The sequence below is a fragment of the Paenibacillus popilliae ATCC 14706 genome (genome assembly GCF_000315235.1).
Classification (GTDB): domain Bacteria; phylum Bacillota; class Bacilli; order Paenibacillales; family Paenibacillaceae; genus Paenibacillus_B; species Paenibacillus_B popilliae.
Window position 1 is genome coordinate 1 of sequence record NZ_BALG01000185.1, and the last position, 57,671, is coordinate 57,671.

At 53.2% G+C, this 57,671-nt stretch carries 59 protein-coding genes and 3 pseudogenes (1 of these 62 running past the window's edge); 59 read left to right on the forward strand and 3 right to left on the reverse strand.

Going from position 1 to position 57,671, the window contains the following annotated elements; genetic code table 11:
• Window positions 1–280: 280 nt before the first annotated feature.
• A complete protein-coding gene (locus PPOP_RS11940) occupies window positions 281–562 on the reverse strand; it encodes a hypothetical protein (protein ID WP_006286659.1) in 282 nt (93 codons plus the stop codon).
• Window positions 563–688: 126 nt separating this feature from the next.
• Between PPOP_RS11940 and PPOP_RS11945 the strand changes: the two genes are divergently transcribed.
• The 8 genes and pseudogenes from PPOP_RS11945 to PPOP_RS24300 form a co-directional block, all read left to right on the forward strand.
• Window positions 689–1,048: a putative DNA-binding protein gene (locus PPOP_RS11945; RefSeq protein WP_006286660.1), complete on the forward strand. Its 360-nt coding sequence runs from the start codon at window positions 689–691 to the stop codon at window positions 1,046–1,048.
• Between the two features lie 18 nt (window positions 1,049–1,066).
• Window positions 1,067–2,440 carry a signal recognition particle protein gene (gene ffh / locus PPOP_RS11950; RefSeq protein WP_006286661.1) on the forward strand — a complete coding sequence of 458 codons (1,374 nt, stop codon included), beginning with the start codon at window positions 1,067–1,069 and terminating at the stop codon, window positions 2,438–2,440.
• 54 nt (window positions 2,441–2,494) lie between these two features.
• Window positions 2,495–2,767 carry a 30S ribosomal protein S16 gene (rpsP, locus tag PPOP_RS11955; protein WP_006286662.1) on the forward strand — a complete coding sequence of 91 codons (273 nt, stop codon included), beginning with the start codon at window positions 2,495–2,497 and terminating at the stop codon, window positions 2,765–2,767.
• Window positions 2,768–2,790: 23 nt separating this feature from the next.
• Window positions 2,791–3,021, forward strand: a complete 231-nt coding sequence (locus PPOP_RS11960; RefSeq protein ID WP_006286663.1) for a KH domain-containing protein — start codon at window positions 2,791–2,793, stop codon at window positions 3,019–3,021.
• Window positions 3,022–3,135: 114 nt separating this feature from the next.
• Window positions 3,136–3,654 carry a ribosome maturation factor RimM gene (rimM, locus tag PPOP_RS11965; RefSeq protein ID WP_006286664.1) on the forward strand — a complete coding sequence of 173 codons (519 nt, stop codon included), beginning with the start codon at window positions 3,136–3,138 and terminating at the stop codon, window positions 3,652–3,654.
• Window positions 3,654–4,526 carry a tRNA (guanosine(37)-N1)-methyltransferase TrmD gene (gene trmD, locus PPOP_RS11970; RefSeq protein ID WP_006286665.1) on the forward strand — a complete coding sequence of 291 codons (873 nt, stop codon included), beginning with the start codon at window positions 3,654–3,656 and terminating at the stop codon, window positions 4,524–4,526. Before rimM ends, trmD begins: the two co-directional genes overlap by 1 nt.
• Before the next feature lie 1,997 nt (window positions 4,527–6,523).
• A pseudogene (locus PPOP_RS20625) lies at window positions 6,524–6,657 on the forward strand (IS5/IS1182 family transposase); the annotation flags it as partial.
• A gap of 372 nt (window positions 6,658–7,029) precedes the next feature.
• Window positions 7,030–7,229: pseudogene (locus tag PPOP_RS24300) on the forward strand (transposase); the annotation flags it as partial.
• A gap of 50 nt (window positions 7,230–7,279) precedes the next feature.
• Here the strand turns inward: PPOP_RS24300 and PPOP_RS24305 are convergent.
• The gene (locus tag PPOP_RS24305; RefSeq protein ID WP_234399809.1) at window positions 7,280–7,441 is read right to left on the reverse strand and encodes a hypothetical protein; all 162 of its coding nucleotides are present in this window, start codon (window positions 7,439–7,441) and stop codon (window positions 7,280–7,282) included.
• Window positions 7,442–7,848: 407 nt separating this feature from the next.
• Between PPOP_RS24305 and thpR the strand changes: the two genes are divergently transcribed.
• From thpR to PPOP_RS12020, 9 genes are all read left to right on the forward strand, one after another.
• Complete coding sequence (thpR, locus tag PPOP_RS11980) at window positions 7,849–8,439, forward strand: RNA 2',3'-cyclic phosphodiesterase (protein WP_006286668.1); 591 nt, start codon at window positions 7,849–7,851, stop codon at window positions 8,437–8,439.
• A gap of 244 nt (window positions 8,440–8,683) precedes the next feature.
• Window positions 8,684–9,025: a 50S ribosomal protein L19 gene (gene rplS / locus PPOP_RS11985; RefSeq protein WP_006286669.1), complete on the forward strand. Its 342-nt coding sequence runs from the start codon at window positions 8,684–8,686 to the stop codon at window positions 9,023–9,025.
• Between the two features lie 137 nt (window positions 9,026–9,162).
• Entirely contained in the window at window positions 9,163–9,786 is a 624-nt protein-coding gene (gene lepB / locus PPOP_RS11990; RefSeq protein WP_006286671.1) for a signal peptidase I, read from the forward strand.
• 32 nt (window positions 9,787–9,818) lie between these two features.
• A complete protein-coding gene (ylqF, locus tag PPOP_RS11995; protein ID WP_006286672.1) occupies window positions 9,819–10,709 on the forward strand; it encodes a ribosome biogenesis GTPase YlqF in 891 nt (296 codons plus the stop codon).
• Window positions 10,710–11,150: 441 nt separating this feature from the next.
• On the forward strand, window positions 11,151–11,813 hold the full coding sequence (locus PPOP_RS12000; protein WP_006286673.1) for a ribonuclease HII: 663 nt from the start codon (window positions 11,151–11,153) through the stop codon (window positions 11,811–11,813).
• Between the two features lie 97 nt (window positions 11,814–11,910).
• Entirely contained in the window at window positions 11,911–13,680 is a 1,770-nt protein-coding gene (locus tag PPOP_RS12005; RefSeq protein WP_006286675.1) for a hypothetical protein, read from the forward strand.
• Complete coding sequence (locus PPOP_RS12010; protein WP_006286676.1) at window positions 13,677–13,997, forward strand: EscU/YscU/HrcU family type III secretion system export apparatus switch protein; 321 nt, start codon at window positions 13,677–13,679, stop codon at window positions 13,995–13,997. The genes PPOP_RS12005 and PPOP_RS12010 overlap by 4 nt, the downstream gene beginning before the upstream one ends.
• Window positions 13,990–14,409 carry a YraN family protein gene (locus PPOP_RS12015; RefSeq protein ID WP_006286677.1) on the forward strand — a complete coding sequence of 140 codons (420 nt, stop codon included), beginning with the start codon at window positions 13,990–13,992 and terminating at the stop codon, window positions 14,407–14,409. Before PPOP_RS12010 ends, PPOP_RS12015 begins: the two co-directional genes overlap by 8 nt.
• A 1,260-nt stretch (window positions 14,410–15,669) precedes the next feature.
• Entirely contained in the window at window positions 15,670–16,482 is an 813-nt protein-coding gene (locus PPOP_RS12020) for a hypothetical protein (protein WP_006286682.1), read from the forward strand.
• Between the two features lie 235 nt (window positions 16,483–16,717).
• On the opposite strand, the gene PPOP_RS12025 is transcribed toward PPOP_RS12020, so the two are convergent.
• Complete coding sequence (locus tag PPOP_RS12025) at window positions 16,718–18,262, reverse strand: YifB family Mg chelatase-like AAA ATPase (RefSeq protein ID WP_006286683.1); 1,545 nt, start codon at window positions 18,260–18,262, stop codon at window positions 16,718–16,720.
• Window positions 18,263–18,677: 415 nt separating this feature from the next.
• Here PPOP_RS12025 and sucC point away from each other — a divergent pair, with 415 nt between their 5' ends.
• From sucC to PPOP_RS12230, 42 genes and pseudogenes are all read left to right on the forward strand, one after another.
• On the forward strand, window positions 18,678–19,838 hold the full coding sequence (gene sucC / locus PPOP_RS12030; RefSeq protein WP_006286684.1) for an ADP-forming succinate--CoA ligase subunit beta: 1,161 nt from the start codon (window positions 18,678–18,680) through the stop codon (window positions 19,836–19,838).
• Window positions 19,839–19,866: 28 nt separating this feature from the next.
• Window positions 19,867–20,811: a succinate--CoA ligase subunit alpha gene (gene sucD, locus PPOP_RS12035; RefSeq protein ID WP_006286685.1), complete on the forward strand. Its 945-nt coding sequence runs from the start codon at window positions 19,867–19,869 to the stop codon at window positions 20,809–20,811.
• A 387-nt stretch (window positions 20,812–21,198) separates the two neighbouring features.
• Window positions 21,199–22,317 (forward strand): DNA-processing protein DprA, encoded by a 1,119-nt coding sequence (dprA, locus tag PPOP_RS12040; RefSeq protein ID WP_006286686.1) that lies wholly within the window; start codon window positions 21,199–21,201, stop codon window positions 22,315–22,317.
• A gap of 30 nt (window positions 22,318–22,347) precedes the next feature.
• Window positions 22,348–24,438, forward strand: coding sequence for a type I DNA topoisomerase (topA, locus tag PPOP_RS12045; RefSeq protein ID WP_006286687.1), 2,091 nt, complete (start codon window positions 22,348–22,350; stop codon window positions 24,436–24,438).
• Window positions 24,439–24,509: 71 nt separating this feature from the next.
• Window positions 24,510–25,835 carry an FADH(2)-oxidizing methylenetetrahydrofolate--tRNA-(uracil(54)-C(5))-methyltransferase TrmFO gene (gene trmFO, locus PPOP_RS12050; RefSeq protein WP_006286688.1) on the forward strand — a complete coding sequence of 442 codons (1,326 nt, stop codon included), beginning with the start codon at window positions 24,510–24,512 and terminating at the stop codon, window positions 25,833–25,835.
• Between the two features lie 110 nt (window positions 25,836–25,945).
• Window positions 25,946–26,488, forward strand: a complete 543-nt coding sequence (gene hslV / locus PPOP_RS12055; RefSeq protein ID WP_006286690.1) for an ATP-dependent protease subunit HslV — start codon at window positions 25,946–25,948, stop codon at window positions 26,486–26,488.
• A 41-nt stretch (window positions 26,489–26,529) separates the two neighbouring features.
• Window positions 26,530–27,927 (forward strand): ATP-dependent protease ATPase subunit HslU, encoded by a 1,398-nt coding sequence (gene hslU / locus PPOP_RS12060; RefSeq protein ID WP_006286692.1) that lies wholly within the window; start codon window positions 26,530–26,532, stop codon window positions 27,925–27,927.
• 390 nt (window positions 27,928–28,317) lie between these two features.
• Window positions 28,318–28,722: a flagellar basal body rod protein FlgB gene (gene flgB / locus PPOP_RS12065; RefSeq protein ID WP_006286694.1), complete on the forward strand. Its 405-nt coding sequence runs from the start codon at window positions 28,318–28,320 to the stop codon at window positions 28,720–28,722.
• 3 nt (window positions 28,723–28,725) lie between these two features.
• Entirely contained in the window at window positions 28,726–29,181 is a 456-nt protein-coding gene (gene flgC, locus PPOP_RS12070) for a flagellar basal body rod protein FlgC (protein WP_006286695.1), read from the forward strand.
• A gap of 51 nt (window positions 29,182–29,232) precedes the next feature.
• Window positions 29,233–29,550 (forward strand): flagellar hook-basal body complex protein FliE, encoded by a 318-nt coding sequence (gene fliE / locus PPOP_RS12075; protein WP_006286696.1) that lies wholly within the window; start codon window positions 29,233–29,235, stop codon window positions 29,548–29,550.
• Between the two features lie 40 nt (window positions 29,551–29,590).
• A pseudogene (fliF, locus tag PPOP_RS12080) lies at window positions 29,591–31,174 on the forward strand (flagellar basal-body MS-ring/collar protein FliF).
• Between the two features lie 5 nt (window positions 31,175–31,179).
• On the forward strand, window positions 31,180–32,193 hold the full coding sequence (gene fliG, locus PPOP_RS12085; protein ID WP_093471049.1) for a flagellar motor switch protein FliG: 1,014 nt from the start codon (window positions 31,180–31,182) through the stop codon (window positions 32,191–32,193).
• Window positions 32,186–33,034, forward strand: coding sequence for a FliH/SctL family protein (locus PPOP_RS12090; RefSeq protein WP_006286703.1), 849 nt, complete (start codon window positions 32,186–32,188; stop codon window positions 33,032–33,034). The genes fliG and PPOP_RS12090 overlap by 8 nt, the downstream gene beginning before the upstream one ends.
• Complete coding sequence (gene fliI / locus PPOP_RS12095; protein WP_006286704.1) at window positions 33,024–34,352, forward strand: flagellar protein export ATPase FliI; 1,329 nt, start codon at window positions 33,024–33,026, stop codon at window positions 34,350–34,352. The genes PPOP_RS12090 and fliI overlap by 11 nt, the downstream gene beginning before the upstream one ends.
• A gap of 7 nt (window positions 34,353–34,359) precedes the next feature.
• Window positions 34,360–34,806 carry a flagellar export protein FliJ gene (gene fliJ, locus PPOP_RS12100; RefSeq protein ID WP_006286705.1) on the forward strand — a complete coding sequence of 149 codons (447 nt, stop codon included), beginning with the start codon at window positions 34,360–34,362 and terminating at the stop codon, window positions 34,804–34,806.
• Window positions 34,807–34,854: 48 nt separating this feature from the next.
• Window positions 34,855–35,790, forward strand: a complete 936-nt coding sequence (locus PPOP_RS12105) for a MotE family protein (protein WP_042228702.1) — start codon at window positions 34,855–34,857, stop codon at window positions 35,788–35,790.
• Between the two features lie 42 nt (window positions 35,791–35,832).
• The gene (locus PPOP_RS12110; protein WP_006286707.1) at window positions 35,833–37,185 is read left to right on the forward strand and encodes a flagellar hook-length control protein FliK; all 1,353 of its coding nucleotides are present in this window, start codon (window positions 35,833–35,835) and stop codon (window positions 37,183–37,185) included.
• Between the two features lie 33 nt (window positions 37,186–37,218).
• On the forward strand, window positions 37,219–37,767 hold the full coding sequence (locus PPOP_RS12115; protein WP_006286708.1) for a flagellar hook capping FlgD N-terminal domain-containing protein: 549 nt from the start codon (window positions 37,219–37,221) through the stop codon (window positions 37,765–37,767).
• Between the two features lie 2 nt (window positions 37,768–37,769).
• On the forward strand, window positions 37,770–38,174 hold the full coding sequence (locus PPOP_RS12120) for a TIGR02530 family flagellar biosynthesis protein (protein WP_006286709.1): 405 nt from the start codon (window positions 37,770–37,772) through the stop codon (window positions 38,172–38,174).
• A gap of 133 nt (window positions 38,175–38,307) precedes the next feature.
• Complete coding sequence (gene flgG / locus PPOP_RS12125; RefSeq protein ID WP_006286711.1) at window positions 38,308–39,126, forward strand: flagellar basal body rod protein FlgG; 819 nt, start codon at window positions 38,308–38,310, stop codon at window positions 39,124–39,126.
• Window positions 39,127–39,212: 86 nt separating this feature from the next.
• Window positions 39,213–39,431, forward strand: a complete 219-nt coding sequence (locus PPOP_RS12130) for a flagellar FlbD family protein (RefSeq protein WP_006286713.1) — start codon at window positions 39,213–39,215, stop codon at window positions 39,429–39,431.
• A gap of 2 nt (window positions 39,432–39,433) precedes the next feature.
• The gene (locus tag PPOP_RS12135) at window positions 39,434–39,889 is read left to right on the forward strand and encodes a flagellar basal body-associated FliL family protein (RefSeq protein WP_006286715.1); all 456 of its coding nucleotides are present in this window, start codon (window positions 39,434–39,436) and stop codon (window positions 39,887–39,889) included.
• 50 nt (window positions 39,890–39,939) lie between these two features.
• Entirely contained in the window at window positions 39,940–40,938 is a 999-nt protein-coding gene (gene fliM, locus PPOP_RS12140) for a flagellar motor switch protein FliM (RefSeq protein WP_006286720.1), read from the forward strand.
• The gene (gene fliY, locus PPOP_RS12145; protein ID WP_006286722.1) at window positions 40,928–42,169 is read left to right on the forward strand and encodes a flagellar motor switch phosphatase FliY; all 1,242 of its coding nucleotides are present in this window, start codon (window positions 40,928–40,930) and stop codon (window positions 42,167–42,169) included. The genes fliM and fliY overlap by 11 nt, the downstream gene beginning before the upstream one ends.
• Before the next feature lie 22 nt (window positions 42,170–42,191).
• Window positions 42,192–42,554: a response regulator gene (locus PPOP_RS12150; protein WP_006286723.1), complete on the forward strand. Its 363-nt coding sequence runs from the start codon at window positions 42,192–42,194 to the stop codon at window positions 42,552–42,554.
• Window positions 42,555–42,557: 3 nt separating this feature from the next.
• Window positions 42,558–43,097 (forward strand): flagellar biosynthetic protein FliO, encoded by a 540-nt coding sequence (locus PPOP_RS12155; RefSeq protein ID WP_006286724.1) that lies wholly within the window; start codon window positions 42,558–42,560, stop codon window positions 43,095–43,097.
• Between the two features lie 8 nt (window positions 43,098–43,105).
• Window positions 43,106–43,861, forward strand: a complete 756-nt coding sequence (fliP, locus tag PPOP_RS12160) for a flagellar type III secretion system pore protein FliP (RefSeq protein WP_006286725.1) — start codon at window positions 43,106–43,108, stop codon at window positions 43,859–43,861.
• 37 nt (window positions 43,862–43,898) lie between these two features.
• Window positions 43,899–44,168 (forward strand): flagellar biosynthesis protein FliQ, encoded by a 270-nt coding sequence (gene fliQ, locus PPOP_RS12165; RefSeq protein WP_006286726.1) that lies wholly within the window; start codon window positions 43,899–43,901, stop codon window positions 44,166–44,168.
• Window positions 44,169–44,179: 11 nt separating this feature from the next.
• Complete coding sequence (gene fliR, locus PPOP_RS12170) at window positions 44,180–44,968, forward strand: flagellar biosynthetic protein FliR (RefSeq protein ID WP_006286728.1); 789 nt, start codon at window positions 44,180–44,182, stop codon at window positions 44,966–44,968.
• Between the two features lie 2 nt (window positions 44,969–44,970).
• Window positions 44,971–46,107 (forward strand): flagellar biosynthesis protein FlhB, encoded by a 1,137-nt coding sequence (gene flhB, locus PPOP_RS12175; RefSeq protein ID WP_006286729.1) that lies wholly within the window; start codon window positions 44,971–44,973, stop codon window positions 46,105–46,107.
• A 26-nt stretch (window positions 46,108–46,133) separates the two neighbouring features.
• The gene (gene flhA / locus PPOP_RS12180) at window positions 46,134–48,167 is read left to right on the forward strand and encodes a flagellar biosynthesis protein FlhA (RefSeq protein ID WP_006286730.1); all 2,034 of its coding nucleotides are present in this window, start codon (window positions 46,134–46,136) and stop codon (window positions 48,165–48,167) included.
• Entirely contained in the window at window positions 48,164–49,528 is a 1,365-nt protein-coding gene (gene flhF, locus PPOP_RS12185) for a flagellar biosynthesis GTPase FlhF (protein WP_006286731.1), read from the forward strand. Before flhA ends, flhF begins: the two co-directional genes overlap by 4 nt.
• Before the next feature lie 4 nt (window positions 49,529–49,532).
• Window positions 49,533–50,441 carry a MinD/ParA family protein gene (locus PPOP_RS12190; RefSeq protein ID WP_006286733.1) on the forward strand — a complete coding sequence of 303 codons (909 nt, stop codon included), beginning with the start codon at window positions 49,533–49,535 and terminating at the stop codon, window positions 50,439–50,441.
• The gene (locus PPOP_RS22785) at window positions 50,417–50,572 is read left to right on the forward strand and encodes a hypothetical protein (protein ID WP_159101841.1); all 156 of its coding nucleotides are present in this window, start codon (window positions 50,417–50,419) and stop codon (window positions 50,570–50,572) included. Before PPOP_RS12190 ends, PPOP_RS22785 begins: the two co-directional genes overlap by 25 nt.
• The gene (locus PPOP_RS12195) at window positions 50,569–51,894 is read left to right on the forward strand and encodes a protein-glutamate methylesterase/protein-glutamine glutaminase (protein ID WP_006286734.1); all 1,326 of its coding nucleotides are present in this window, start codon (window positions 50,569–50,571) and stop codon (window positions 51,892–51,894) included. The genes PPOP_RS22785 and PPOP_RS12195 overlap by 4 nt, the downstream gene beginning before the upstream one ends.
• A 268-nt stretch (window positions 51,895–52,162) precedes the next feature.
• Window positions 52,163–54,253: a chemotaxis protein CheA gene (locus tag PPOP_RS12200; RefSeq protein WP_006286736.1), complete on the forward strand. Its 2,091-nt coding sequence runs from the start codon at window positions 52,163–52,165 to the stop codon at window positions 54,251–54,253.
• A gap of 34 nt (window positions 54,254–54,287) precedes the next feature.
• Window positions 54,288–54,749, forward strand: a complete 462-nt coding sequence (locus tag PPOP_RS12205) for a chemotaxis protein CheW (protein WP_006286737.1) — start codon at window positions 54,288–54,290, stop codon at window positions 54,747–54,749.
• A gap of 37 nt (window positions 54,750–54,786) precedes the next feature.
• Window positions 54,787–55,377, forward strand: coding sequence for a chemotaxis protein CheC (locus tag PPOP_RS12210; RefSeq protein WP_042228711.1), 591 nt, complete (start codon window positions 54,787–54,789; stop codon window positions 55,375–55,377).
• A complete protein-coding gene (locus PPOP_RS12215; RefSeq protein WP_006286739.1) occupies window positions 55,370–55,864 on the forward strand; it encodes a chemotaxis protein CheD in 495 nt (164 codons plus the stop codon). The genes PPOP_RS12210 and PPOP_RS12215 overlap by 8 nt, the downstream gene beginning before the upstream one ends.
• Entirely contained in the window at window positions 55,861–56,298 is a 438-nt protein-coding gene (locus tag PPOP_RS12220) for a hypothetical protein (RefSeq protein ID WP_006286741.1), read from the forward strand. Before PPOP_RS12215 ends, PPOP_RS12220 begins: the two co-directional genes overlap by 4 nt.
• A gap of 15 nt (window positions 56,299–56,313) precedes the next feature.
• Window positions 56,314–57,099 (forward strand): FliA/WhiG family RNA polymerase sigma factor, encoded by a 786-nt coding sequence (locus PPOP_RS12225; RefSeq protein WP_006286742.1) that lies wholly within the window; start codon window positions 56,314–56,316, stop codon window positions 57,097–57,099.
• Window positions 57,100–57,154: 55 nt separating this feature from the next.
• A protein-coding gene (locus PPOP_RS12230; RefSeq protein WP_006286743.1) for a DUF342 domain-containing protein crosses the window boundary here: on the forward strand, window positions 57,155–57,671 show its 5' portion. Its footprint extends 890 nt past the window's final position; only the first 517 of its 1,407 coding nucleotides appear in the window; its start codon is at window positions 57,155–57,157; its stop codon lies off the right edge, out of view.

Genomic DNA, 57,671 nt, shown 5'->3' on the forward strand with positions numbered 1-57,671 from the left:
GATGCATTAATTATAAACGAAAAAAGGTACGGCTCCTCAATTTTCTTGAGGAGCCGTACCTTTTTTCATGAGAAGGACTTTTTCAGTGGCCTCAACCAATATAGGAGTCATCTTCTGACAGCGTAGTGTTTTTTTATACTGTCCACGATCAGGGTCATAGTTCACTTCCTCAGGAACATCTTTTTTTTAAAACGGATAAATTAACATCAAATACCTTACACAAATCTTTTACTTCCTCACAATGCAATACTTTATTTTCCAACGATTTTCCCCTCCGCAGTTAGTGAGGCAATACGCCGTGCTTTTCAAATACGGTTTCCCCTGTATGCTTGTCTACGACCCGAATATCGAGCGTTCGCGGAATTTCATGGTAGGTTACGTAGGTCGTGTAGTCCTGTTTGTAGGCAATAAAACGTTTCTCCTCATCAACGGAATCGGATGGCTGAACACTAACTTGCCCCGGTGAGCATAAGAAACACCCGCCAACGATACAACCAATGAACATACGACCATAACCGACAACATCTTTTTCAGCATCTTCTTCAATTTTAATCCCACCCAAATATGGTTATCATGGAAGAACAACAAATGTTAAGGTTGATCCCTTGACATGGCCGCCGGATTCGGATATGATTAGGAACATTGATGGGCTGTAAAGGTTTTTTCCTTGACGAAAGGAGTGGCCCGGATGAACGAGGAACATGTTCTGGAGAAGACGAACCGTGTCAACATGCTGTTCGATTTCTATGAACCTCTCTTGACGGAGAAGCAGCAGACGTTCCTGAAATGTTATTTTCAAGACGATTTTTCATTAGGCGAGATCGCCGCTGAATTTGGCATTAGCCGTCAGGCGGTGTATGAACATATTAAGCGGGCGGAGCAGACGCTCGGCTCTTATGAGAGCAAGCTTGGATTGGTAGCGAGGTACGAACGCCGGAAGCAGCTGCTGGATGCGCTGCGCGACGAATTGAATGATATAATGGATATGCCCGACCCGCAGCGTGCGGAACTGCAGAAGATGATCCGTGAACTGCAGGCGTTGGATTAAGGGAAGGGGGGAATAGGAATGGCATTTGAAGGACTAACGGGCCGGCTGCAGAATGTGTTCGGCAAGCTGCGCGGCAAAGGAAAAGTAACCGAAGACGACGTCAACGAAGCGATGCGCGAGGTGCGCCTCGCACTGCTGGAGGCCGATGTCAACTTCAAGGTCGTCAAGGAATTCATCAATAAGGTGAAGGAGAAGGCGGTCGGCCAGGAGGTGATGAAGAGCTTCACGCCGGGCATGGTCATCGTTGACATCGTCAATAAGGAACTGACCGAGCTAATGGGCGGAACGGCCGCTAAGCTGGCCAAGGCGAACAAGCCGCCGACGGTCATCATGATGGCCGGCTTGCAAGGCGCTGGGAAGACGACGACGTCCGGGAAGCTGGCGAAGCTGCTGCAGAAGCAGAACCATAAGCCGCTGCTGGTCGCGGCCGACATTTATCGGCCAGCCGCCATCAAGCAGCTGGAGGTGCTGGGCGCGCAGATCAATGTGCCTGTCTTCTCCCTTGGCGATCAGGTCAGTCCGGTAGAGATTGCGCGCCAGGCGATGGAGCATGCACGCGTCAATCATCTCGACTATGTCATCGTCGATACGGCGGGCCGCTTGCATATTGATGAAGCGCTGATGGAGGAGCTGAAGCAGATTCACGAGACGGTGAATCCGGACGAAGTTCTGCTCGTCGTCGATGCGATGACCGGTCAGGATGCAGTCAATGTCGCGGAGAGCTTCAACCAGCAGCTGGCGCTTACCGGTGTCGTGCTGACGAAGCTGGATGGCGATACGCGCGGCGGCGCGGCGTTGTCGGTCAAGGCCGTGACAGGCTGCCCGATCAAGTTCGCGGCTCTCGGCGAGAAGATCGATGCGCTTGAGCCGTTCCACCCGGAGCGGATGGCGTCCCGGATTCTCGGTATGGGGGACATGCTGTCGCTCATTGAGAAGGCGCAGGCCAACATCGATGCGGACAAGGCGAAGGAAATGGAGATGAAAATGCGCAACGCCGCATTTACATTCGACGATTTCCTGGAGCAGATGCAGCAAGTGAAGCAGCTCGGGCCCATCGATCAGATTCTGGACATGATTCCGGGTATGAACAAAATGAAGCAGACGGCCAATCTGAAGGTAGATGAGCGCCAGATGGGCCGGATCGAGGCGATTGTACGCTCGATGACGAATAAGGAGCGGCAAGATCCCGATATGATCAATCACAGTCGCCGCAAGCGGATCGCCGCCGGCAGCGGAACATCGCTGGCCGACGTCAATCGGCTGATCAAGCAGTTCGATGAGATGCGCCGGATGATGAAGCAATTCACCGAGATGATGGGGCCGAAAGGCCCGAAAATGATGAAGAATTTGAAGAGCAAGGCCGGCAAAGGAATGAGATTTCCTTTCCGCTGATGCATAGGGCCGGTTCCCCATAACGAACCGAATTCCGTTAAGGAGGTGAAAGTCGTGGCAGTACGTATCCGTCTGAAACGTATCGGTGCTCATAAAGCTCCGTTCTATCGTGTCGTTGTATCTGATTCCCGCTCTCCGCGTGATGGTCGATTCATCGAGGAAATCGGTTACTACAATCCGGTAGCTCAACCGGCAGTCGTGAACATCAACGAAGAAAAAGCGTTGAAATGGCTGCAAACAGGGGCACAAGCTTCTGACACCGTTCGCAACTTGCTTAGCCAAGCTGGCGTCATGAAGAAGTTCCATGAGCAAAAATACCAGAAGTAATCTAACCGTTCGGAGGGTCGCGAATGGAAGAGTTAGTGTATGTTATCGCACGCGCTTTGGTCGATCATCCGGAGGAGGTCTGTGTGAAGGCCGTGGAGAAAGACCATATCATCGTGTATGAGCTTCACGTCCATCCTGACGATGTCGGGAAGGTTATCGGGAAGCAAGGTCGCATTGCCAAGGCACTTCGCACGGTCGTCACATCGGCAGCCGTTACGATTCCAAAACGGGTTGCCGTAGACATTATTTCTTAATCATGACGAAACGGGTTAGGATAAGATCCTAGCCCTTTTTCGTATAGAGGAAGCCATTGTGATACACTAATCATGCTTGTTCATAACTCGTAGAAGCAGGAGGATCGAGACGAGATGTCTGAACGATTGTATTCTGTCGGCAAGCTGGTCAATACCCACGGCATTCGCGGCGATGCCAAAATATTGACGAGCACCGACTTCCCGGAAGAGCGCTTCGCTTCGGGCACCGAGCTGATTCTACAGCACCCGGAGACGAAGGAGTCGCTCACGGTCACCGTGGAGCGCGCACGGCCGCAGAAAAATGTCTACATTATAAAATTCAAAAATTTCGACAACATCAATGATGTGGAACGGTATAAGGGCTGGATTCTCTATGTCACCGCCGCGCAGCAGAAGGAGCTGGCGGAGAACGAATACTACTATCATGAGATTATCGGTTGCCGCGTCGTAACCGATGAAGAGAAAGAGCTGGGCGTGATTAGCGAAATTCTGGCGCCGGGCGCGAATGATGTCTGGGTCGTCCAGCCCGCGAAGGGCAAGCCGATTCTTCTTCCCGCCATTCCGGATGTCATCCTCGACGTCGATATTGTCGGCAAGCTGGTGAAGGTTCATCTGATGGAGGGGCTTCTGTAATGCGCATTGATGTATTAACGATCTTCCCGGAGATGTGTGAGGGCGTATTCCGCTCCAGCATATTGGGGAAGGCACAGGACAAAGGGCTCGTCACCCTCAATGCGGTCAATTTCCGGGACTATTCCGGGAACAAGCATCTGACTGTGGACGATTATCCGTATGGCGGGGGCGGGGGCATGGTGCTGAAGCCGGAGCCGATCTTCGCGGCCGTTGAAGCCGTGATCGTGCAAGCGGAGGCAGAGCGGACGCCGCTTCCGCAAGAAGGGCAAGCCCCGGCGGCGGACGATCCGGATGTCCTGAAGGTTCCCCATGGTTCGGACGGGCTGAATGGCCAGAACCGTCTGGGACGGAAGAGGCCGCGGGTCATCTTGATGTGTCCGCAGGGCGAGCCGTTTACCCAGGCGAAGGCGGAGGAACTGGCGCAGGAATCGCATCTCATCTTGGTCTGCGGCCATTATGAAGGCTATGATGAGCGAATCCGCGAGCATCTTGTCACCGACGAGCTGTCGATGGGCGATTATGTGCTGACCGGCGGCGAGCTGCCGGCGATGGTCGTCACCGACTCGGTCGTGCGGCTGCTCCCGGGCGTGCTGGGCAATGAGTCATCGGCGGTGACAGATTCGTTCAGCACCGGCCTGCTTGAGTACCCGCATTATACGCGGCCGGCCGATTTCCGCGGCTGGACGGTGCCAGATGTGCTATTGAGCGGCCACCATGCGAAGGTGGAGCAGTGGCGCAAAGAACAGTCCCTGCGGCGCACCGTGGAACGGCGGCCGGATCTGCTGGAGGCTATCGAGCTCGACGAGGCGGATCGTAAGCTGCTGGAGCGCATTCTTGCCGAGCACCAAGCGGATAAAGCGAATAGCGAATAACGCAGAAGAGCACTTCCTGAGGATGTGCTCTTTTTTCGTGAACCACCAAAGGCGGTTCTGAAGGGTTCAAGTCCGGGAACGGTGAAGGCAAGTAATAGCCGTAGCTTAAGTTAAGGGTGTTGATGATGAGGTCGAATCAGAAGGAAGTCGGCGGCAAATCTCCGTGTCTGAGGAACACGAACTTTAATAAGGCTGCCCATTTGGATGAAATTGCTAAACAAGCCAAAGTCCGTATTGCCGAAGGAATGCCCCTACTCGATTCGGAGGTCCGCGGGAATGTTAGAGTTAGAGCACCAAGAAAGCCCATGAACTAGGCAAAATGCCAAGATTCACGGGCTTAACTGGGAGGTTAGTGCGTTTATACGTACTAACCCACGAAGTGTTTCAGCAGATCAATGAACGGAGGAATAATCGTTTTAACGAATTCTAATACCGCTATGAATGCTGCCATGTCGAACACTCCCTAATAGGATATTCAAGAAACATAATGTTCCTTGTACTATCTATATCGGCAAACTTTATTTCTTTTTGAATAAATCTTATGAAAAAATAAAAAAATTTACGTGACGGAACCATCCGGTTGGAGAATACCAGAGGGATATTAATGAAATGTAATTCATTGGGTTTGTTTCCATCCAAGTGATACTTGACAAGATGTTCCGTTAAAGATGAGGGGTAGCTTTTCATGGAGCGGATTCGCAAGTAGAGTACAAAGAAAGCCCATAAACCAGGCAAAATGCCAAGATTCATGGGCTTCTGGGAGGTTAGTGCGTTTATACGAAATGCTTCAGCAGATCAACCAACGGAGGAATAACCGCGCTTAGGAATCCTAATACCGCTATGAATGCTGCCATTTCAAACACTCCCTAATAAGATATTCAAGAAACGGTAATGTTCCTTGTACAATCTATATCGGCAAACTTTCTTTCTTTTTGAACATTTGTTACAAAAAAATAAAAAAAATTTACGTGACGGGCTGATAGCTGAGAAGTTGGGATGAGACCGCAAGATGGTAAGAAAGTGGCTGCAGGCAGGTGAGCCCGGCGTCTATTCGAAGTGCAAGCCACGCGCCTTGCGCATGTGCCGTTTTGCAAGACGCTGAATTCGTTCAAGCCGGACCTGCTCATTATCGACGAAATCGGGTATCGAATGATGCAGCTAAAAATGATGGAGTACCAGCGATCATTGACAAGCTGTTCCCTGAAATGAGGTGTGGCAGGTTGTTCAGGGGGCGGATTCATAGAAATGGTAGAAGCACGAGGAAAGCCCATGAACCAGGCACAGATGCCAAGATTCATGGGCTTCGGTGGAGGTTAGTGCGTTTAGCCGTACTAACTTAGTCCTCTAATTGTTTAATACCCCAAGGAATAATCGTTCCGTTCAAAAATTCGAGTGCCATTTTCAACAAGTGTTTCCAGTTCATTTTAATTCCCTCCCGGACAAGATATTCAAGAAACGGTAATGTTCCTTGTACTATTTATATCGGCAAGCTTACTCTCTTATTGAACAATTGTTACGAAAAAAATGAAAAAAATTTCGTGGTGGAGCCATACGATGGGAGAATATCAGAAAGATGGGGCGGATTCAGAGGAATGGTAAGGCACGAGGAAAGCCCATGAACCAGGCACAGATGCCAAGATTCATGGGCTTCGGTGTAGAGGTTAGTGCGTTTAGAACGTACTAACTCAGTCCTCCAATTGTTTAATGCCCCAAGGAATAATCGTTCCGTTCAAAAATTCGAGTGCCATTTTCAACAAGTGTTTCCAGTTCATTTTAATTCCCTCCCGGACAAGATATTCAAGAAACGGTAATGTTCCTTGTACTATCTATATCGGCAGGCTTACTCTATTTTTGAACAATTGTAACGAAAAAAATGAAAAAAAGTGCATAAAGGACTAGAGTGTGTCTTCAAACTATAAACTTACCTAAAAACATGGTAAACTTATCCTATGAAAGTACGATACGAAATACGCGATGATCAATGGGACCAAAATATCATGATCGATGCGACCATCGTCCGCGTCCACCAACATGGAGCGGGCGCAAAAGGGGGCAGCAATTCCAGGCCACCGGGCGCTCCAGAGGCGGAATAACGACCAAAATTCATGCCATTCTAGATGCGCTTGGAAATCCGTTATGCTTTGAGTTGACCGCAGTCGCGAAGCCGAATGACAAAGGATGGCCCGTCTGCTTTATAATGATCCAGCCGTTCCAACTTTTCGTAAGCTCGATCCATCACCATAATCAAGTCGCTGTGGCTTAACGGCACAGATGATAAACCGTTACCTTTCGGTTGGCTTGTAGGGGTTCCAACATTTTATTACCCAGTTGAGAACACTCGTGACTTCAGTCGTGAGATGAATTGGCCTCGGACAAGGCGCGTCTTTTGACACGTCAATGGTCCAACGTATGTTAACTTACCTATTAATAAAAACACTGATATTTAGCGGATATAACTTGAAAAACAATTGACATATGTTGTCCTATAATTGAGGTGGATAGCATGGCAGAAGTCAGACATGGTAGAGGATATGTGTACTCTATCCAATACCATAATGTATGGTGCATGAAATATCGCCACAAAGTGTTGCTTGGCGATATAGATATCTAAAGGAAATACTCAATCAAATTGCTACAAACAAATTGCTACAAAATAATGGTTTCACGATTTCAGAAATTGAAAGTGATTGTGACCATGTTCATCAGAAAGTGAGGTGAAAAGCAATGTTAGTAAACAAAGCATTTAAGTCTCGCTAAAACGATTGGTTGCAGTCGATTTGTGTTTGACCACTTCGGCAGCAACTGCTCCGGCGAAGCGAAGTCGTTCGCATTGATTTCCGGCTCGCGGTCTTGATGTTGCCACCCAACCGGTAATCGATCAACACAATCGGCTGCAACTTACGAATCATCTTCACCAGCTCGGTCTCCTTCTATTTTCCCCGGTCATATGTTCGTCAAAGAATAGAACCAGAGTACATCGATCCTCCCGTAGTTGGTCAGCAGATCCTTCACCTGGCCGTGCATATTGTATCGGTTGAAGTTCTGCGGTCGATCCTTGAACTCTACGTTATCCCGCGCGATTGCCGTAGGCCGGATAGTCCGGGTGATGCCAGTCAATAATGGAGCGGTTATTAATAAAGATAGAGAAAATTCATTCGTCTTTGGAGAAAATCAAGATTTTGGCATGGAGCATGTGAGTTGGGGAAGTCGGGCTGCTGCAGCGATATTGGATGTATATTATTACTCCCGCTTGTTCAACAATAGTACCGGATTCAATCTTACGTCGTTCATAACGGCGCATTAGACGGAGGCGCAGGGAAAGATGATGGCGGATACAGAGAACAAGATGCGGCTGTTTATCGGTGTGCCGCTGGGCGAGTCTGTCAGCGTCGCCCTCGATAACTGGGCGAAGCAAGCGCGGCGCCAGTGGACATTTTCCCGCTGGGTTCATCCGGCGGACTACCATATCACGTTGCAATTTCTCGGCGACACTCCGGAGTCGAAGCTGGCGCCGCTGCTAGATGGGCTGAACCGGACGGCGGCCCGCAGCGATCCGTTCCGGCTGACCTTGGGCGGATGGGGCACCTTCGGACTCCCTGCCTCGCCGCGGGTACTGTGGGCTGCCGTCGCCGGAGATATCAATAGGCTTCATGAACTGTATCATCAGGTTATGGAGTCTACCGCTTCGCTCGGCTTCGTGCCGGAAGCGAGGCCGTACCGGCCCCATATTACATTGGCGCGCAAGTATAAGGGAACGACGCCATGGGACCGGGGCATGCCGGAGGCGGATACGAGCGGCGCGGCAGCGGAATGGATGGCGGATCGGTTCTGTCTGTTCCGGACACATATGCAGGCGACGCCGATGTATGAGCGGATGGGGGAGTTCCGGTTATCCGGTACTTCCGATTCATAGGGTTTGCAGGAAGTCGGTTGCAGCAACGGGGCTGATTTTCATTTTTACGGAGGCCTGGTTGGAGTGGCTGAGATTTATACGTTTTGTATGATAGGAACATAAATTATTTTCTTGTAATCGGTTGGGTGGTATGCTAAAATTATTTTTGTTGTTTGGAATAAGGTGGTCCTCTATATTCGATGAGGTCGAGCGCATGAGCGCTCCCGAGATGTATGAACACCTGTGTGGAAGGAGGAAGTCCAAGATGAATATCGTTCAAGTAATTACGCAAGACCAGCTTCGCAAGGATATTCCTAGCTTTCGTCCCGGCGATACTTTGAAAGTATATGTAAAAGTTATCGAGGGATCCCGCGAGCGTATCCAGTTGTTCGAAGGTGTGGTCATTAAGCGTCGTGGCGGCGGAATCAGCGAGACATTCACTGTTCGTAAGATTTCTTACGGCGTAGGTGTTGAGCGTACATTCCCGCTTCATACACCTAAAATTGATAAAATCGAAGTGGCTCGCCGTGGTAAAGTGCGTCGTGCGAAGCTTTATTATCTTCGCAATCTTCGCGGTAAAGCAGCGAGAATCAAAGAAATCCGTTAAGGAACCGGGGGCTTGCTTAGCTGCAAGCCCCTTTTACTATTTTATTCCACATCAGAGAATGAAGCTTGCATGTTCGTCTACCGATAGCGTATGATATGACTGCATAGCAGCAATTCAAGGAAAGCGGGGCACTGCCGATGGATCAACACGACCAAATAATGCAACCGAATGCGGCGGAAGAGCCGCCAACCAAAAAGCCACAAGCGAAAAACGAGCTTCTGGAGTGGGTGAAAGCGATTGCGATCGCCGTTGTGCTCGTCGTCATCGTGCGATGGCTGTTATTTGCTCCGTTTATCGTAGACGGCCCTTCCATGGAACCGAATTTTTGGACGGGCGAGCGACTTATTGTGAATAAAGTCTTGTATGATTTTCGCGAACCAAAGCGCGGGGAAGTGGTCGTCTTCCACGTACCGGAGGAGAATCGCGATTTGATTAAGCGGGTTATCGGAGTGGCCGGGGATACGATAGAATACCGTGGCGACGATCTGTACGTCAATGGCAATAAGGTTGAAGAACCATACATACAAGAAGTGCTGGACGAAGCCCATAAAACGGGAGAGCTGTACAATGACCGTGATTTTCCGAATGATCTGATTCAACAGAACACGGTGCCGGAAGGGCATATTTTCGTTATGGGAGATCACCGGAACAACAGCACGGACAGTCGCATGCTTGGATTTATTTCGTTGAAGGACGTCATCGGCAGAGCGGATGTTATTTTCTGGCCGCTGCCGCATGCGAAGCTTGTACGACACCACTAGGCAGAGAATGAATCATCAGGAGGTGGATGCCGATGACAATCCAATGGTTCCCTGGGCATATGACGCGCGCCCGGCGGCAGATCCAGGAGAAGCTCAAGCTTATTGATGTCGCCATCGAGCTATTGGATGCGCGGCTACCCATGTCCAGCCGCAATCCGATGATTGGCGACATTTTGCAGAATAAGCCGCGGCTCATTTTATTGAACAAGGCGGATCTGGCCGATCCGGATATGAATGCGCAATGGCTGCAGGCGTTTCGCGGCGAGGGTCATGCCGCACTCGCGATCGACGCCTCGACAGGCACGAACGTCGCACAGATCCCCGGCGAAGCCCGGAAGCTGCTGGAAGAGAAGATTCAGCGCCAGCTCGCCAAAGGGATGAAGCCGCGCCCCGTGCGCGCCCTCATCGTTGGCATACCGAATGTCGGCAAATCGACGCTTATCAACAAGCTGGCTGGCCGAAGCGTGGCCGCGACCGGCGATCGGCCGGGGATTACCAAGGGACAGCAGTGGATCAAAGTCGGCTTCGAGATGGAGCTGCTCGATACACCGGGCATTTTGTGGCCCAAGTTCGAGGATCAGGAAGTCGGTTACCGGCTGGCGGCGACCGGAGCGATCAAGGATGAAATATTGAATGTGGAAGAAATCGCGTTCTATGTGATCAAGCAACTGGCTGACCCGTACCGGGATCGCCTTAATGAACGCTACGGTCTGGAGATTCCACCGCAAAGCAGCTTAGGGCAGGATGACATTGTCGAGATAATGGAAGCGATCGGACGCAAGCGCGGATGTCTGATGGCCGGCGGGTGCGTTAATCTGGAGAAAGCCTCGAGCCTCATCCTGCGTGATTTGCGCGGAGGCAAGCTGGGACGGATATCGCTGGAGGAGCCGTATTCCTTCCTCGTCAATGAGAACGGGAATTGAACAGGAAAGCGCCGTATGCGCCGATTCATCGGACGCGCGGCGTTTTTTTTGATCCGTGACACGATGTCGTCGCTCGTTGTCTTCCCCCTTGCAACCAACAGTGGAGAAGATGCAGTGTGACGTAGGTCGTCATTCTCGTATCGGTACTGGGGGGGATTTTATGAACAATCTCCCTTCGGGCCGTGGAACGGTATAGTGTGGGTTTCTCGTGTTTTATGAATTAGGAAAGAAGCGGCACTTTAGAACAAATGGATAAAAAGGGAGACGATCGAGATCGAATTCAGGAATCGTTGATATATGATCCCATTGGCGGAACATATGTTGTTCTCTGGCGTATAGATAGATGTCACATGCAAATCGTAACGGGCTAGTCTGCCAACGGGGGATGATGGACAAGTTGAGAAGAAGCAAGGCGACTGAAATGCGGGGGAGAGGAAGATAATGGGTCAGCGCAAGACAGTGGAAGCAGAAGCCGCAGCGATCGATCTGACCGCATGGGAGAAACGGTTATGGGATGAGGGGCTTCAGTATGTGGCCGGCATTGACGAGGTCGGGCGCGGCTGCTTGTTCGGCGATGTGGTCGCTGCGGCCGTCATATTGCCTGCGGGCGTCGTGATTGAAGGGATAAATGATTCGAAGAAGCTATCGGCAAAAAAACGGGAGGCGCTCTACAAAGAGATAACGGAACGCGCGATCGCTTGGTCTGTTGCGCAGGTCGACGTGTCGACCATTGAGCGCATCAATATTAAGCAGGCTTCGCGCCTGGCCATGAAGCAGGCCGTCGAGGGGCTCGGCATTCGTCCCGACATGCTGCTGATCGACGCGGAGCGCATCGATTGCCCGCTGCCGCAGGAAGCGATTGTGAAGGGAGACGCGAACAGTCAATCTATCGCGGCCGCCTCAATTATCGCCAAGGTAACGCGTGATCAGTTGTGTGCGGGTTTGTGGAATGAGCTCTACCCCGAGTACGGCATTGCCGTACATAAAGGATATGCAACGAAGCTGCATCGCCAGCAGTTGGAACGGCTCGGTCCGACGCCGATGCATCGCAAGTCGTTCCTGAAATCGCTCTTCCCGGAGGAGGAGCAGTTGAGTCTGTTCTAGGCATGTATGGGCCCAGGGGCTCTGGCCCGGCTCATATTCCGGCCTCCGTCTGCCGATATAAGAAGTGTATTGTCCTTGAGGAACGGGGGATTGTCCTGTGAATATTTCGCAGATGGTGCGCGGCTTGGTTGGGGAGGCGAGACCCGGCGAGCAGCGGACATTGGAATTGAAAAGCGGCCAGGTGGTGCGCGGCACTATCGCCAGCGTGGCCGAGAACGGACGGGAGGCCGTCATTCAGATTAATGGAGTGCCTGTGCGTGCTGTACTGGATACGCCGATGCGCCCGGGGCAGACGGCTTGGCTTCAGGTGCAGGGCCAGCAGGCGGACGGCATGATTATGCTGAAGGCGGCTGACGGTCCGGCATTTGCTCAGCTGCCTTCGATAGAGGAAGCGTTGAAGCAGTCCAACCTTCCAGACGAGGGTTGGGCGCGAAGACTGCTGCACGAGCTGCAGAAAGGCGGACTGCCGTTGACGAAGGAGCTTGCCTCACGGCTAGCTCAGGCACTGGAAGTCAAGCCGCAGGGCGTTCAAGCTGAGCAGTGGATGCAGGCGGCCGGTCTGGCATTGCGCCGCCAGCTGCCGCTTAGCGGCGAGACGCTGCGCGGCCTGCAGCAGGCTATGTTCGGCAAGCCGCTCAATGATCTGCTTGCCGGCTTTGAGCGCGCAGGGGAGGCTGCGCTTGCTCGCAGCCCAGGAGAACCGGCCGCCGGGGCGGCTCCTTGGGCTGCACCGCTCCGGGAAGCGCAGGCGTTGGTGCGCGACATTATGGCGTCGCTGCCGCGCATGGATGCCACTTCCAGCGGCGGGCCAAGCAATCAGGCGCCAGCTCCAGCAGCCGCAGGAGGGAACCCGGCGGCGCCGACCGCTGCTTCGGCTGCGGGGCAATCCGCCACAGGCGGCTCGCCAGCAGGGAATGCCTCCGCGAATGCTGGTAGCGGCTCCGCTCCAGGGCCGGCTGCCACAGGCGCTCCACCAGCGGCGTCCGCAGCGGAGGGGCCTACGGCCTCAACGGCCGCTTCAGCGAGCGAAGGCGCTCCCGGCGGAGGCGCCTGGATTGGGCGCCTGCTGCAGCGGCTTGGCGTGCCGCATGAGCAGCAGGTGCACCGTGCGGCCGTTCTTGAGATGACGGCTGCAGGCAGCGGAACGTCGCAAGGCGACGGCGCCCTGGGACGCGACGCGGCGGTGGAGAGCACGGCCGCCCGGTCGCAGCCCGGCACAGCCGCGCCGTCAGCGGCTGGCGCGCCTTCAAGTGCTGCATCTCCAGCACCGGCGATGCCAAAGACGCCTGCACCGCCGGTGGCGCCGACGACCGCCGCGCCGGCGGAGTCGCTGAAGAGCACGCTGCTTCAGCTCCTCCAGAATGATACGCTGCCACCGGCAGTCCGCGACGCGGCGCAGCAGCTGGTCCATCAGATTACGGGCCAGCAGTTGCTGCTGACAAGCGATCGGCAAGCGCCGTTCACGCATGTCACCCTATTTGTGCCGCTAGTGACGCCGGACGGCCAGCAGACGGCCACCGTCCACGTCCAATCGCGGCAGAGCCGCCGGGGCGAGCTGGAGTCGGACAACTGTCGCCTCTGGTTCGATCTGGACATGAAGGTGCTGGGCCGGACGCTCGTCGACGTTCAGGCTGTGGAGCGGGCCGTGGCCCTTCATATCCATCAGGCGGACGAGGGCATCGGCGAATGGCTGAGCGGGTTTCGCGGCGAGGTGGAGGAAGCGATGAATCGGATCGGCTATCAGCTGTCGGCGTTCCGCATTTTGCCGATGCCAGAGACGAAGGTGGACGAGCCAAAGAACTGGCCCGAGATTGATATGAACGATTATACGCTTCAGCCATACAAAGGGGTAGATGTCAGAATATGAAGGACACGGAAGCAGCATCCCGGACCACCGGGCGTTATGAACGGAAGACGGCGGTCGCGCTGTCCTACAAGCCGGAGCAAGATGAAGCGCCGGTTGTTGTCGCCAAAGGGCAGGGACAACTGGCCGAACAGATATTGGAGAAGGCGAAGGAGAGCGGCGTGCCGATTCAGGAGGACCCCTCCTTGGTGGAGGTGCTCTCCAAGCTGGACATTAACCAGCAGATTCCGGGCGAGCTGTATCATCTGGTCGCGGAAGTGCTGACCTTCATCTACAAGACCGATCAGCGGGCCGAGAAAGGGTGGAATCGTTATGAATGAGTCCCGTCGCGGTGCGGATAAACGGACGGTGAATAACCGGAGCGGCGGCCTCAACCGGAAGGAGAAGGGGGCTGCTGCGGAAAGGATGGCAGCCGAGCGGCTTCAAGCGCTCGGCTATCGCATTATTCACAAAAATTGGCGCTGCCGATCGGGCGAGATTGACATCATTGCGCGGGACGGCAACTGCTGGGTCTTTATTGAGGTGCGCAGCCGGTACGGCGCTGCCGGAGCGGTGGAGGCGGCTGAAGCGATCGACTGGCGGAAGCAGCACAAGGTAAGAGCCGTGGCCGAAGTGTACGTGAACCGATACCGGCTTCATGAAGCCGAGCTCCGGTTCGACGCCGTCGCGGTTGCTCTGGGCGCTGATCCTTCTCGTCCCCCGGACATTACGGTGTTCCGCAATGCATTTTGAGGCGGTTAGCTGAGCAATTCACGGCGATGTATCATCCGCGCTAGGCATCGAACGATTCGACACGGTGTTAGCCGAAATTTGCTGCGGCTTCATTAAGAATTAGCCAAGTACTGATTGCGGTTAATGCTTCAAAATAGGGTTTACTTTTAAGGAAATAGTATTTATAATCTTTTACAAGGATAATAATGGAGTTTGTTTAAAGGACATCTAATTTCTAAAAGATATTCGGTAAAATACAGATGTGACAATCCATCCGACCCAAATGACACCAGCTTATTGCTTATTTCCTCAATATAAGCTTTTTTACTTCGGCGTTAATCTCCTGTTAGTATTTCACCATACTTACGTTGCGAACTAACGGATTATACTGTGTTGCTGGCTACCTGCTCATGCATATCTACAATAAGCTCCATATTAGATTGCGGGAATGATCCAAAACATTTCGTTGTTTGAAGAAAAATAAGAATACGATATTCGCGTTCATATTGAATCTTCCATATTCTCAGCGGTTGCTTTCGAGAGCTGCCGTAACTCTGGAAAAAGAAGTTGAATGATCGTGGAACACCTGATTTTTGCCTAGATGTGAGTTTCCTAGATAGGTTTCAGAAAGTCGGCATTCTCAAAAATTGTTGTTTTTCCAATCCATTTTTTTGATGATGTTCTCTTTTTTTTTTGATTTCATGATAAATGATGAGAAAAGCAGTGTCATGTGTTCCCTTGTCTCAGTTTAAAAATGGAGGTAACCGGAATTGAAAAAACACATATTGGTTAGAGCACTGTTATTCGGTATATTTGCATTCACATTGAGGTTTTTATTTGACGGTGTTTTCGATATAAAGGATATTATCGCCCCTATCATTTTTATTCTTCTCTGTATAAATGAGTATTATTACAAAAAAAAGAAAACGGAAAGAAAGTAAAGTGACATATCATGTTGTTTTTTGCAAGTGAAAAATGCTCAATTTTGCAGCCAAAAGTACCGAGGCACCTGCCAACCCTCCAAAGCTTAAATAGGAAGGGTGGTAATGCCTATATTCAGATGATTAGCAAGATGCAATCGAACTAAATTATAGTTTTCGTTGACCAAATAGGGATACAAATGTATGAATCTAATCCGCATCTAGATACGCCTCCGGTTCCAATATTTCACAAGTAAAAAATATTGTCAAAAAATCGTCTTCTTAATAATGCTAACACTGATTTTTTGATATCAAGTAGAGAAAATGACCAGATTTAAAATAAGAAAATAGAGGTGTCTATATGTGGATTTCAAAATTAAAATCTAAGGTAATGATTTCTGTCGTATGCATTTTTTCGATGATGTTTTCAACGACATTTATTTACGCAGATAGTCAGCTTGTTTTGCCTAATAAGCCTCCTAAGGCACCTAGTGCGAGAGTAAGCTTTGATGATATTGATACATTAAATAAAAATATTGGATTAAATAAAAATCAGGTTCGCAAAATTAGAGATGTGCAGGTTATTGAAAATATAGGGAAGCGAATTTCTAACAATGCTGAGCTTCAAGCTTTTACTGGTTTCAGTAAAGATGAGTTGACAAAATCTTTATACCAAGCCATTTACCTTGGTCAATCACAAGAACGATATTCGACTTACTTCATAACATTTGAATCCTTCAATGACTCGTGGACAGTTTTATCAGTATATGATGCTGATAGAGATATACTAATTGATTGTTTGAATTTTAAACATGCTGCAAACGATTTCTGGAGAATAGACAGCAGAAATGTTGGAAATCTACTTAAAGGAATAAAAGCAGATGTCGAAATACTCAAAAATGGAAACCAACAAGATAAAGAGAGACGTAAACAGGATTTTCAAAAAAAATATAACGGTGATGCTCAGGTTAAATCAGAAAAAAACATAATAAGTGACGTATTTTCGTTGTTAGCCACACCTACAGCATCTGCATCTGGGCTGGATTGTAAGGCGAGTAGTGAAACATGTTCATGGGTGTCAATACCATACTGTGCAGCCGCTGGTCTTGCAGGTTTTTGGCCTGGTCTAGCGTGCAGTGTAGTTATGCAATATGTATGCAGTAAATGTGACTAAGTCATGGAGGTTCATGCGGATCGCCGCTCTTTCCCGCTGGGGGGACGAGCGGCGATTTCTCATTTACCGTGAAGGCATATAGTTCCTGGCTAAATAAGCCATATAGAGCGGATAGACCCTGCCAGTCTACTCTATTGATTTCTCTGGCTAATGTGTTGAAAGGCAGTTGAAAGGCAGTTGAAAGGCAGTATCCCCTCGCAGAGTGTAGAGGAGCAGGGGGAAGTTGCGCCAGCAGTCACGCCTCTTTGCGCCGATCGAGCGTGCGGTATTGAATCGCTTCCGCGACATGGGCGGCATCGATCGAAACCTGTTCCTCCAGATCGGCAATCGTCCGCGCAAGCTTCAAGAGCCGATCATGCGCCCGCAGACTTAGACCCAACTGAGCATACGCCTGCTGCAGCAGATGCTCCGCCTCCGGCGATATCACGCAGTGCCGGCGCAGCAGCGAGCCGGAGAGCTCGCTGTTGAAGCGCAGCTTCAAGCCTGTGTAGCGCAGGGCTTGACGCCGGTGGGCCTGAAGCACCAAAGACTGCATCTCCGTTGAAGACAGAGACGGCCCTTTCCATTCCGTAACCGGGGAGCGGGGCACCTCGACCTGCATATCGATGCGGTCGAGCAGCGGCCCGGACAATTTGCCGCGATATTGCGCTAGCCGGGCCGGAGTGCAGCGGCAGTCTCCCCCAGAGTACGAGCTGTACCCACAAGGACACGGGTTCATGGAGGCGGCCAGCATGAAATGGGCAGGGAAGCGGTACACCGCCCGCGCCCGTCCGATCGTCACCTGCCGCTCCTCCAACGGCTGTCGCAACACCTCCAAGGCCTGACGGGAGAATTCAGGGAGCTCGTCAAGGAAGAGCACGCCGTGATGAGCCAGACTGACTTCTCCTGGCTTCGGAATCGAGCCGCCGCCGATCAGGCCGGGGGAGGAGATGGTGTGATGTGGCGCCCGGAAGGGGCGATCCCGCATCAGCCCGCCACCCGTCCGGTCCCATTTGCCGGATACGCTGTACAGCTTCGATACCTCCAATGCCTCGTCGTCGCTAAGCGGCGGCAGGATTGTCGGAAGGCGGCGGATGAGCATTGTCTTCCCGGTACCCGGCGGCCCCGTCAGCAAAATATTGTGCATGCCGGCCGCAGCCACGACAAGGGCGCGTTTCACATGGAGTTGTCCATACACATCGGCATAATCCTCCGCCTGATTCGATAGTACGCCCTCTCCCTCTCCCTGGCCCTGGCGCGGCGGCCCCGAATCAGCGCCGCCAGACCAAGGGGCGATGTCCTCCAGCCGAAGCAACTCATGCAGATGGCGCAGCGGATAAATGTCCAGCCCCTCTACGAGAGCGGCTTCCTCCGCATTGTCGGAGGGGACGAGCAGCCGCTTGAATCCTTGCTTGCGCGCTTCATCGGCCAGAGGCAATATGCCGGGAACCGGCCGGGTCGAACCGTCCAGCGCAAGCTCTCCGACCAGCAGCATGTCGCACAGCGGTTCAGCGGGCAATTGCCCGCTTGTGCACAGCAGCCCCGCCGCGATCGCCATATCGAAGGATGTTCCTTCCTTGCGCACGTCGGCCGGCGCGAGATTGACCGTGATTCGCGCAAGCGGGAACTTCCAGCCGCTGTTGCGGACGGCCGCTCGCACCCGCTCGACCGATTCGCGCACTGCCGCATCGGGCAGACCGACGAGATATACGTTCGGCAAGCCTGGCGAGATATCGATTTCGACCTGGATAAGCCGGCCGTCGACGCCGCATATCGATGCGCCCCACATTTTTCCATACATAAAAAAACCTCTCCTTCCTTCATCGTGGCCGCGTAGGCCGGATGCAGGGGAAAGGTTCTTCCTTATCATCCCTAAATATATCAATATTATAGGAGTATGGCAGCTCCTCCGTCAATGGATAAGAGATTCATCTCATGAATAGATGATAATGATATCAAAAAAATGCACGTTCAGATCGAATAAGAGAGGAAAGCGTTTGAAAAACATGCTACAATACTTGGAGGATTGTATATATTTTCCGCGGAAGAACGTGTTTTCGAAGTGGTGGAAGCGGTTCCGCATTCACGGCCGCGCCAGGAGACGGATCAAGTCAGATTCTGTCTGCAAGCTGATACGTTCTATCATGCTGCCGGCTCCAATGGCTACGGGTCGCTATACGGCCTCAGAGGCTAACGATAGGGTAGGGGGATGCACAATGAATATTCATGAGTACCAAGGCAAGGAAGTAATGAAGCAATACGGCGCTGCGGTCCCGAACGGCAAGGTTGCCTTTACGGTTGATGAAGCCGTTGAAGCGGCGAAGGAGCTCGGAACGTCCGTTGTCGTGGTGAAAGCTCAGATTCATGCAGGCGGGCGAGGCAAGGCGGGCGGCGTCAAGATTGCGAAAAATCTGGACGAGGTGCGCGCATATGCGTCGGAACTGCTCGGCAGTGTGTTGGTAACGCCTCAGACAGGCCCGGAAGGTAAGGAAATCAAGCGCTTGCTCATCGAGCAAGGCTGTAGCATCAAGAAAGAATATTATGTCGGCGTCGTTGTAGATCGCGCAACCGGCCGCGTTGTGATGATGGCTTCGGAGGAAGGCGGTACCGAGATTGAGGAAGTGGCAGTGAAGACTCCGGAGAAAATTTTCAAGGAAGTCATCGACCCTGCTGTCGGACTGCAAGTGTTCCAGGCGCGCCGCCTCGCTTATGCGATCAACATCCCGGCAGAACTGGTTAACAAAGCGGTCAAATTTATACTCGCTCTCTATCGTGCGTTCGTTGACAAGGATTGCTCCATCGCGGAGATCAATCCGCTGGTCGTGACCGGCGACGGTCAAGTGATGGCGCTTGACGCGAAGCTGAACTTCGACTCCAACGCGCTGTTCCGCCACAAGGACATTCAAGAGCTGCGCGATCTCGACGAAGAGGACGAGAAGGAAATTCAAGCGTCCAAGTTCGACTTGAGCTACATCGCGCTGGACGGCAATATCGGCTGCATGGTGAACGGCGCTGGACTTGCGATGGCAACGATGGATATTATCAAATATTACGGGGGCGAACCGGCCAATTTTCTTGATGTGGGCGGCGGAGCCACGACAGAGAAGGTAGCGGAAGCATTCAAGATCATCTTATCGGATGATCAGGTAAAAGGAATCTTCGTCAACATCTTCGGCGGCATTATGCGCTGCGACGTCATTGCGAACGGTGTCGTGGAAGCTGTGAAGCAAACTGAACTGGATCGTCCGCTTGTCGTCCGTCTGGAAGGAACGAACGTCGAACTCGGCAAGCGAATCCTGAACGAGTCGGGATTGAACATTGTCGCGGCGGATTCGATGGCGGATGGGGCGCAGAAAATTGTCGCTTTGGTTCAATAATTTTGGTCGACGAGGAGATGAATAAGCGATGAGCATCTTAATTCATAAAGCCACGAAGGTGATTACGCAAGGGATTACGGGCTCGACCGGAATGTTCCATACGAAGGGAGCCTTGGAATATGGCACGAATATGGTGGGTGGCGTAACGCCAGGCAAGGGTGGAACGAAGATCGACATCGAGCTTGACAACGGGCAAACGGTCTCTCTTCCGATCTTCAATTCGGTCATCGAAGCGAAGCGCGAGACCGGCGCCACGGTCAGCGTCATTTACGTGCCGCCGGCGTACGCGGCTGATTCCATTATGGAAGCGGTCGATGCGGATCTTGATCTGGTTATCTGTATCACGGAAGGTATTCCGGTACTCGATATGGTAAAGGTGAAACGCTATATGGAGGGCAAGCGCACCCACCTCGTCGGTCCGAACTGTCCGGGCGTCATTACGCCGGGCGAATGCAAGATCGGCATCATGCCGGGATATATCCACACACCAGGGCATGTCGGGGTCGTCTCCCGGAGCGGAACATTGACGTACGAAGCCGTTCATCAATTGACGACACGCGGTATCGGCCAGTCGACAGCCGTCGGCATCGGCGGAGACCCGGTCAAAGGCTCGGAATTTATCGAAGTGCTTCAAATGTTCAATGAAGACCCAGATACGTATGCCGTGATCATGATTGGCGAGATCGGCGGTACGGCGGAGGAAGAAGCCGCCGCATGGATCCAGGCCAATATGAAGAAGCCGGTCGTCGGCTTCATCGGAGGAGCTACTGCGCCTCCGGGCAAGCGGATGGGGCACGCCGGTGCGATTATTTCCGGAGGTAAGGGCACGGCTACCGAGAAGACAGCCAAGCTGGAAGCCTGCGGCATCAAGGTAGCGCCGACGCCGGCGGAAATGGGCAGCACGCTCGTATCCGTGCTGGAAGAACGCGGCCTGCTTGAGCAATGCACGACACAACCGCAGACACAAGCTTAATCACAGTTACATTTATCAATATATAATGAAGCGATAGGTAAGCAACCTTTCTGCCAGCTCGAATGATTTCGAGCGCAGGAAGGTTGCTTTTTTATATCCACGGAGGACTTCTCCCGGCTTGATGGGTCCGGAGATGATCCGACGCATCCAATCATCCTGTAAGTCTGAAGTTGTTTCTACACGAACACACGAACCGTGCGACTGAACAAACCGCTAATGCTAGACACACGAGTCGCGGCCCGATTTGGTTACGAGTGAATGACTTCATCCTTTCTTTCCACCCGGTTATTGTAAAGAGAGCGTAGTTCATGCTTGCATTCTGATCTTATCTCAAGCAAAATAAGGGAAGTAGATACGCTTCCCGTAAAGTGAAGGAGAATTGCTGAAATGGGAAATTGGACGGAACGGGAGCTCGTGTTTGCGTTAAATGAAATCATCGGCATCGGCTGGCATACGATTCGCACATTAGGGGAGCGGGTCGGGTTCGGTGGACTAGCAGATTGGCTGAACCGTCCGGCATCGGATTGGGCACAATTGGGAATGAAGCCCTCGATGGCGAGGAAGCTTGCGGCAGGCTTTCGGGCAGACAGGCTGGAAGAGAGGCTGGAACTGACTTTGAAGACCGGAATTGAATGGATTACCCGCTGGGATGAAGGCTATGCTCCGCTGCTGCAAGAGATTCCGCAGCCGCCTTGGATATTGTACGGGAAGGGGGATTGGACCGCTCTGTCCTCTGATGCGATCGCCATTGTAGGAACGCGTAATCCTACCATCTATGGCAAGAAGGTCGCCCTTCAATTGGCTGAGCAGTTGGGGTGCGCCGGGTTCCTTGTCGTCAGCGGACTGGCCAGAGGCATTGATGCTTGCAGTCATGAAGGCGCTCTCATCCAGGGGCGGACCGCCGCGGTGATGGGCACGGCCTTCGATCGGATTTATCCGCATGAGAACGCCAATCTGGCGAGACGGATCGCCGCTTCCGGTATCGTCATCACCGAATATCCGCTTGGCACCCCGTCACATCCCGGCTTATTCCCCCGGCGCAACCGCATTATTGCCGGTCTGACGCTCGGCACAGTCGTCGTGGAGGCCGCCATGGGCAGCGGCGCGCTAATCACTGCGGATTTTGCGACGGAAACGTTCAGAGAGGTTTTTGTTGTGCCGGGACCCGTTACGTCGCCCAAATCGGCGGGCCCGCTATTTCTCATGAGGAATGGGGCCAGACCGATTGCGCATGCCGAAGATATAATGGAAGAATTGAAGGCGCGGTTGACAACAGTCCGTTTGCCGTACAATAATGGAACGGTCGGCCTCGCTGAGAGCGAACCGCTCACCGAAGAAGAGCGCCGGATATGCGAACTGATTCGCTTGGAAGGCAGTTCATTTGAGGAACTGCTCCTTGCGAGCGGCCTCCCATTTGCGGAACTGCATCGAATTTTGTTATCCTTACAGTTAAAACAGAGAGTTCGGGAGGCCCAGGGGGCCGTATACCATTCGATATGGATATAAAGAGGAGTTTGGAGAGGAGAGTGTGCGCCCATGGCGGATTCATTAGTCATTGTCGAGTCGCCTGCGAAGGCGAAGACGATCGGGAAATATTTAGGCAGCAAATATATCGTCAAAGCGTCTATGGGGCATGTGCGTGATTTGCCCAAGAGCCAGATTGGCGTTGAAATAGAGCAAAATTTCGCCCCGAAGTACATCACGATTCGCGGCAAGGGCAGCGTGCTTAAAGAATTAAAAGATGCGAGAAAGAAAGTGAAAAAAGTGTATCTCGCGGCCGACCCCGATCGCGAAGGAGAAGCGATCGCTTGGCATTTGGCGCATGCGCTCGAATTGGATGAGTCGGAAACCTGTCGTGTCGTATTCAATGAGATAACGAAGCAGGCCGTAAAGGATGCTTTCAAAACACCGCGTCAAATCAATATGGACCTTGTTCATGCTCAGCAGGCGCGGCGCATTCTTGACCGTCTGGTCGGTTACAAGATCAGCCCTCTTTTGTGGAAGAAGGTGAAGAAAGGGCTGTCTGCGGGACGGGTTCAGTCGGTATCTGTGAAGCTGATTATCGATCGGGAGAATGAGATCAACGCCTTTATCCCTGAAGAATATTGGACGATAACCGCCCGGCTTGAAGCGGGCAAATCCAAGTTCGAAGCCAGGTTCTACGGCATGAATAACGTCAAGAAGGAGCTGGTGAACGAGGCCGAAGTGAATGAAGTGCTGGCAGCGTTGCACAAGCAAGCTTTTGTCGTCTCCGAAGTGAAGGAGAAGGAGCGGCTTCGCCATCCGTCCGCTCCCTTTACGACGAGCTCGCTGCAGCAGGAGGCGGCGAGGAAGCTGAACTTCCGTGCGGCCAAGACGATGTCCGTTGCGCAGCAACTGTATGAAGGGGTGGATCTGGGCAAGGAAGGTACGGTAGGTCTTATTACCTATATGCGAACAGACTCGACGCGGATATCGCCGACGGCTCAGGAGGAAGCCAAGGAATATATTGGCTCCCAGTTCGGAGCGGAATATGTGCCGGAGACGCCGCGGCAGTATGTCAAAAAGGCCGCGAATGCACAGGATGCGCACGAGGCGATTCGCCCCACGTCTGTGTTGCGCAGTCCAGATCAGATGAAGCCGTTCCTCAACCGTGATCAGCATCGCCTCTACAAGCTCGTATGGGAACGGTTCGTGGCGAGCCAGATGACGTCCGCCGTCATGGATACGATGACGGTCGATCTGCAGGCCGGAGACGTTGCGTTCCGCGCCAACGGCTCCAAAGTGCGCTTTCCTGGGTTCATGAAGGTCTATGTCGAAGGGAATGACGACGGTGTGGTCGAGGATGAGAAATTACTCCCACTACTCCAGACGGGCGACAAGCTGAAGCAGGAAGCGATCGAACCGAAGCAGCATTTCACCCAGCCGCCACCGCGGTATACCGAAGCGAGACTGGTGAAAACGCTGGAGGAGCTTGGCATCGGGAGACCAAGCACGTATGCGCCGACGCTAGAGACGATCCAGAAGCGCGGCTACGTAGCCATGGAGGATAAGAAATTCGTTCCGACCGAGCTGGGCGAATTGGTCATCCAGCAGATGGAGGAGTTTTTCCCCGAGATTCTGGATGTTGAATTCACGGCGCATATGGAGGAAGACCTCGACCATGTGGAAGAGGGGCAGCAGGACTGGGTGGAGGTGCTCAACGATTTCTATGAATCGTTCGAGAAGCGGCTTCAGGTTGCCGAGGAAGAAATGAAGGAAGTCGAAATCGAGGACGAAGTGTCCGATGAAATATGCGAAAAGTGCGAACGTCATTTTGTGTACAAGATGGGCCGCTTCGGTAAATTCCTGGCCTGCTCCGGATTTCCGGATTGCCGCAACACGCGTCCGATTGTGAAGGATACGGGCGTCGCCTGTCCGAAATGCAAGGAAGGCAAGCTGGTGGAGCGCCGCAGCAAGAAGGGACGCATCTTCTATGGCTGTGATCGTTATCCGGACTGCGACTATGTGATGTGGGACCGGCCATCGGTCAAGCCATGTCCGGCTTGCGGAAGCTTAATGGTCGAGAAGCGAAGCAAGCAAGGAACGAAGCTGCAGTGCACGCAGTGCGATCATCATGAAATGATGCAGGACAACGAGGATGATTAACCGTGGGCAAGCATACGATCAAATAAAGGGATACGTTAACAGGTGCAGGCAACCGAGGGGGACATCAAACCATGAATAAGCCGAGTGTAACCGTTATCGGTGCGGGCTTAGCCGGCAGCGAGGCGGCATGGCAGGCTGCGCAGCAGGGAGTTGCGGTGTCGCTCTATGAGATGCGGCCGGTGAAGCAGACGCCGGCCCACCATACGGGCCAGTTCGCGGAGCTGGTATGCAGCAACTCCTTGCGCGCGAACGGAATAAGCAATGCGGTAGGCGTACTTAAGGAAGAAATGCGGCTCATGAATTCGCTAATTATGCAGGCGGCGGATCGGCATGCGGTTCCGGCCGGAGGCGCGCTGGCCGTTGATCGGGACGGATTTTCCGGGGAGATTACGCGGATGCTGAACGAGCATCCGCTCGTCGATGTCCGCAATGAGGAAGTCACGGAGATTCCGGAGGACGGAATTACCGTCATTGCTACCGGACCATTGACATCGCCAGCATTGTCCGGCCAGATAAAGGCGCTGATGAATGAGGAATATTTTTATTTTTACGATGCGGCCGCGCCGATCGTGGAGAAGGATTCCATTGACATGAGCAAGGTGTTCCTGGCTTCCCGCTATGACAAGGGAGAAGCGGCGTATTTGAACTGCCCGATGAACGAGGAAGAGTTCAATGCGTTCTACGAGGCGCTTGTTACGGCCGAGACGGCGGAATTGAAGGAGTTCGAGGAGGAGATTTATTTCGAAGGCTGCATGCCGATCGAGGTCATGATGCGCCGCGGGAAGCAGACGGCGCTGTTCGGGCCGATGAAGCCCGTCGGGTTAATGGATCCGCGCACAGGCGAGACGCCTTATGCGGTCATCCAGCTCCGTCAGGACAACGCCGCGGGCACGCTCTATAATATGGTCGGCTTCCAGACCCATCTCAAATGGGGCGAGCAGAAGCGGGTGTTCCGGATGATTCCGGGCCTGGAGAAAGCGGAATTTGTCCGTTACGGCGTCATGCATCGCAACACCTTCATCAATTCGCCGAAGCTGCTGGAAGCGACCTATCAATTCAAGGGCCGCCCGTCGCTTTTCTTTGCAGGGCAGATGACCGGAGTGGAGGGCTATGTCGAATCGGCCGCTTCCGGTCTGCTGGCCGGCTTGAATGCGGCCCGTTACGCCAAAGGGATCGAACCGGTCCGGTTTCCGGAGGATACGGCACTTGGAAGCATGGCGCGCTATATTACAACGGCCGATTTCAAGCATTTCCAGCCGATGAATGCCAATTTTGGCCTCTTCCCACCGCTTGGGCAGCGGATCCGCAACAAAAAAGAGAAGAACGAAGCGCTGGCCCATCGTGCAATCCATTCCTTGCAAGCGTACCGGGACGAAGCGGGTCTGTTCAACACATAACAGCTTGTGCAGCGGAAAGGAAGCGGCTCGTCACGGAACGGTGCCGTTTCCTTTTCATTTAGGATTGTAAAGAACTAGCCGATGAATAGAAGACAGGAGGTTGAGCTTCAGTGGAATATCAATTTCATGCCACGACCATCTGCGCCGTAAGACATAACGGGCAGGCTGCTATTGCAGGAGACGGTCAAGTCACCTTTGGGAACAACATGATTATGAAGCAGCATGCACGCAAGGTGCGGCGTCTGTACCGCGGCCAGGTGCTGGCGGGATTCGCCGGATCGGTCGCCGATGCGATTACGCTGTTCGAGAAATTCGAAGGCAAGCTGGAGGAGCATCATGGCAACCTGCAGCGGGCGGCTGTCGAATTGGCGAAGGATTGGCGTCAGGATAAGGTGCTTCGCAAGCTGGAGGCGCTGATGATTGTGATGGACGCGCAGCATGTGCTTCTTATTTCGGGCGGCGGAGAAATCATTGAGCCGGATGACGAAGTGATCGCCATCGGTTCCGGCGGATCGTTCGCGCTAGCAGCGGCCCGTGCCCTCAAGCGGCATTCGACGCATCTCAGCGCCCGTGAAATGGCTGAAGCCGCCCTGCATATTGCTGCCGAAATCTGCGTATTTACGAATGATAATCTAGTTGTTGAAGAGCTGTAAGGGAACAAGGGAGCAACGCAAGATACGGATGGAGGGATAAGATGAATCAACAAGCATGGACACCGCGGCAGATTGTCACGGAACTGGATAAGTATATCGTCGGACAGAAAATGGCCAAACGGGCCGTCGCTGTCGCGCTTCGTAACCGCTACCGGCGCAGCCTGCTGGATGAGTCGATCCAGGATGAGATCGTCCCTAAAAACATTCTTATGATCGGACCGACGGGCGTAGGGAAGACCGAGATTGCCCGCCGTCTGGCGAAGCTCGTCAATGCTCCGTTCGTGAAGGTGGAAGCGACCAAATTCACGGAAGTGGGTTATGTCGGACGTGATGTCGAATCGATGGTCCGCGATCTAGTGGAAACGGCGATTCGCATGGTTAAGCTGGAGCGGACCGAGCAAGTCAAAGATAAAGCGGAAGAGATGGCGAATGAGCGAATCGTAGAAATATTGGCCCCAAGCTCCAAGGAAAACAAATCGCAGCGCAATCCGTTCGAAATGTTGTTCGGCCAAAACCAATCCCACGCGCAGCAGGCGGAGCCGGAGCCGGAGCCCGTATTGCAGGAAAAGCAGAGAAAGGTGCGTTTCGACCTGCTGTCAGGCAATCTGGAGAACGAGACGATCGAGATCGACGTCGAAGACGCGGCACCGAACATGCTCGATTTCCTGTCCGGCCCGGGCAATGAGCAGATAGGCATGAACATGCAGGAAATGTTCGGCAGCCTCATTCCGAAGCGGATGAAGAAGCGCAAGCTCACGATAAAGGAAGCAAGGAAAGTGTTGACGCAGGAAGAGGCAGCGAAGCTCATCGACATGGATGACGTCATTCAGGAATCGATTCACCGTGCCGAGCAGTCGGGCATCATTTTTATCGATGAGATTGACAAGATTGCCTCCAGCGGGCGCGGATCGGGGCCTGATGTGTCCCGCGAGGGCGTTCAGCGCGATATTTTGCCGATCGTAGAGGGTTCCACCATTATAACGAAGTATGGGCCCGTGAAGACGGACTACGTGCTCTTCATTGCTGCTGGAGCGTTCCATATCGCAAAGCCGTCCGATCTCATTCCCGAGCTGCAGGGACGTTTCCCGATTCGTGTCGAATTAACCAGCTTGTCGCTGAGCGACTTTGTCTCGATCCTAACGGAACCGAAAAATGCGATTACGAAGCAGTATGTCGAATTGTTGAAGACGGAAAATATCCAAATTGAGTTCACCGATGAAGCGATACGGGAAATTGCACGCACTGCGGCCGATGTCAATCAAAACACCGAAAATATCGGAGCCCGGCGCCTACAAACCATTATGGAGAAGCTGCTGGAGGATCTGTCGTTCGAAGCGCCAGATCTAACGCTCGATCAATTCCGGATTACGCCTGAGTATGTGCGGGAGAAATTGTCCGATATCGCGCAAAACCGGGACCTGAGTCAATATATCCTATAAAATTCATGTGGATCTCCTTTTTTGGATCTGTATCCAAAAAGAAAAAGAGGATCGACAAAGTATTCATAAAAAAGCCCTAACTTTTAATATAAAGATAGGGCTTTTTTCTTATTGTCTTATAACCCAATTTTTAAGATGATAGGTATGTTGTTAATAATCTTCTTCTGTCAAAAAATGATGATTACACAACATTTTTGTTGAATAATGAGTTATATTTATCGGATTTATGGAAATTAATATCCATAGTTCGACACATTTATGCAAAATAACTTATTTTTTTGTCGAAAAAGAAGGAGAAATGTCGCAAGCATAGAATATGTATTAAATAGAATATGTATTTATATGTGATTTTTTAATTTTTAATTTTTAACTAAACCAGGAGGGATGATTGTGAACTTGTTGAGCGGCGTACATATGCAACGACTGGAGGGCGCGATGCAAGCTTCCACGGCTCGACAGAATGCGATCAACGCGAACGTGGCGAATGTCGATACGCCGTACTATAAACGCTCCGAAGTGCAGTTCGAATCGCTGCTTCGTGATCAGATGACAGGCGGGACTCTTGTCGGTCACCGCACTGATTCGCGGCATTTCTATATCGGACCTTCGAACGGAGTGCCGGCTCCGCAAGTCGTGCAGGATGAGAACACGGTGATGGGAAACAATCTCAACAATGTCGACATTGACCGGGAAATGGCGCTCCAAGCCGAAAATCAATTGAAATATTATACGCTTATTCAACAGTTGAATCATAACATCAACATGTTACGAACCGGTATGGATGTAAGGAGGTAACGCATGAATATTTCTAACAGCTTCAATATCAGTTCGTCCGGACTTACGGCCCAGCGCCTGAGAATGGACGTCATCTCCTCGAATATTGCGAATATGGAATCGACGCGTGCGCAATACGTCGACGGGAAGTTCGTTCCGTATACGCGCAAGGTTGTCGTCATGTCACCGACGGAGTCTTCCTTCCAGCAGTCCTTGCAGGAAGCAATGCAAGGCTCGCACAATGCTGGGGGGGTCAAGGTGGCCCAAATTAAGGAAGATACGTCAACACCGTATAAAATCGTCTACAATCCGTCTCATCCTGACGCGGATGAGCAAGGCAATGTGTACATGCCGAATGTCGACATGATGAAGGAAATGGTTGATATGATCTCTGCCACCCGCTCTTATGAAGCGAACGTAACGGCGCTGAATGCGTCCAAATCCATGATTATGAAGGCATTGGAGATTGGCAAAAGCTAGACCAAGCCTGCTTGCTAACAAGAGCTGTTTATTGCCACAGGGGGAAAACAAATGATACAAAATACGATGATTCCATTAAGCATGACATCGCCGGCGACATTGCCGACGGCGATATCTCCAGCAACGAAAGCCGACACACCGGCTGAAGTGACCAAGGCATTCAGTCATTTTCTTACGAATGCCATTCAGCAAGTTGATGCACAAGAGAAACAAGTCCATGAGATGGGCGACAAGTTTATATTGGGTGAAGTTGATGTCGATCAGCTACAAATTGCCTCCGAACGTGCGCTGCTCAGCCTACAACTGACGACACAAATACGCAATAAGGTCATCGAAGCGTATCAAGATATTATGCGCATGCAAATGTAACAGCGGTAGTATCTTACATCGTTCTGGAGGGTGACGTGAAGTGAATGAAACCATTGGCCGGTATCGGGATCGAATAACCCAATACTGGAATCAATTTAGTAAGAAGCAGAAAATCCTTCTGCTGTCCACAATCGCATTTGTAATCTTGGCTGTTGCTATTTTAACGGTACAGCTGACAAAGACAGAGTATGAGCTTGCTTTTGAAAATCTAAACACCAATGATGCGGCCGGCATCATTGAATATTTGAATTCGAACGGCATCCCGTACGAGCTTAGCGGCGACGGCACCAAAATATCCGTGCCCAGTGTCTCGGCCGCAAAAGTGAAGGTCGACATCGGGGCCCAAGGCATCGTCAAGAACGGTTCGATTGGCTTCGAATCGTTCGGCGCCGACGGACTGATGGGCGGAATGACGGACAACGTGTTCGATGTTCGCTATAAGAACGCCCTGAACGGCGAAATCGAAAGATTGTTGCGGCTGATGAACGGTGTGCAAGACGCAAAGGTCATCATTAATCTCCCGAAGGAGACGGTCTTCGCAACACCGGAGCAGGAGCAGGCGTCGGCTTCGATTGTGTTGAAATTTAAGCCTGGATATCAGCCGAATCAGGCGGCGGTTGACGGATACTACAATCTGGTCAAGACGGCGGTTCCCAACTTGGCGGTTGACGATATTACCATTTCGAGCGATGAAGGGCCCATGTTCGCTTCCGACTCGCAAGGCGGCGCGTCCAAGAGCATCTTCGGCGAGGTGGATGAGCAGCTCAAAATCCAGCGCAAATATGAGAATGATATCCGCATGAAAATACAAGAATTTCTGGACGCCTATGTGCCTGCGGACAAAGTAAGCGTATTGGTATCCGCAAAGCTGAATTTCGATAAAGTTCAAAAATAAGAAGATCTTGTCACCCCGGTTAATACGGAGGAGATGAAAGGTATCGAAATCAGCGTTCAAGAGCTGCAGGAATCCTACAGTGGCACGGGTGCGCAAAGCGGCGGCGTCGCTGGTGTAGGAGACAGCGAAGTGCCGAATTACCCTTCCACTTCGGGAAGCGGAGATTCGTCGTCTGAGAAAAGCCAGAAAACGATCAATTATGATGTGAACCGTATCAAAAATCTGATTGAGTCTAGTCCGTATGCTGTGAAAGATCTGACCATACACGCAGCGGTTGACGCGAATAATATGGAGCCTGCCCAAATCGATGCGATGGAAAAGGTGCTCCGTTCGATCGTCGCTGCGCAGTTAAAAGATTCAGGTACTATATATACAGATGAAGAATTGACACAAAAAGTTTCAGTTATGACCCAAAATAGCATTAACGATGGGGGTACAGCCACTGCCAGCACGGTTCCGAACTGGGTATGGTATGGCGCGGGTGTGCTTGCATTACTTGTTGTCGCAGGCGGAATTGCCTTTGTGGTCGTTCGCCGCCGCAGACGGGCGGAAGAAATCTATGCGGACGAACTGTCTCCGTTGCCTACTCATGTTGAGCTTCCATCCATTGATTTAGAGAATATGACAAGCGGGGATCAGGTGCGCAAGCAATTGGAAATGCTGGCAAAGAAAAAGCCGGAAGAGTTTGTAAAATTATTGCGTACGTGGCTCGTTGACGAATCGAGGTGAGCAACGTGAATAATGGAAGCGGAGGCTTGACCGGCAGACAAAAAGCGGCGATTTTACTTATCACACTCGGACCTGAGGTGTCAGCCCAAATCTTTCAGCACTTGCGGGATGAGGAAATCGAACAATTAACATTGGAAATAGCGAATGTGCGCAAGGTGGATGCGGCGGAAAAAGAGGCGGTCATGAACGAGTTCCACCAGATCTGCGTGGCGCAGGAGTACATTTCCCAGGGTGGCATCAATTACGCCAAGGAAATTCTCGAAAAAGCGTTGGGCTCGCAGAAGGCGGGCGATATTATCAACCGCCTCACCGCTACGCTGCAGGTTAGGCCGTTCGACTTTGCGCGCAAGGCGGAAGCGTCGCAGATTTTCAACTTTATTCAGAATGAAAATGCCCAGACCATCGCCCTCGTGCTCTCTTATCTAGAGACAGATCAGGCATCGACGATTCTATCTTCCCTTCCGCAGGAAAAGCAGGCCGAGGTAGCGCGCAGAGTCGCCTTGATGGACAGTACGTCTCCGGAAGTGCTCAACCAGGTCGAGCTCATGCTGGAACAAAAGCTATCGTCGACCGTAACGCAGGATTATACAAGCGCGGGCGGAATCGATTCGGTCGTCCAAATTCTGAACGGCGTCGACCGCGGAACCGAACGCACGATTCTGGATTCCTTGGAAATTCAGGATCCGGCGCTGGCTGAAGAAATCAAGAAGAGAATGTTCGTATTTGAAGATATCGTCAGTATCGACAATCGCTCGATCCAACGGATTGTTCGGGATATTGACAATGCCGACCTGCAGCTTGCGCTCAAGGTGGCGAGCGAAGAAGTGCGCCAAGCGATCTTCCGCAACATGTCCAAGCGGATGGCCGATACGTTCAAGGATGAAATGGAGTTTATGGGACCGGTTCGGCTACGCGACGTGGAAGAGGCGCAGACGCGGATCGTGTCGACGATTCGCCGCTTAGAAGAGTCGGGTGAGATTATCATCGCTCGCGGCGGAGGAGATGATGTCGTTGTCTAATGTCATCAAATCGACGCAATATGTTCCGCTGGAGCAAATGAGATTAGTTGAAGCGGTGCGGCATCATCAGGAGCAGCGGATCGAGGAGGAGGCTGCGGCAACGCCGGAGCCGTTGACCCGGGAGACGCTGCTGAACCAGGATGAACAACTGGCCGAGCTGAGGCAGTCGATTCTCGATGATGCGCAATCGTTCGCTGAGGAGCATCTGCGGCAAGCGACCGAAGAGGCGGAGCGGATGAAGACAGAAGCACAGAGCCAGATCGAAGCATGGTGGGAAGAACGGCGCCAACAGGACGAGCTGTTGATTGAATCTATCCGGAGCGGGAGCAATGAGACCGGATATCAGGAAGGTATAGAGCGTGCGAAGCATGAGATTAAGGAAGCGTACGAGCGCAAAATTGCGGAAGCCGAGGCAGTGCTGCGCCAAGCCTATCAGGCGAAAGAGCAGTTAATCCAAGAGGCGGAGCCGTTCGTTGTCTCTCTCAGCTTCGCGGTTGCGGAGAAGATCATTCAGAAGCAGTTGTCCGTCGAGAGAGAGATTGTGCTGGAACTGGCCCGCAAGACACTGTCTAGGAAGCGGGAAAGCGGAACGATCACACTTTGTGTCTCACCCGAGCAATTCGCATATGTGCATGCGGCAAGGGAAGAGCTCAGTCTGGCGGTCGATTCGCAGGCAGAACTGCAAGTTATCCCGGACTCCAGCGTGAACGACGGGGGCTGCGTCGTCCGGTCTGCGCTCGGCAGCATCGACGCGCGAATTGACACGCAATTGGCGGAGATCAAAAAAGCGCTGATGCAACTAGCAATACAGCATGAGGAGCAGAGTGAGCATGACGCATGAGGTGAAATGGAATGCGGAGAAGTATATCGACTACTTGTCGCAGATCGACCCAGTTCGCGTCAATGGGAAAGTGACGCAGGTTATAGGTCTGACGGTGGAGTCGGAAGGCCCTGATGCGAGCGTAGGAGAAGTCTGCTACATATACCCGACCAAGGGGAGCAAGCCGCTGATGGCGGAAGTTGTCGGATTCCGCGATAACAAGGTGCTTCTGATGCCGCTTGGCGAGCTGCAGGCGATAGGTCCGGGCTGTGATGTTGTCGGCACCGGGAAACCGTTGACCGTTCCGGTCGGTTCGGATCTGCTCGGCAAAGTGCTGGACGGGTTGGGACAGCCGCTTGACGGCTCCTTCCTCCCGACGAGGATGTCCACCTATTCGACGACCTCCGTTCCGTCCAACCCGCTGGCCCGGCCGCGGGTGCTGGATCCGATCGGCGTCGGCGTACGGGCGATCGACGGCCTGCTGACAATCGGCAACGGGCAGCGTGTCGGCATATTCGCCGGCTCCGGGGTAGGGAAGAGCACCCTGCTCGGCATGATCGCCCGCAATACGGCGGCCGATGTGAATGTGATTGCCCTCATCGGCGAGCGCGGCCGTGAAGTGCTTGAGTTCATCGAGCGCGATCTCGGTCCGGAAGGGTTGGCGCGCTCGGTCGTCGTTGTCGCGACTTCGGATCAGCCGGCGTTGGTCCGCATCAAGGGGGCGTTGATCGCGACCACGATTGCGGAATATTTCCGGGATCGCGGCATGAACGTTATGCTCATGATGGATTCGGTGACTCGTTACGCGATGGCAATGCGCGAAGTCGGACTGGCTATCGGCGAGCCTCCCGCGACACGGGGATATACGCCTTCTGTCTTCGCCAGCCTGCCGAAGCTGCTGGAGCGCTCCGGAACAGGCCCGTCAGGCTCGATTACGGCCTTTTATACGGTGCTCGTCGATGGAGACGACATGAACGAGCCGATCGCCGATGCTGTACGCGGGATTTTGGATGGTCATATCGTCCTGAACCGGAATATCGCGAACAAGGGTCATTTTCCCGCAATCGACATTCTCGCCAGTGTGAGCCGGGTGATGAAGGACATCGTGCCTCGTGAACACCAATTGGCAGCGGAGCAACTGAAGCGGCTTCTCGCCGTGTACCGTGAATCTGAGGATTTGATTAATATCGGTGCCTATCAGCAAGGAAGCAATCCCGCCATAGATGAAGCACTTGAATTTATAGATGACATTCATGCATTTGCGAAGCAGAGAATCGATGAGAGTGCTCCTTACAACGAGACAATTGAACGATTAGTAATGCAATTTCCAGGAGGTTGAGTGACCGGTGCGTGGCTTTCAATACGCTTTGCAAAAAGTGCTTGATTTGAAGACAAATGAGAAAAAGCAGGCGGAATGGATATTGTCCGAAGCCGTAGGAGATTTGATGACAAAGGAGAGCCAGCTTCAGCAGTGCACAGCAGATCTCCTTCACGCTCGCGAAGGGCTACAGTGTCAGGTGGATGCTCGCGCATCTGCATCCAGCCTCCAGGCCTGGCAGCAATATATCGTCCATATGGAATCACAGCTTGACCTGGCGAACGAGCGGGTCAGCGCTGCAGAAGCCAATGTTCAGAACAAGCAGGGCGAACTGGCTGTAAGGATGACCGACGAAAAAGTATGGACCAAGGCCAGGGAAAAGGCGGAAACGCAATTCAAAGAGCGATTGGCTGCGTGGGAACAGAATGAATTGGACGAACTGGCGACCGTTCGCTACCATATGGCAGTCCGCTAGGAGACATGTCAGGTGCGGCAGTTCGATCCTGCCGCTTCAGCAGGAGGGATGAGAGTGGCAGAGATAAATCAGGAATCAGTGGAAAAGGAAAGTGGATATTCGGGCTTTGAACGGATTTTGTTCTTTGCGACCCCAATTCTATTTACGATCATTTTATTAGCCGTGCTGCTCACGATGTTCAATACGAACTGGCGCAATCACATGATAGCTTTGGCGGAAAATATCCCGATCGTAAATCAATGGATTTCTTCTGATAAGGATACAGCCGAGGGCGAAGAACCCGGCAAAGAGAAGAAAGAGAACAAAAACGTCCAAAAGGAACAAGAAGAGCAGATTGCTGAATTGAAGGCACTGTTGGCTTCTAAGGACGCTGACCTCCGCAATCTGGCCGATTCACGCAAGACGCTCGAAGAGCAGGTCGCAAATCTGAATAAGGAAATCAAGGATTTGCGGGCCGAACAGCACGAAGAACAACTGACGGAAGAGCAGTACGCGCAGCAGGTGAAGGATCTGGCGAATCTGTATGCCAAGATGACGCCGAGCAAATCGGCTCCGATTTTGGAGAACTTGGCGATAGAGGAGCTCGTTCTTGTGTTGGATGCGATGAAGCAAGAGGATCGCGCGAAGATACTGGAAAAGATGAATCCGAAGGTGGCCGCTGACGCGTCGATCCAGCTCAAGGATGTGAAGCCGGCGGACAACTTGGAGATTCGCGCGCTGCAGGCTCGCTTGAAAAAGAATGAAGCGTCGCAGGAAAGCCACAATGGCCTCGATCAGACGCAGCTCAGCCAGACCTTCGCGAACATGACGCCGAAGAGTGCGGCCAGCATATTGCTGGAAACGGCGAAAATCAGTGCGGAGAAGACGCTGAATGTGCTGAATACGGTTGATGATGCGACCCGTTCTCGCCTGCTTAACGCGATGACGGAGGAGGATAAGGAAGCGACGGCCAAACTCGTCTCCAAGCTGTTTCCAAGCAAATGATAAAAATCGCTCAAAGGAGGCAGCTCGAAAGGAGGTGAAAAAATGGAAGGAATGATTATGAATATTTCGGCCGGAAGCGGAGCTCCGGTGATGGGCGGCACGCAGGCCAAGGCTGGTGCGGTCGATGGCGGCGCCGGTTTTAGGAAAGTGCTCTCGCAATGCATGGATACATCGGGCGAGGCGTCGGCAGGGTCGGGCGGCTTGGCTTCGCTATCCAACCTTGGCGAAGGGAGCGGCAATCTGTCTGTCTTGACGGAGGAAGCGACCGCAGTTGCTGAAGCATGGCTTCAATCGCTGCTGGATTCGTTGCCTTCGGTCGATGATGAATTGGAGAGCAATCCGGAGCTATTCGCTGCACTGCAGCAATGGGTGGTGCAAGCCCAGCAGTGGCTGAATGGACAGCAGCTGAATGCGGAGCATTCTGATGCATTGGCACAGAGCCCGTCCGCCTTGATCGAGCAGCCAGCCACGATTACGATCGCGGTGCGCGATATGCTCGCTCAACTGGCCGGTCTGTTGGAAGCGAAGCAAGCCGATGCCCCGGTGATGGTGCAGCTTGCCGGGAACGGACAAGCGGCGGCTGTGGTGGAGACGGCGTCTGTCGTGCAGAGCCAGACGGCTGAACGGCAGGTGCAAGGCCCAGGATCGGAGCTTCCCCATGCGGCGGCAAACGCCAAGGGGGAACAGGCACAGCCTGCCGAGACGATACGATGGATGGCGCGGCTCGCTGACATGCTGAAGCAGGAAGGCGCAGCCAACACCGCAGTGTCTCCTGCATCGGCTGGAGAGAAGCCAACGTCGGAAGCGGCGAGCGGCCCAGACCACGCCCAGCCAGAGCCACAGCTTGGACAAGTCATGCAGGCAGGCCAATGGGCGCTGCGTCAGGAAGGACTCAACACGACGAAGCCGCTGCCCGTCATTCACGCGGATCGGTTTGCAGATGAGATGGCCGGCTTCATGGTGAAGCAACTGCGATTCAGCCAGCTCGGAACGATGTCGGAAGCGAAGATTTCCCTGTACCCGGAGCATCTGGGACAGGTAGAGATTCAACTGACAATTCAGAACGGCCAATTGACGGCCCGCTTCTTGACAGAGCATCTGATGGCGAAGGAGATGCTGGAACAGCAGATGTCCATGCTTCGCGGCGCATTGCAATCGCAAGGAATTCAAGTGGAGAAGATCGAAGTATCCCAGCAATCGAATGCATTCAATTCTTCCCTGTTCCAGGAGGAGCGGAGACAGCAGGATACCCACCGCCAGCAATCGTCTGAACGGGGCTCGAAGCAGGGCAAGCCACTAACCCTTGATGAGCTTGCCGGGACGGCAGCGGCCGGAGAGGGCCTGCAGGAAGAGTCGCTTCTTGGCGGGAATTCCACCTTTAGCGCAAGTATATAACGTTCGTAGATAACAATCAGGGAGGTACGGGCAATGGCAGATGCATCAGTCGGCAGAGTCGTCACCTGGCCGAACTACAGCACGGAGAATGTGGCGCAGGCCAGCAAGAAGGATAATCAGACGCTAGGACAAGATGAATTTTTGAAGATTTTGATTGCGCAGCTGTCAAATCAGGATCCGACGAAGCCGCTGGAGGACCGGGACTTCATCGCGCAGATGGCCCAATTCAGCTCCGTCGAGCAGTTGAAGAACATCCAGACCCAGCTCGGAAGCCTGCACCAGGCGCTCGGCATGTCTTCCAGCCTTATTGGCAAAGAGATTACGTGGTACGGCACGTCTGTGGATAGTGAATATCAGATAGGGAGCGAAGACGGTACGAATTCGGTACTGAGAAGCGGCATCGTCGATTCGATGGTTATCCGCGAGGGTATATCGTACGCCAAGGTCGGGGAGCATGAAGTCGACTTGAGCACGATTGCGGAAATTCGCGAACCGAGCAAAGAGCCTGGTACGGAAGAGCCGGAACAGCCTGGATCAGCGACGCCTGAGGAAGAGTCGCCTCCAACAGGATCGGAAGGCTAGTCATGAATATCGGAGGCCCAATTGGGCATGTAGGCCCAACCGCACCGATACAGGCCGTTCAGCAGCCTGAACGGCTGAAGCAGGCCAGGCAGAGCGAGAGCAAGGCAAGCTTTCAGCAGCTCTTTCAACAGGAACTGCAGCGCACGAACGATGTCCGCTTCAGCTATCATGCGAGGACCCGTATGACAGAGCGCGGCATGAACCTGACACCCGAGCTTGTGGCCAAGATGAATCAGGCGATGAACCAGGGCGAGGAGAAGGGGGCGCAGGATTCGCTTATCATCATGAACAACGACGCCTTCATTGTCAATGTGCCGTCTCGTACCGTCATTACGGTATTGGATGAAGCGTCACGGCAGAATCATGTTTTTACGCAAATCGACAGCGCCATTCTTCTCAATGACTGAGGCATGGCGAATCTAAAGGCTGGACCGCAAGGGAGCCTTGGCTCATGGAACGACCGAAGTGAGCCCTTGATGTAGAGGATGTTCAAAATACGCCCTTTTTAACTTGTACCATAATGAAATTGGAGGTAATACGATGATTCGATCGATGTATTCCGGTGTATCCGGTATGCGCGGATTTCAGACAAAACTGGATGTCATTGGCAATAACATTGCCAACGTCAATACCATTGGCTTTAAAGGCAGCCGCGCCATGTTCAAGGACATTATGAGCCAGACAATTGAAGGCACAACAGCGCCGAACGATAATTCCGGCGGGGTGAACGCCAAGCAGATCGGACTCGGCGTCTCCCTCGCTTCCATCGATACCGTGCATACGGCGGGAAGCGCGATGACGACGAATCGCCTGCTCGACATGCGCATTGACGGTGACGGCTTCTTCGCCGTACAGTTAGGCGAGGATCAAGAAGCTCCGTTCCTGACGCGCGCAGGCAATTTCTATCTGGATGCAAGCCGGACGCTCGTCACCGCAGACGGATTGAATGTGCTCGATTCCGGCGGCGGGGTGATCCAGTTGGATGATGATATCACCTCCTTCTCCATTTCGCAGAACGGCGAGATTATCGCGAAGCGGGATGACGGCACGACCGAAGCGACAGGCGTGCAGCTTGGCATAATCAAGGTCGTCAATCCGGAAGGCCTTGAGAAAATGGGGGGCAACCTGTACCGCTTGACCCCGAACGCGGTCGAGGACGGTGAAGCCGAGATCGTCACAGCAAACGATACGGAGGCAGGCACCGGTGCGATTGTCTCAGGCCAGCTCGAAATGTCAAACGTCGACCTGACGGAGGAGTTCACGGAGATGATCGTAGCCCAGCGCGGATTCCAGGCGAACTCGCGCATCATTACGACATCCGATGAAGTATTGCAGGAAGTCGTCAATCTGAAGCGATAATTCGGCAGTAATCTGTTCCAAGCCCTGATGCCGCGTCCGTGGGGCGGCATCAGGGGACTGGGATGAAGAGGCAAAGGAGGATTTGGATGATATCCGTCACGCGATTGAACGGTTCTCCCATGTGGGTGAACGCCCTTCTTATTGAGACCGTTGAAGAGACGCCCGATACCTACATCACATTGACGACGGGGAAGAAGTTCATCGTACTGGAGAAGGGGCCGGAAGTGATTGACCGGATTGAACAATATGTTTGCTCCGTAGGTATCATCGCCGGAACGAAGAAGACAGAACCATCGGAGGGATAACCATGAAACGAATGATGCCGTGGATGATCACACTCCTGCTCGCGCTGACCCTGATCGCCCTTGTCGTGATTATGATGATGAATACGAATGGCAAGGATAATGCGTCTGGAGCACAGCAAGCGCAGACGGTAAGATTATCGGCCGATGAAATCGTGGAGATGACGTCAACGATGACGGACATCAAGACGAATCTGGCAAACCGCGACTTCGTCGTCTTCACCGGCTTCGCGTTCCAATTGGATACGAAGAAGACGAAAGAGCAGTTCGACAAGATCAAGGACGTTCGCATCAAGCCGCTCATTCTCAGAACATTGGCTGACATGAAACCAGAGGACTTGCAAGGTATGAAGGGTCAGGATCAACTGTGTGCTAAGTTGCTCGAACTGATTAATAAGCAATTGCCGGAAGGCAAGGTCGTTCAAGTGGACTTGACGGACTTTATACTTACGTCGATTTGACGGCAGATTGACACACATGTTTAGCTGATTCCTGTAAGGGGGTGAAACGATTGGTAGACGTGCTATCGCAGAACGAGATTGATGCCTTACTCGCGGCGCTGTCCTCGGGGGAAATGGATGCGGAAGAGCTAAAAAAAGAGGAAACACAGCGTAAAATCCGTTCGTACGATTTCAAGCGTGCCGTTCGTTTTTCTAAAGACCATATTCGAAGTTTGACACGCATCCATGAAAATTTCGCCAGATTTTTAACGACCTATTTTTCTGCACAATTGCGTACTTTTGTGCAAATCAATGTCGTCCAGGTCGAGCAATTGCCATATGACGAGTTCATCCGCTCGATACCGAAAATGACCATATTGAATATTTTTGAGGCCGAACCGCTAAAAGGACGGATGGTTCTCGAGGTCAACCCGAACGTCGCTTATGCGATGATTGACCGTATGCTGGGCGGCTCCGGAGTAGCCCCTTCGAAGATCAACGTGCTGACCGAGATTGAGACGACGGTGATGGAGCGTATGTTCAGCCGGGCGTTCGAGAGCCTGCAGGAAGCGTGGAAGAATGTGCTTGATATCCAGCCGCGGCTGGAAGCACTCGAGACAAATCCTCAATTTATGCAAATTGTCTCCCCGAACGAGACGATTGCGCTCATTTCTTTGAGCACCAAGATCGGGGACACGACGGGGATGATCAACTTATGTATCCCTCATGTCGTCATTGAGCCGATTATGCCAAAGCTGTCTGTGCATCATTGGTTTGTATCTGAGAAAAAAACGCGGGAACCGATTGAGATCGAAAAATTGCGCCAACGGGTTAGCAAAGCGAAGCTTCCGATCACCGCCGAGCTTGGCGCATCACAGATTTCGGTACAGGAGTTGATGCAGTTAACAATCGGCGATGTCATCGTCTTGAACAAGCCGGTTGACAGCGGTTTGACGATTCGGGTTGGTGACCGCATGAAATATATTGGCACGCCGGGTGTAGTCAAAGAACGCGTAGCGGTACAAATCGAGCAAGTCGTGGAAGAAGGAGTGGAAGAGCATGACGAGTAAAGATTACTTGTCGCAGGAGGAGATTGACGCTTTGTTGACAAAATCGAGCGGCGATTCGTCTGAAGACGAAGCAAAATCCCCTTCAATCGAATCCTACTTGGATCCGATCGAAGTCGATGCCCTTGGTGAAATTGGAAATATTACGTTTGGCAGTGCGGCCACCGCGCTATCCACCCTGCTGGGCAGGAAGGTGGACATTACGACGCCCAGCATCACGATGCTCAAGCGTGAGAACCTTGAGGAGGAGTTCCCGAAGCCGCATGTCGCGGTGCACGTTGAGTATGTCGATGGCTTCGAAGGGGTCAATTCCCTTGTCATCAAGACGTCGGATGCGCAGGTCATCGCAGATTTGATGCTTGGCGGCGACGGTACGAACCTGAGCGGAGAGCTGAACGAAATTCACGTCAGCGCCGTGCAGGAGGCGATGAACCAAATGATGGGCTCGTCCGCGACGTCCATGTCCACGATTTTTAACCGGAGGGTGGACATTTCACCGCCAGGTATCGGCATCTTGGATATGGCGGATGGACAGGGGATTGAAACGTTGCCTGACGCGAATGTGATGGTCAAAATTTCATTCCGCCTTACGATTGGCGATTTGATCGATTCGGCGATTATGCAAATCTTGACCGTGCCGTTCGCAAAGGAGATGGTACGGATATTGATGGGAACGGCGGAAGCGATGTCGACGGGAGCGGAGAGTGCACCACAGGCTCCTGCGGTGGAAGAAGCGCCATATACGCCGCCGGCTCAACCACCTGCCCAGCCGATGGCGCCGCCGCAGCCGATGGCGGGATACGAGCAGCAGCCTTACGCACAGCCTTCGTACGGCGCTCAGCCGATGCCGGCAGCTCACCAGGATCCGCAGAGCGGAGCGGCTTCCGCATTCGGCAATGTGCCGAATCGGAACGTCAATGTCCAACCGGTGCAATTTGCGAATTTTCAACCTGGATCCAATGCGCAATATGATGAATCCAATTTAAATTTATTATTGGACATCCCGCTCAAAGTCACAGTAGAATTAGGAAGGACAAACAAACAGATTAAGGACATTCTAGAGCTCTCACAAGGTTCCATTATTGAACTGGACAAGCTGGCTGGCGAACCGGTCGACATTCTGGTTAACAACAAACTCATTGCCAAGGGAGAAGTTGTCGTCATTGACGAGAATTTTGGCGTCCGTGTCACCGATATTGTTAACCAGTGGGATCGAATTCAAAAATTACAATAAGATTTTGGGAGGATTCAGAACGATGGCTAACCGTATTTTGATCGTAGACGATGCAGCGTTCATGCGAATGATGATTCGCGACATTTTGACAAAGAATGGATATGATGTCGTGGGAGAAGCATCCGATGGCGCTCAGGCGGTCGAAAAGTACAAAGAACATAAACCAGACCTGATCACGATGGACATCACGATGCCGGAGATGGATGGCATTGCGGCGTTGAAAGAGATTCGCAAGCTGGATCCGAACGTCAAAGTCATCATGTGTTCGGCGATGGGCCAGCAGGCGATGGTTATCGACGCGATTCAGGCAGGAGCGAAAGACTTCATCGTCAAGCCGTTCCAGGCAGATCGCGTTATCGAAGCGATAAAGAAAACAATGGGATAAGCTATGCCTGATAACGGTCAAATTCAAACACCCGGTGCCGGAGATTACATAGGCAGCTTATTGACCGTGCTGCTGTCGCTCGCAGCCATCATCGTGCTTATCGTACTGCTTGTTAAATGGTTGAACCGGAAAAATCGCATGTGGCAAATGAATCAAAGCATTCGTACGCTCGGCGGTTCCGGGCTCGGACCGAACAAGTCCTTGCAGATTGTTGAAGTTGGCGATGTCGTCTACATCCTGGGCATCGGAGAGGATATTACCTTGATCGATAAAATATCCGATCCAAAGCAAGCGGCGCGCTTGATGGCATCATTGGAGCGCGCGCCGTCCAAGCACGGGACGGCATGGCCAGCCTCTTGGTCTGACCTGAAGAGCCGTATGCGAAAAGGTTACAAGACTGCGGAGACAGACTCGGGAACGAGAGACGCGGATCCGTCTTCCGTCTCTTTTCATGAAGTGTTTCATGCAAAACTTGAGCAAATGCCGAAACGCGCACAACAAGTGGAGCAGTTGCTCAAGGAAGATTCCAATGAAGATCGGTAGATGTATTGATGAATAAAAAATTGCTGCTAGCTATGGCGGCCATTCTGTTGTTGTCCGTTCTTACCGCTCATGGGGTATCGGCGTCGCCTGTCATTCCTGACATCGACATCCGAATTGGAGACGGCGGCGGGCAGCCGGGGACATCCTCGTTGTCCTTGCTGCTGCTACTTACCGTGCTCAGCCTCGCTCCGGCCATTCTCGTCCTGATGACCTCCTTCACGCGCATCGTCGTCGTGCTGGGCTTCGTCCGGACATCGCTTGGAACGCAGCAGATGCCGCCCAACCAGGTGCTAATCGGACTTGCGCTCTTTCTTACTTTGTTTGTGATGTCACCAACCATTGGCGAAATCAATCAGGTCGCGCTGCAGCCATACATGCAGGGCGAGATGGACCAGACTCAGGCGTTGGAGCAAGCCTCCATACCTATAAAGAAGTTTATGTTCTCGCATACCCGCGAGAAAGATTTGCTCTTATTTATGAAGTACACGCAGACCGAGAAGCCGACAACGTACCAAGACGTGCCGCTCACCGTGCTTGTGCCTGCATTTGCCATCAGTGAGCTAAAGACCGCCTTTCAGATGGGATTTATGATATTCATTCCTTTTCTGGTCATTGACATGGTCGTAGCCAGTACGCTGATGGCGATGGGGATGATGATGCTGCCTCCGGTGATGATCTCGCTTCCTTTTAAAATACTTCTATTCGTGCTCGTAGACGGCTGGTATCTTATCGTCAAGTCGTTGCTGATGAGTTTCAATACATGAGCGGGAACGAAGGTTATGAAGGGGAGGAATACAGGAAATGAGTGCTGAGTTTATTATCGGCTTGGCGGGGCAGGCGGTGTTCACCGTATTGAAGGTGGCCGCCCCGATGCTGGCCATCGCGCTAGTTGTCGGGCTTGTCATCAGTATTTTTCAGGCGACGACGCAGATCCAGGAGCAGACGTTGGCCTTCGTGCCCAAAATTATTGCCGTTATGGCGGCTGTGCTCGTATTTGGTCCCTGGATTTTAACGACCTTGGTCGATTTTGCTTTTACGATTCTAAATAATTTGCACCTTTACATTGGTTAGGCAGTGAAGAGATGGAAAACCTCGTTCAGGCTTTCCCTGTTTTTTTGCTCACTTTATGTCGAATAACAGCGTTTTTTGTCGCTGTCCCTGTCATATCTTCGCGGGGCGTGCCGAATCATTTTCGTGTCGGACTCGCGTTTTTTGTGAGCGTGATCGCCTATTTGTTGTTCGGCATCGGCAAAGCCGTGCCGACAGATGGCATGTTTATCATTTTCATTGTTAGAGAAGTATTAATTGGCCTATTAATCGGATTTTTGGCCCAGTTGTTCTTCACCGCCGTGCAGACGGCCGGGTCGTTCGTCGACATCCAGATCGGCTTTGGGATTGCGAATGTCATCGATCCGCTGACAGGCGCTACTTCGCCGGTAATGGGGAGCTTCAAGTATGTCTTTGTTGTGCTGCTGTTCCTCGGGATGAACGGCCACCATTACTTTATCGACGGAATCATGCGAAGTTTTGAGTGGCTGCCGCTGGATGAGAACACCTTCTTTGCACAGATAGCGAACGGACTCGTCTCTGAATTTCTGGTGAAGTCCTTCGCTCAGGCGTTCATCATCGCGTTCCAGATTTCGGCGCCCCTTATCGTGGCGCTGTTCCTGACCGATGTGGCGCTTGGCTTTCTAGCGCGGTCGGCGCCGCAGTTCAATATTTTTGTTGTGGGAATGCCGCTCAAATTGATTGTCGGATTAGTTATGCTGCTACTGACCGTGCCTAGTCTTATTTACGTACTGCAGCAGTTGTTCTCCTCGATGTTCGAGGCGCTTGACCAGTTGTTACGCATGATGCAGGGGGCGGGATAATAATGACACGTACGCGCCGCGGGCAGACGATACCGTCTGCGGCCCACGAATACCAACTGAGACACCGTCTGAATCTCCAACTGTTCTCACAAGAGAAGACAGAGAAGGCGACCCCGAAAAAGAGGCAGGAGTCTCGCAAAAAGGGACAGGTTGCCAAGAGCTCGGACTTGTCCGGAGCGTCCATCCTGCTTGCCTGCTTCTTCTGCCTGCTTATGTTCGGGAGCTTCTATAAGGAGAGAGTGCTCGATTTATTCGCGGATTCCTTGCAGCACCGCTTGACGATGGAAGTTACGGTAGGCAATGTGACGGACTATTTCGCCCAGGTGTTCCTAAAAGGACTTATTGTGTTAGCCCCCGTGTTTCTTGTGGCGTTTCTAATGGGCCTGATTGTGAATTACGCGCAGATCGGATTTTTGTTCACCGGCGAGCCCATGAAAATGAAGTTGAGTAAAATCAACCCGATTCAAGGGTTCAAACGAATTTTCTCACTTCGTTCCGCGGTGGAGTTTTTGAAGTCGATTTTGAAGCTGACAGCGATTGCTGTTATCGTCTACTTGTCTTTGTGGGGGGAACGGGATCGCATTGTCCAAATGTCGCATGTGCCCCTCAATGAAATATTGAGCTATACCGCACAAATTACGCTGTCTCTTGGATTGAAGATCGGTGCCGCCTTGTTTGCGCTCGCCGTGATGGACTACATGTATCAACGATTTGAGCATGAGAAAAGCATGCGCATGTCCAAGCAAGACATTAAGGACGAGTACAAAAAAACAGAGGGTGACCCCCTAATCAAAGGAAAAATCAAAGAACGACAACGCCGCATGGCGATGATGCGGATGATGCAGGATGTGCCGAAGGCCGATGTTATCATTACGAACCCGACTCACTTCGCCGTCGCGCTGAAGTATGACGGTTCCCAGATGGAAGCCCCGCAAGTGATCGCGAAGGGGCAGGATTACGTCGCCCTGCGCATCAAGCAGATCGCCAAGGATAATGGCGTACTGACCATGGAAAACAGGCCGCTCGCCCGGGCTTTATTCGAGAGGACGGAGGTTGGCGAAGCCATTCCAGCCGATTTGTTCCAGGCCGTGGCGGAAGTTCTGGCTTATGTATACAAATTGAAAGGCAAAGTCAATTGAGCTAACAAGTTTGGAGGAAGCAATCCGTGAAAACGCGAGATTTATTCGTCTTGGTCGGCATCATCGGCATCGTGCTCATGATGGTCCTGCCGATACCGTTATGGCTATTGGACATCCTGCTGGTGATCAATATCTCATTGGCGTTGATGATCCTTTTGATTGCCATGAACTCGAAGGAAGCTCTACAGTTTTCGATATTTCCGGCAATGCTGCTCATTACGACGTTATTCCGGCTTGCGCTCAACATCTCGACGACCAAGCAGATTTTGGCGAATGGGGAAGCGGGAGATGTCGTCGCCACCTTTGGCCAGTGGATAACACAGGGCAATATCGCCGTCGGCATGGTTGTATTCCTTATTCTCGTCATCGTGCAATTCATTGTCATTACGAAGGGTTCCGAGCGGGTCGCTGAAGTCGCTGCGCGGTTCACGCTTGACGCGATGCCCGGGAAGCAGATGGCGATCGATGCGGATCTGAATGCCGGGCTTATCAATGAACTGCAGGCACGCGAGCGCCGGGAGAAAATCGAGCAAGAGGCCGATTTCTATGGAGCGATGGATGGTGCCAGCAAGTTCGTCAAAGGGGATGCCATCGCCAGCATCATCATCCTGCTCATCAATCTCATCGGCGGCTTCGTCATCGGAATCGCAATGCACGGCATGGCCTTCGACGAAGCGGCATCGACCTTTTCGATTCTGTCGATCGGGGACGGCCTCGTCAGCCAGATTCCGGCCTTGCTGATTTCGACGGCGGCCGGTCTCATCGTCACGCGGGCGGCTTCCAAGGGCAATCTGGCCGAGGATATGAGCACGCAGGTGCTTGCTTATCCGAAGCTGCTCTACATCGTCGCTGCGACGATTGCGATGCTCGGCTTGTTGACACCGATCGGCCTGAAGCCGACCGTGCCGTTGGCGGCTGTGCTGGCCATCGCCGGCTACCGGATGCAAAAGACGATGGACGAGCGCCAGGTTCAGGAGGAGCAGCTCGAAGAGGAACAACAGATCGAGGAGGTCCGCAGTCCGGAGAGCGTCATCAATCTGCTGCAGGTCGATCCGATCGAGTTCGAATTCGGCTACGGGCTTATTCCGCTCGCCGACGCCCAACAGGGCGGCGACTTGCTGGATCGCATCATCATGATCCGCAGGCAGTGCGCGCTTGAGCTCGGTCTCGTCGTTCCCGTCATCCGGATTCGGGACAATATCCAGTTGAAGCCGAATGAATATATTATCAAAATCAAAGGCAATGCCGTTGCCCAGGGCGAGCTGCTGCTCAATCACTATTTGGCGATGAACCCGGGCTTTGAGGATGATTCCGTCACTGGGATCGAGACGACAGAGCCGGCCTTCGGCCTTCCTGCCCTGTGGGTCGACGAGACGATGAAGGAACGGGCGGAGCTGGCAGGATATACCGTCGTTGATCCGCCGTCTGTCGTGGCGACGCATCTAACCGAGATCATCAAGCGGCATGCGCACGAGCTGGTCGGCCGCCAGGAGGCGAAGGCGCTCGTGGAGACCGTCAAGGAACAGTACCCGGCGCTGGTCGACGATCTGATCCCGAATGTGCTCTCCATCGGAGAAGTGCAGAAGGTGCTGGCGAAGCTGCTGCGTGAAAAGATATCAATTCGCGACTTGGTCACCATCTTCGAGACGCTGGCCGATTACGGAACCTATTCGAAGGACCCGGATGTGCTTACGGAGTATGTCCGTCAGGCGCTCGCCCGCCAGATCACACAGCAGTACGTCACTCCAGGAGAGACGCTTCGCGTGATTACTATCGGTCCTTCACTGGAGAAGAAGATTGCAGAGAGCGTGTCGCAGAACGAGCACGGATCTTATCTGGTCATGGATCCGGGTACGACGCAGCAGGTGTATCAGCGGATAAGCGATCAGGTACAGCGTCTCCTGCAATCGGGACATTCGCCGGTCTTGCTCGCATCCCCGTCCGTTCGCATGTATTTGCGGCAGCTGCTGGAGCGCGCCATGCAGGATATTCCGGTACTCTCTTACAATGAGCTTGAGCCTAGCGTAGAAATTCAAAGTGTCGGAGTGGTGAATGTATGAGAGTAAAAAAGTACATTGTGGAGACGATGCCCGAAGCGATGAGCCAAATTCGTCAAGAATTGGGACAGGATGCGGTCATCATGAGCACGAAGGAAGTTCGTACCGGCGGCTTCCTCGGCATGTTCAGCCGCAAGGCGATCGAGGTGGTGGCGGCTGTGGACGAACAAGCGCAGCCGTCCCGTCCGTCCGGCCCCACAAGGGCGGCGGCTCCCCCCGAACCTCCGGCGCGGGTCTACGTCTCGCAGACGGCGGCGCGCAGCGCCTATGGCGGCGGCCAGGCCGAGCCGCGTCCGCCTGCTCTACAGGTGAAGGAAGCGGATTCCGACTGCGCGGCTCCACAGCCGATAAGACCGGAGGAGCAAGCCGTTCCGGCCACCGGAGCCGAAGAGCGGGCGCGACCGGCCCAACGGGAGGAGACCGGATCGCCGGCTGCTGCGCCGCTGGCGTTCAACTCCGAACTTGAGGCGGGCGTGACGCAAGCGTCAAGGCGGCCGCTGCTGGATGCGGACTGGCAGATCGAGATGGCCGAGATGAAGCAGATGATGAACAAGGTGATGCAGCGCGTCTCCCAGGACAACTGGCCAGAACCGTTCAAGGAGATGGAACGACATTTGCTGCGGCAGGGCGTTGAGAGCGAATGGGTCTGCCGCTTGATCGAAGCGGCCGCAGACCAATGTCGGGAACCGCAGGATGCGGAGGATGCGGAAGCGAAGCGGCTTGTAGCAGACCAGGTGAGCGAGCTGCTTCTGAATTGGCGGGGGGACGGCATTACGAAGGCTACCCACATCGTCTACTTCGTCGGACCGACCGGCGTCGGGAAGACGACGACGATTGCCAAGCTGGCCGCAGATCAGATTTTCCACCATGGCCGCAAAGTCGGGTTGATTACCGCAGATACATTTCGGATTTCGGCCGTCGAGCAGCTGCGGACGTATGCATCGATCCTGAACGTCCCGCTGGAGGTCGTCACTTCACCGGGGGATATGGAGCGGGCGTTGATCGCGCTTGAGGCATGCGACCTCATTTTGATGGACACGGCCGGTCGCAATTACCGCAATGACATGTATGTCAACGAACTGAACACGATGCTCAAGCCGCTTCCGTTCAGCATGACCTTCCTTGTCCTGAGTCTGACGTCGAAGACCGAAGACATGCTGGCCATCTGGGAACGGTTCGAGAATCAGCGTATCAACAGTCTGATTCTGACCAAGGCGGATGAGACCGCAACGTATGGAACGATATTGAACTTGGCGTCCCGGGTGAAGATTCCCTGCAGCTATTTGACGACAGGGCAGAACGTACCCGATGATATCCAGCCTTTTCAAGTGAATGACGCGGTGCGATGGATAATGGGAGATTGACCTCATGATGAATGACCAAGCTCAAGCGTTACGCAAACTTGTCAGTAGGAAGCTTCAGAGCGAGCTGCCTGCGGCGGCGGAGCCGGGCCAGCCGCGATCGGCGCACATCATTGCCGTCACGAGCGGCAAAGGAGGCGTCGGCAAATCGAATGTCACCTTGAACTTCGCCTTGTCGCTGCAGCAGCTTGGCTGCCGTACGCTCGTATTCGACGCCGATATCGGAATGGCGAATATCGATGTGCTGATCGGATCGCCGTCGCCCTATAGTCTCACCCATGTGCTACATGGGACGAAGACGCTGCAGGACATTATCCAGATCGGCCCCGGCGGCCTTCATTACGTGCCGGGAGGATCCGGGCTGAAGGACCTGATCGATATGCCTGTGGGACAGATCGACAGCTTCCTGACAGCGATGGATACGATGTCAGAGCAGTATGACGTCATTCTGTTCGATACGGGAGCCGGATTGAGCAAAGAAACGCTGCGCTTCGTCATGGCGGCGGACGAGACGTGGATTGTGACGACGCCGGAGCCGACGGCGATCGCGGACGCGTACGCGGTGATGAAGCTGGTGTCGGGCTTGGGGCATCGTTCCCCGCTCCGGCTTATCGTGAACCGCGTATCCGACTGGAAGGAAGGGACGCAGACGGCTGACCGGCTCACCTCGGTTAGCGAACGCTTCCTGAACCGGAGCTTGTCGGTTCTCGGATACATCTATGACGATCCGCATGTCATGCAGGCCGTGAAGAAGCAGGAGCCCTTCACGATCCTCTTCCCGCGATGCAGGGCATCGTCGCAGATCAGGGAACTGGCGCGGGTATATATCCAGGGCGTCAAGCAGGCGGAAGCCGGGGGGGCAACAGGGGGAGTCAAGCAAGTCGTGCGGAAATGGTTGCGCCGCTGGTCGCTCTGAGCCGTGCCGAACGGGCAACGGCGAACGCGCGCACCGAGCTCGCCAACCAGCGGCAGGCGAGCTCGCATGACTGCAATCTGCAAAAGCATATTTTTTTGAACACCTCGATAAGGGAGCGTGATGGAATGTGACAACCAAGAAAATACTTGTCGTGGACGATTCGGTCTTTATGCGTACCATTATAACCGATGTGATTTCACGCGAATCGAGCTTTGAGGTGATAGGCACAGCCCAGGATGGAAAAGAAGCTGTGCGCAAGGTGAAGGAGCTCCTGCCGGACGCGGTTACACTGGATGTGGAGATGCCCGTCCAGAATGGCTTGCAGGCCCTTCAGCGAATTATGGCTGAGTGCCCGACGCCGGTCATCATGCTCTCCAGTTCTACCGAGGACGGGCGTTCCGAGACGTTGACGGCTTTGGAATTGGGGGCGATCGACTTCATTTGCAAGCCGTCTCCAACGGGTGGAGCGAGCACGATCGAAGAAGTGGGACAGGTGCTGGTAGACAAGCTTCATGCAGCTATTGCCGCTGCGGAACGCAGACGGCAGATGGAACGGCTGAAGCTCTTCCTCGGTTCTGACGACCCTAGCCCGAACACTCGCCATGCGGCGAAGCCGGTCGCTGTGCCGCCTGCCCAGGATCATCGCTCAACGGAGCCGGTGCGGCGGCGTACGAGCGGTACCCCGCCTACGACGGATCGCAAGCATGCGGTGCGAAAAGCGGAATCGCCGTCTCTGCCGTCCGCGTCCGCGAGAGGCAGTCGGCCGAAGCCAGTACTGCCCGCCGATGAAGCGGGCAAAGCGGCCGGTGTCCCTTCCGTTCACGGGGCAAGCGGCGGTTCCGCCAAGGCGGCACCTTCGGAACGGGCTGTGCGGTTCCGGCATATTGTCGCCATCGGGACCTCCACAGGCGGTCCCCGGGCGCTGAAGACGCTGCTGTCTGCGCTGCCGCATCATCTGCCGGCGCCTGTGCTCATCGTCCAGCATATGCCGCCGAACTTCACCCGTTCGCTGGCAGAACGGCTGGACAGCTACAGCGAGCTGAGGGTGAAGGAAGCCGAGGATGGAGAGGTGCTTGTGAGCGGAACAGCATATATCGCGCCCGGCGGCCTCCACATGACGGCCGTTGCCCGTCCGGACGGTACGTACGCCATCGCCTTGAGCCAGACGGATCCTGTATCCGGGCACCGGCCTTCCGTGGATCGGCTGTTTGAGTCACTGCTTCCTTTGCGGCAGCTCAAGCGTCATGCCGTGATCTTAACCGGAATGGGCAGCGACGGGGCCAAAATGATGCAGCGCCTGGCCGAGGACGGCGCCGCCTCCATCTTCGCGGAAAGTGAAGAGAGTTGTGTCGTATTCGGAATGCCGCGCGCAGCGATTGAACTCGGATGTGTATCCCAGATCATTCCATTGCAAGACATGGCTGGCGCTATCGTAACGGCTACTTCGGGGTAGCGTGTAGCTGTATATGAGTGTTGTTCAAGAGGGCCGGTTTTCAGTGTCGAGAAGATGGGTTGAACGCGAAGCGGTTGCTTTCGTAGCAAGTTTTGCTGCACAAAACCTACTTCGCAAAGCTTGTAAGGCACAGTGCAATGTACGCAAGACTTCATGAGCAGTGGATTTCAAGAGTGAGTACAAGATGGGAAGTCGAGAAACTTCCTGAATCACTTCGCAATCAAAGCGGACTTCTTGAACTACCTCTATATCGGAAAGGGGGGCGAACATGGATTTAAATCAGTATTTATCCATGTTTATTGACGAAGCGAACGACCATTTGCAAGCATTGAATGAGAACATGTTGGGACTGGAGAACAATCCGGAAGATATCGGTATCGTCCAGATCATTTTCCGTTCGGCACACACCTTGAAAGGCATGTCGGCAACGATGGGGTTTGAAGATCTCGCGTCGCTGACCCACCAGATGGAAAATGTGCTCGATATGATTCGCAATAATCAACTGAAAATGGACGAATTCATATTCGATACGCTGTTCCGCAGTCTTGATTCACTGGAGGCGATGGTGGCAGACATTACGCAAGGCGGTGAAGGAAAAGCAGATGTAACCCAAATACTGGCCGCCTTGAAGTCGATCGAGACAGGAGAATACCGTACTGCATCCTCGCAGGAGAAGGAGGAAGCGGGCGATGGTATGGAGGCGTCTAGCGAGACGCTGGATGAATTCCAGCGCAGCATCCTGGAGCAATCGCTGGAAGTCGGGATGAACGCATATCATTTGCACGTCCGTCTGCAGGATGATTGCGTATTGAAGGCGGTACGCGCCTATATGGTATTTCAGGTACTTGGCGAGCATGGGGAAGTAGTCAAGTCCACTCCGCCGGTACAGGATATCGAGCAGGACAAATTCGACTCCGAATTCACCATAATTTTCGTTAGCAATACCGAGCAAGACGAATTGAAACGCGATATCTATCAAGTATCCGAGCTGGAATCCGTCACTCTCGTCTCGATGAGCGCCGCCGACATTCGCGCATGGAACCGCAATGTGGAAGCCGTCATGAAGGCGGGTCAGGAGACGGAAGCTGCGGCTCCGGAAGCGGCACCAGCAAGCCCGGTCCCGGCACAGGCGGCCCCGAAGCCGACCGCAGCCAAATCGCCCGAGGCGCCTCGCGCAGGCGCGGGGAATGGGGCCAAGCCCGTGCAGAGCCGAACGATTCGCGTAGATATCGAGCGTCTTGATGTACTGATGAATCTACTGAGCGAGATGCTCATTGACCGGGTGCGGCTGGAACAAATCGCTGGAGGATTGAAAAATACGGAATTGACGGAGACGGTCGAGCATATGGTCCGGGTCAGCTCCGACCTGCAGAACATTGTCCTGAAGATGCGCATGGTTCCGGTCGATACCATATTCAGCCGCTTCCCGCGCATGGTGCGCGACTTGGCCAAATCGCTGGACAAGAAGATCGATTTCATCATTACCGGTGCGGAAACCGAGTTGGATCGCACCGTCATTGATGAAATCGGGGACCCGCTCGTCCACCTGCTCCGGAATGCGGTCGACCATGGCATCGAGCCGGTGGCCGCGCGCTTGGAGAAGGGCAAGCCGGAGACGGGGACGGTACATCTTCGTGCCTATCACAGCGGCAACCATGTCTTCATCGAGATCGAGGAGGACGGGCATGGCATCGATCGGGACAAGGTGTTGAACAAAGCGATCAAGAACGGGGTCATCGCCCAAGATAAAGCTGCTTCGATGAGCGACGAGCAAGTATACCAGTTGCTGTTCTCCTCGGGCTTCAGCACAGCGGAGAAAATTTCGGACGTGTCCGGACGCGGGGTCGGACTCGATGTCGTCAAGTCCAAGATTACGGCGCTCGGCGGACATGTCGTCGTCGAATCGCAACTGGGGCAAGGCACGAAGTTCATCGTTCAGCTTCCGCTTACGCTGTCCATCATGTCGGCGATGCTGTTCCGGCTGGGCGACGAGAAATACGCGATTCCGCTGACATCCATTGTGGAGACCGGTCTCATTACGAAGGACAAAATCCGGCGCGTCCATGGCGGTATCCGCATGGTCGATTACCGGGACAGTGTCATTCCGCTGCTATCGCTCAGCGCCCTGTTCGATTGCGAAGGGTACTCCGATTTCAACGAAGACGAAGTGGAGATTATCATCATCAGCAATGGTGATCGGCTCACCGCGCTCGCCGTCCAGGAATTCATCGGGCAGAGCGAGATTGTGCTCAAGTCGCTCGGCAATTATATGAAGAACATCCCGGGCATCTCGGGCGCGACCATCCTTGGCGATGGCCAGGTGGCGCTCATTGTCGATACGAATGTGTTATTAAAATAACCGCTACATATCAAAATATGAGGAGGAACGGTCAATGGCAAAGGAAATGAAAATCGTGGTCTTTATGTTGGGAAGGGATGAATATGGCGTCGAAGTGGAGAAAGTGAAGACGATTGAACGGATGATGCCGATTACGCGTGTGCCGAAAACTTATGATTTCATCAAAGGAGTCATCAATCTGCGCGGGGTCGTCATTCCGGTCATCGATCTGCGCGGCCGCTTCGGCTTGCCGGAGGAGGAAGCGACCGATCAGACGCGGATTATCATTCTGGCGCATGCCGAACTGGAAGTCGGCTTCATCGTCGACAATGCGAGCGACGTTATGGATATCAATGAGGAGGACATCGAGCCGGCACCGGAAGTCGTGGGCGGCATTCAAGCGAAATATTTGCGCGGCGTAGCGAAAATCGGGGAAGACCGTCTTCTCATCATGCTGAATCTGGCGGAAGTGCTCAACAGAGGTGAAATCGTTAAGTTTGAGCAGCCGGAGGCATAGCCCAGTGCATCTGTATGAACGTCTGGGCACCTTTAAGATGGATGTCCTGAAGGAAGTGGGGAACATCGGCGCCGGCAATGCCGCCACGGCGCTGTCCCGCTTGCTGAACCGCACCATCGATATGAAAGTGCCTCAAGCGCGCCTGATGCCGTTTGATTGCATCGCCGATGAGGTCGGCGGGCCGGATCAGGTGGTTATCACGATTTATTTCCGGGTTGAGGGCGATTCGCCCGGCCATCTTTTCTTCATGTTCGCTCCGGAGGCGGCTAAGGTGCTGCTCTCCTATCTGGCAACGGTGCCGTTGGAGGAAGGGGAGGGGTTCTCGGATTTGGAGCTGTCGGCCTTGGCCGAAATCGGCAATATTTTGGCCGGTTCGTACTTGTCCTCGCTGGCGGACTTCACCCGGATGACGATGTCTCCGACGGTACCCCAAGTGGCGATTGATATGGCGGGAGCGGTGTTGAATTACGGCATACTTCAATACGGGGAAATGGGGGACAGCGCGCTGCTTATCGACACGAAGTTTTTGGAAGGCTGCGACGAAGTGCAAGGCACCTTTTTCCTGATTCCCGATCCGGACTCTTTTTCCAAAATATTCGCCGCCTTGGGAGTGCCTTTACATGATTGAAGAGTCCACCATTGTTAAAGTAAGTATGGCCGATTTGAATGTATGCCGCTTCGGATCCATACGTACGAACGGGCTAGGTTCCTGTGTCGGATTTACGTTGTATGACCCCATCGCCAAGATTGCGGGCATGGCTCATATTATGCTTCCCTCCTCGACCATAGCGCGGGAAGGTACGGTCAATATCGCTAAATATGCCGATACGGCCGTGCCCGAGCTGCTGCGGCGCATGGAATCCGAAGGGGCCAAGCAGGCGAGACTGCAGGCCAAAATGGCGGGCGGAGCCCAAATGTTCGCCTTTTCCTCCAACAATGAAATGATGCGAATCGGTCCGCGCAATGTAGAAATTTGCAAGCTGCTGCTGGATCAACATCACATACCGTTATTGGCGGAGGATACAGGCGGATCATACGGGCGAACGATTGAATTGCGCTGTGATGACGGCGTGCTCCAAATTCGAAGTGTACAACAGGGAGTAAAGGAAATATGACGATGAGAGGAACGATTCGTTGGAATTTTATAATCGGAATCGTCGGACTTGTCATCACTTTATTGCTTTCTTGGAGCAGCAATTTGTGGACAACCAGTCTGATTCGTGCGGCGATCGCATTTGCCGCCTGGTTCGCGCTTGGCTTCGCGATCCGCTTCGCGGCGGGCGTGCTGAGCACACCTGACGCCCAGGCGGCATCATCGGCGCCGAACGGAGAGGACAAAGGGAATCTGGTTGATATGACGACGCCGGATGAGAGCGATATGCTCCACGAGATGCTGCGTCCGATCTCCAATGAGGATAAGCCAACCGAGCGGGAAGACGATAACGGACAAGCATTTCAACCGTTAAACCCGCCCAAGCTCGTGACCAAAGAACCGCAGCCGGATGCGGGGCAATTGGCACAAGCTGTTCGTCACCTGACACAAAAGTAAGGAGGCTGACTGTCGGTGAGCATTCAGAAAATCAAACCGTGCTCTCATAGTGAGCTTTGGGAACAGTGGAAGGATAATGGGGATGTCGAGGCGAAGAAACAACTTATTAAAATTCACTTGCCCATCGTCGAATTCGTCGCGAACAAGCTCGCCGCCGGGCTGCCTCGCAACGTCAGCAAGGACGATCTTTCCAGCCACGGCGTCATGGGCCTGATCGACGCGATCGAGAAGTTCGACTACCAGCGCGGCCTCCAGTTCGAGACGTACGCCTCTTGGCGCGTGCGCGGTGCGATTCTGGACGGTCTGCGGCAGGGCGATTGGGTGCCGCGTTCCGTACGTGAGAAGGCGAAAAAAGTCGAAGAAGCCTACCAGCAGCTTGAGCAGCGGTATTTGCGGTCCGTATCGGACAGTGAAATGAGCGAATATTTAAATGTGAGCGAGCAAGAATTCCAGGGGATGCTGCATGACGTGAACATTATGTCCGTCTGCTCATTGGAGGACCCAATCCGCGAGGATGAGTCCGAGACGCGCTTGTCCTTATTGGTGGATGATAAGGCCAAAAACCCGGAAAGCAAAGTGAATGAGCACTACTTGAAGGAATCGCTTATCTATGGAATCGAGAAGCTGACCGAGAAGGAGCGGATGGTCATCTCGCTCTTCTACTACGAGGATCTGTCCCTGAGCGAGATCGCCGAAGTGATGTCGCTGTCTCCTTCCCGTATTTCCCAGCTTCATTCCAAAGCGATTTTGCGTCTCCGAACGGCATTGGAGAAACATAAGAGCATGCTGCTGGAAGCGTAAATGACAACTAGAGGGGAACGAAAATAAACCGATAAAACCGAAAGGGGGATTTTTCATGAGTACGGCAGTGGCTTTGGAAGATTATGTAGTAGTTACGATTTCTGAAGACAAGTTGTATGGCTATATTCAATTTGCCAAATTCGAGCCCACGTTTCAATGCACGGTGGAACAACTGGAGACATTGCTGCATAGCAATAACGTACACTTCGGCATTCAAACACGGGTACTGCAGGAGATTGCCTCGAATCCGCAAACCTTTGCGCGCGGCGAAACGATGATTGCTCATGGGAAGGCACCCGAAGACGGTGAAGACGGCTCCGTTCGTCTCCTGGTACGCACGGGCAAGCAGGATCACAAGCCGATTGAGCAGGTGGACGGGACAGTTGATCTGAAGGAAGTCAAGCCGTTGGATAATGTAAGAAAAGGACAAATGATAGCCCAACGCATTCCTCCAACTGATGGTATCCCTGGTATCTCCGTAACGGGAGAGCCGATCAAGTCGAAGCGAGGACGCGACGCGAAATTCAAAATCGGGAAGAACGTCGTCGTCGATCCGGAAGAACGAGCGATGT

Coding starts and splice junctions, on each gene's coding strand:
- PPOP_RS11945 (WP_006286660.1), top strand. CDS start 689: ATGAACGAGGAACATGTTCTGGAGAAGACGAACCGTGTCAACATGCTG.
- ffh (WP_006286661.1), top strand. CDS start 1,067: ATGGCATTTGAAGGACTAACGGGCCGGCTGCAGAATGTGTTCGGCAAG.
- PPOP_RS11960 (WP_006286663.1), top strand. CDS start 2,791: ATGGAAGAGTTAGTGTATGTTATCGCACGCGCTTTGGTCGATCATCCG.
- rimM (WP_006286664.1), top strand. CDS start 3,136: ATGTCTGAACGATTGTATTCTGTCGGCAAGCTGGTCAATACCCACGGC.
- trmD (WP_006286665.1), top strand. CDS start 3,654: ATGCGCATTGATGTATTAACGATCTTCCCGGAGATGTGTGAGGGCGTA.
- thpR (WP_006286668.1), top strand. CDS start 7,849: ATGATGGCGGATACAGAGAACAAGATGCGGCTGTTTATCGGTGTGCCG.
- rplS (WP_006286669.1), top strand. CDS start 8,684: ATGAATATCGTTCAAGTAATTACGCAAGACCAGCTTCGCAAGGATATT.
- lepB (WP_006286671.1), top strand. CDS start 9,163: ATGGATCAACACGACCAAATAATGCAACCGAATGCGGCGGAAGAGCCG.
- ylqF (WP_006286672.1), top strand. CDS start 9,819: ATGACAATCCAATGGTTCCCTGGGCATATGACGCGCGCCCGGCGGCAG.
- PPOP_RS12000 (WP_006286673.1), top strand. CDS start 11,151: ATGGGTCAGCGCAAGACAGTGGAAGCAGAAGCCGCAGCGATCGATCTG.
- PPOP_RS12010 (WP_006286676.1), top strand. CDS start 13,677: ATGAAGGACACGGAAGCAGCATCCCGGACCACCGGGCGTTATGAACGG.
- PPOP_RS12015 (WP_006286677.1), top strand. CDS start 13,990: ATGAATGAGTCCCGTCGCGGTGCGGATAAACGGACGGTGAATAACCGG.
- PPOP_RS12020 (WP_006286682.1), top strand. CDS start 15,670: ATGTGGATTTCAAAATTAAAATCTAAGGTAATGATTTCTGTCGTATGC.
- PPOP_RS12025 (WP_006286683.1), bottom strand. CDS start 18,262: ATGTATGGAAAAATGTGGGGCGCATCGATATGCGGCGTCGACGGCCGG.
- sucC (WP_006286684.1), top strand. CDS start 18,678: ATGAATATTCATGAGTACCAAGGCAAGGAAGTAATGAAGCAATACGGC.
- sucD (WP_006286685.1), top strand. CDS start 19,867: ATGAGCATCTTAATTCATAAAGCCACGAAGGTGATTACGCAAGGGATT.
- dprA (WP_006286686.1), top strand. CDS start 21,199: ATGGGAAATTGGACGGAACGGGAGCTCGTGTTTGCGTTAAATGAAATC.
- topA (WP_006286687.1), top strand. CDS start 22,348: ATGGCGGATTCATTAGTCATTGTCGAGTCGCCTGCGAAGGCGAAGACG.
- trmFO (WP_006286688.1), top strand. CDS start 24,510: ATGAATAAGCCGAGTGTAACCGTTATCGGTGCGGGCTTAGCCGGCAGC.
- hslU (WP_006286692.1), top strand. CDS start 26,530: ATGAATCAACAAGCATGGACACCGCGGCAGATTGTCACGGAACTGGAT.
- flgC (WP_006286695.1), top strand. CDS start 28,726: ATGAATATTTCTAACAGCTTCAATATCAGTTCGTCCGGACTTACGGCC.
- fliE (WP_006286696.1), top strand. CDS start 29,233: ATGATACAAAATACGATGATTCCATTAAGCATGACATCGCCGGCGACA.
- fliI (WP_006286704.1), top strand. CDS start 33,024: ATGACGCATGAGGTGAAATGGAATGCGGAGAAGTATATCGACTACTTG.
- PPOP_RS12105 (WP_042228702.1), top strand. CDS start 34,855: ATGAGAGTGGCAGAGATAAATCAGGAATCAGTGGAAAAGGAAAGTGGA.
- PPOP_RS12110 (WP_006286707.1), top strand. CDS start 35,833: ATGGAAGGAATGATTATGAATATTTCGGCCGGAAGCGGAGCTCCGGTG.
- PPOP_RS12115 (WP_006286708.1), top strand. CDS start 37,219: ATGGCAGATGCATCAGTCGGCAGAGTCGTCACCTGGCCGAACTACAGC.
- PPOP_RS12120 (WP_006286709.1), top strand. CDS start 37,770: ATGAATATCGGAGGCCCAATTGGGCATGTAGGCCCAACCGCACCGATA.
- flgG (WP_006286711.1), top strand. CDS start 38,308: ATGATTCGATCGATGTATTCCGGTGTATCCGGTATGCGCGGATTTCAG.
- PPOP_RS12130 (WP_006286713.1), top strand. CDS start 39,213: ATGATATCCGTCACGCGATTGAACGGTTCTCCCATGTGGGTGAACGCC.
- PPOP_RS12135 (WP_006286715.1), top strand. CDS start 39,434: ATGAAACGAATGATGCCGTGGATGATCACACTCCTGCTCGCGCTGACC.
- fliY (WP_006286722.1), top strand. CDS start 40,928: ATGACGAGTAAAGATTACTTGTCGCAGGAGGAGATTGACGCTTTGTTG.
- PPOP_RS12150 (WP_006286723.1), top strand. CDS start 42,192: ATGGCTAACCGTATTTTGATCGTAGACGATGCAGCGTTCATGCGAATG.
- PPOP_RS12155 (WP_006286724.1), top strand. CDS start 42,558: ATGCCTGATAACGGTCAAATTCAAACACCCGGTGCCGGAGATTACATA.
- fliP (WP_006286725.1), top strand. CDS start 43,106: ATGAATAAAAAATTGCTGCTAGCTATGGCGGCCATTCTGTTGTTGTCC.
- fliQ (WP_006286726.1), top strand. CDS start 43,899: ATGAGTGCTGAGTTTATTATCGGCTTGGCGGGGCAGGCGGTGTTCACC.
- fliR (WP_006286728.1), top strand. CDS start 44,180: ATGGAAAACCTCGTTCAGGCTTTCCCTGTTTTTTTGCTCACTTTATGT.
- flhB (WP_006286729.1), top strand. CDS start 44,971: ATGACACGTACGCGCCGCGGGCAGACGATACCGTCTGCGGCCCACGAA.
- flhF (WP_006286731.1), top strand. CDS start 48,164: ATGAGAGTAAAAAAGTACATTGTGGAGACGATGCCCGAAGCGATGAGC.
- PPOP_RS12190 (WP_006286733.1), top strand. CDS start 49,533: ATGATGAATGACCAAGCTCAAGCGTTACGCAAACTTGTCAGTAGGAAG.
- PPOP_RS22785 (WP_159101841.1), top strand. CDS start 50,417: ATGGTTGCGCCGCTGGTCGCTCTGAGCCGTGCCGAACGGGCAACGGCG.
- PPOP_RS12200 (WP_006286736.1), top strand. CDS start 52,163: ATGGATTTAAATCAGTATTTATCCATGTTTATTGACGAAGCGAACGAC.
- PPOP_RS12205 (WP_006286737.1), top strand. CDS start 54,288: ATGGCAAAGGAAATGAAAATCGTGGTCTTTATGTTGGGAAGGGATGAA.
- PPOP_RS12210 (WP_042228711.1), top strand. CDS start 54,787: ATGGATGTCCTGAAGGAAGTGGGGAACATCGGCGCCGGCAATGCCGCC.
- PPOP_RS12215 (WP_006286739.1), top strand. CDS start 55,370: ATGATTGAAGAGTCCACCATTGTTAAAGTAAGTATGGCCGATTTGAAT.
- PPOP_RS12220 (WP_006286741.1), top strand. CDS start 55,861: ATGACGATGAGAGGAACGATTCGTTGGAATTTTATAATCGGAATCGTC.